49 protein-coding genes, 1 tRNA gene and 1 pseudogene (1 of these 51 cut by a window edge) are annotated in these 57,671 nt (G+C 69.2%); 31 read left to right on the top strand and 20 right to left on the bottom strand.

Annotation, left to right across the window (positions count from 1 at the left end):
* The 12 genes from IE157_RS07045 to secG all read left to right on the top strand — a co-directional run.
* Window positions 1-1,460, top strand: the 3' portion of a protein-coding gene (locus IE157_RS07045; RefSeq protein ID WP_193519533.1) for an MDR family MFS transporter. The gene continues 349 nt to the left of window position 1, outside the view; 1,460 of the gene's 1,809 nt are visible here — the last part of the coding sequence; the start codon falls outside the window, past its left edge; the stop codon is at window positions 1,458-1,460.
* A 215-nt stretch (window positions 1,461-1,675) separates the two neighbouring features.
* Entirely contained in the window at window positions 1,676-4,768 is a 3,093-nt protein-coding gene (gene uvrA, locus IE157_RS07040) for an excinuclease ABC subunit UvrA (RefSeq protein ID WP_231885578.1), read from the top strand.
* On the top strand, window positions 4,765-5,451 hold the full coding sequence (locus IE157_RS07035; RefSeq protein WP_064846593.1) for an HAD family hydrolase: 687 nt from the start codon (window positions 4,765-4,767) through the stop codon (window positions 5,449-5,451). The genes uvrA and IE157_RS07035 overlap by 4 nt, the downstream gene beginning before the upstream one ends.
* A gap of 14 nt (window positions 5,452-5,465) precedes the next feature.
* On the top strand, window positions 5,466-6,152 hold the full coding sequence (locus tag IE157_RS07030; protein ID WP_064846607.1) for a lysophospholipid acyltransferase family protein: 687 nt from the start codon (window positions 5,466-5,468) through the stop codon (window positions 6,150-6,152).
* On the top strand, window positions 6,145-8,208 hold the full coding sequence (gene uvrC, locus IE157_RS07025; protein ID WP_064846592.1) for an excinuclease ABC subunit UvrC: 2,064 nt from the start codon (window positions 6,145-6,147) through the stop codon (window positions 8,206-8,208). Before IE157_RS07030 ends, uvrC begins: the two co-directional genes overlap by 8 nt.
* A gap of 58 nt (window positions 8,209-8,266) precedes the next feature.
* Window positions 8,267-9,184 (top strand): RNase adapter RapZ, encoded by a 918-nt coding sequence (rapZ, locus tag IE157_RS07020; protein WP_064846591.1) that lies wholly within the window; start codon window positions 8,267-8,269, stop codon window positions 9,182-9,184.
* 26 nt (window positions 9,185-9,210) lie between these two features.
* Complete coding sequence (locus tag IE157_RS07015; RefSeq protein ID WP_094067113.1) at window positions 9,211-10,284, top strand: gluconeogenesis factor YvcK family protein; 1,074 nt, start codon at window positions 9,211-9,213, stop codon at window positions 10,282-10,284.
* 51 nt (window positions 10,285-10,335) lie between these two features.
* Window positions 10,336-11,325 carry a DNA-binding protein WhiA gene (whiA, locus tag IE157_RS07010; protein ID WP_035962064.1) on the top strand — a complete coding sequence of 330 codons (990 nt, stop codon included), beginning with the start codon at window positions 10,336-10,338 and terminating at the stop codon, window positions 11,323-11,325.
* Window positions 11,326-11,562: 237 nt separating this feature from the next.
* Window positions 11,563-12,570 (top strand): type I glyceraldehyde-3-phosphate dehydrogenase, encoded by a 1,008-nt coding sequence (gap, locus tag IE157_RS07005; protein ID WP_064846590.1) that lies wholly within the window; start codon window positions 11,563-11,565, stop codon window positions 12,568-12,570.
* An 85-nt stretch (window positions 12,571-12,655) separates the two neighbouring features.
* The gene (locus IE157_RS07000) at window positions 12,656-13,879 is read left to right on the top strand and encodes a phosphoglycerate kinase (protein ID WP_193519532.1); all 1,224 of its coding nucleotides are present in this window, start codon (window positions 12,656-12,658) and stop codon (window positions 13,877-13,879) included.
* Window positions 13,880-13,975: 96 nt separating this feature from the next.
* Window positions 13,976-14,794, top strand: coding sequence for a triose-phosphate isomerase (gene tpiA / locus IE157_RS06995; RefSeq protein WP_193519530.1), 819 nt, complete (start codon window positions 13,976-13,978; stop codon window positions 14,792-14,794).
* Window positions 14,795-14,851: 57 nt separating this feature from the next.
* Window positions 14,852-15,106, top strand: coding sequence for a preprotein translocase subunit SecG (secG, locus tag IE157_RS06990; protein WP_035962057.1), 255 nt, complete (start codon window positions 14,852-14,854; stop codon window positions 15,104-15,106).
* A gap of 199 nt (window positions 15,107-15,305) precedes the next feature.
* On the opposite strand, the gene pgl is transcribed toward secG, so the two are convergent.
* The 6 genes from pgl to tkt all read right to left on the bottom strand — a co-directional run bounded on the left by pgl (window position 15,306) and on the right by tkt (window position 23,717).
* Window positions 15,306-16,112 (bottom strand): 6-phosphogluconolactonase, encoded by an 807-nt coding sequence (gene pgl / locus IE157_RS06985; protein WP_193519528.1) that lies wholly within the window; start codon window positions 16,110-16,112, stop codon window positions 15,306-15,308.
* Window positions 16,105-17,127, bottom strand: coding sequence for a glucose-6-phosphate dehydrogenase assembly protein OpcA (locus IE157_RS06980; RefSeq protein WP_193519527.1), 1,023 nt, complete (start codon window positions 17,125-17,127; stop codon window positions 16,105-16,107). The genes pgl and IE157_RS06980 overlap by 8 nt, the downstream gene beginning before the upstream one ends.
* Window positions 17,124-18,662 (bottom strand): glucose-6-phosphate dehydrogenase, encoded by a 1,539-nt coding sequence (zwf, locus tag IE157_RS06975; RefSeq protein ID WP_193519526.1) that lies wholly within the window; start codon window positions 18,660-18,662, stop codon window positions 17,124-17,126. Before zwf ends, IE157_RS06980 begins: the two co-directional genes overlap by 4 nt.
* 33 nt (window positions 18,663-18,695) lie before the next feature.
* Window positions 18,696-20,300, bottom strand: a complete 1,605-nt coding sequence (locus IE157_RS06970; RefSeq protein WP_193519525.1) for a glucose-6-phosphate isomerase — start codon at window positions 20,298-20,300, stop codon at window positions 18,696-18,698.
* A 120-nt stretch (window positions 20,301-20,420) separates the two neighbouring features.
* Window positions 20,421-21,527 (bottom strand): transaldolase, encoded by a 1,107-nt coding sequence (gene tal, locus IE157_RS06965; RefSeq protein WP_193519524.1) that lies wholly within the window; start codon window positions 21,525-21,527, stop codon window positions 20,421-20,423.
* A gap of 78 nt (window positions 21,528-21,605) precedes the next feature.
* Complete coding sequence (tkt, locus tag IE157_RS06960) at window positions 21,606-23,717, bottom strand: transketolase (RefSeq protein WP_193519523.1); 2,112 nt, start codon at window positions 23,715-23,717, stop codon at window positions 21,606-21,608.
* A gap of 421 nt (window positions 23,718-24,138) precedes the next feature.
* On the opposite strand from tkt, the gene IE157_RS06955 reads away from it, so the two are divergent.
* Together IE157_RS06955 and IE157_RS06950 are read left to right on the top strand one after the other, a co-directional pair.
* Window positions 24,139-25,035, top strand: coding sequence for a heme o synthase (locus tag IE157_RS06955; protein ID WP_193519647.1), 897 nt, complete (start codon window positions 24,139-24,141; stop codon window positions 25,033-25,035).
* A gap of 174 nt (window positions 25,036-25,209) precedes the next feature.
* The gene (locus IE157_RS06950; protein WP_131332900.1) at window positions 25,210-26,133 is read left to right on the top strand and encodes a dihydrodipicolinate synthase family protein; all 924 of its coding nucleotides are present in this window, start codon (window positions 25,210-25,212) and stop codon (window positions 26,131-26,133) included.
* Between the two features lie 16 nt (window positions 26,134-26,149).
* On the opposite strand, the gene IE157_RS06945 is transcribed toward IE157_RS06950, so the two are convergent.
* The 3 genes from IE157_RS06945 to IE157_RS06935 all read right to left on the bottom strand — a co-directional run bounded on the left by IE157_RS06945 (window position 26,150) and on the right by IE157_RS06935 (window position 29,066).
* Complete coding sequence (locus IE157_RS06945; protein ID WP_098053386.1) at window positions 26,150-27,175, bottom strand: COX15/CtaA family protein; 1,026 nt, start codon at window positions 27,173-27,175, stop codon at window positions 26,150-26,152.
* 95 nt (window positions 27,176-27,270) lie between these two features.
* Entirely contained in the window at window positions 27,271-28,071 is an 801-nt protein-coding gene (locus IE157_RS06940) for an ABC transporter permease (RefSeq protein ID WP_318281368.1), read from the bottom strand.
* Window positions 28,068-29,066 (bottom strand): ABC transporter ATP-binding protein, encoded by a 999-nt coding sequence (locus tag IE157_RS06935; protein ID WP_404820602.1) that lies wholly within the window; start codon window positions 29,064-29,066, stop codon window positions 28,068-28,070. Before IE157_RS06935 ends, IE157_RS06940 begins: the two co-directional genes overlap by 4 nt.
* A 234-nt stretch (window positions 29,067-29,300) precedes the next feature.
* On the opposite strand from IE157_RS06935, the gene IE157_RS06930 reads away from it, so the two are divergent.
* The 6 genes and pseudogenes from IE157_RS06930 to IE157_RS06905 all read left to right on the top strand — a co-directional run.
* Entirely contained in the window at window positions 29,301-30,062 is a 762-nt protein-coding gene (locus tag IE157_RS06930) for a helix-turn-helix transcriptional regulator (RefSeq protein WP_193519522.1), read from the top strand.
* Window positions 30,059-31,534 (top strand): Fe-S cluster assembly protein SufB, encoded by a 1,476-nt coding sequence (gene sufB / locus IE157_RS06925; protein ID WP_064845266.1) that lies wholly within the window; start codon window positions 30,059-30,061, stop codon window positions 31,532-31,534. The genes IE157_RS06930 and sufB overlap by 4 nt, the downstream gene beginning before the upstream one ends.
* Window position 31,535: 1 nt before the next feature.
* Complete coding sequence (gene sufD / locus IE157_RS06920; protein WP_193519521.1) at window positions 31,536-32,828, top strand: Fe-S cluster assembly protein SufD; 1,293 nt, start codon at window positions 31,536-31,538, stop codon at window positions 32,826-32,828.
* Between the two features lie 98 nt (window positions 32,829-32,926).
* A complete protein-coding gene (sufC, locus tag IE157_RS06915; protein ID WP_035962034.1) occupies window positions 32,927-33,691 on the top strand; it encodes a Fe-S cluster assembly ATPase SufC in 765 nt (254 codons plus the stop codon).
* A gap of 31 nt (window positions 33,692-33,722) precedes the next feature.
* Window positions 33,723-34,082: a metal-sulfur cluster assembly factor gene (locus IE157_RS06910; protein WP_035962032.1), complete on the top strand. Its 360-nt coding sequence runs from the start codon at window positions 33,723-33,725 to the stop codon at window positions 34,080-34,082.
* A 69-nt stretch (window positions 34,083-34,151) separates the two neighbouring features.
* Window positions 34,152-34,322, top strand: a pseudogene (locus IE157_RS06905) (hypothetical protein); the annotation flags it as partial.
* 78 nt (window positions 34,323-34,400) lie between these two features.
* Here the strand turns inward: IE157_RS06905 and ypfJ are convergent.
* The 4 genes from ypfJ to IE157_RS06885 all read right to left on the bottom strand — a co-directional run bounded on the left by ypfJ (window position 34,401) and on the right by IE157_RS06885 (window position 37,396).
* Window positions 34,401-35,306, bottom strand: a complete 906-nt coding sequence (gene ypfJ, locus IE157_RS06900) for a KPN_02809 family neutral zinc metallopeptidase (protein ID WP_193519520.1) — start codon at window positions 35,304-35,306, stop codon at window positions 34,401-34,403.
* A gap of 99 nt (window positions 35,307-35,405) precedes the next feature.
* Window positions 35,406-36,023, bottom strand: a complete 618-nt coding sequence (locus tag IE157_RS06895; protein ID WP_193519519.1) for an energy-coupling factor transporter transmembrane component T family protein — start codon at window positions 36,021-36,023, stop codon at window positions 35,406-35,408.
* Window positions 36,020-36,763, bottom strand: coding sequence for an energy-coupling factor ABC transporter ATP-binding protein (locus IE157_RS06890; RefSeq protein WP_318281367.1), 744 nt, complete (start codon window positions 36,761-36,763; stop codon window positions 36,020-36,022). Before IE157_RS06890 ends, IE157_RS06895 begins: the two co-directional genes overlap by 4 nt.
* Window positions 36,764-37,396, bottom strand: coding sequence for a biotin transporter BioY (locus IE157_RS06885; protein ID WP_035962026.1), 633 nt, complete (start codon window positions 37,394-37,396; stop codon window positions 36,764-36,766).
* 347 nt (window positions 37,397-37,743) lie between these two features.
* Here IE157_RS06885 and IE157_RS06880 point away from each other — a divergent pair, with 347 nt between their 5' ends.
* Window positions 37,744-39,342, top strand: a complete 1,599-nt coding sequence (locus tag IE157_RS06880; protein ID WP_193519518.1) for an ABC-F family ATP-binding cassette domain-containing protein — start codon at window positions 37,744-37,746, stop codon at window positions 39,340-39,342.
* A 127-nt stretch (window positions 39,343-39,469) separates the two neighbouring features.
* Here IE157_RS06880 and IE157_RS06875 read toward each other — a convergent pair whose 3' ends face one another.
* The 4 genes from IE157_RS06875 to IE157_RS06860 all read right to left on the bottom strand — a co-directional run bounded on the left by IE157_RS06875 (window position 39,470) and on the right by IE157_RS06860 (window position 42,593).
* Window positions 39,470-40,579 carry an alcohol dehydrogenase catalytic domain-containing protein gene (locus tag IE157_RS06875; protein ID WP_193519517.1) on the bottom strand — a complete coding sequence of 370 codons (1,110 nt, stop codon included), beginning with the start codon at window positions 40,577-40,579 and terminating at the stop codon, window positions 39,470-39,472.
* Window positions 40,580-40,689: 110 nt separating this feature from the next.
* Window positions 40,690-41,664, bottom strand: a complete 975-nt coding sequence (locus IE157_RS06870) for an SURF1 family cytochrome oxidase biogenesis protein (protein WP_193519516.1) — start codon at window positions 41,662-41,664, stop codon at window positions 40,690-40,692.
* Window positions 41,664-42,116, bottom strand: coding sequence for a hypothetical protein (locus IE157_RS06865; protein WP_259864962.1), 453 nt, complete (start codon window positions 42,114-42,116; stop codon window positions 41,664-41,666). Before IE157_RS06865 ends, IE157_RS06870 begins: the two co-directional genes overlap by 1 nt.
* Window positions 42,117-42,173: 57 nt before the next feature.
* Window positions 42,174-42,593: a DUF3099 domain-containing protein gene (locus tag IE157_RS06860; protein WP_193519515.1), complete on the bottom strand. Its 420-nt coding sequence runs from the start codon at window positions 42,591-42,593 to the stop codon at window positions 42,174-42,176.
* 212 nt (window positions 42,594-42,805) lie between these two features.
* Here IE157_RS06860 and fabG point away from each other — a divergent pair, with 212 nt between their 5' ends.
* From fabG to IE157_RS06845, 3 genes are all read left to right on the top strand, one after another.
* Complete coding sequence (fabG, locus tag IE157_RS06855; protein WP_162230155.1) at window positions 42,806-43,531, top strand: 3-oxoacyl-ACP reductase FabG; 726 nt, start codon at window positions 42,806-42,808, stop codon at window positions 43,529-43,531.
* Window positions 43,532-43,574: 43 nt separating this feature from the next.
* The gene (locus tag IE157_RS06850; RefSeq protein ID WP_162230154.1) at window positions 43,575-44,330 is read left to right on the top strand and encodes an SDR family oxidoreductase; all 756 of its coding nucleotides are present in this window, start codon (window positions 43,575-43,577) and stop codon (window positions 44,328-44,330) included.
* 147 nt (window positions 44,331-44,477) lie between these two features.
* Window positions 44,478-44,563, top strand: a tRNA-Leu gene (locus IE157_RS06845).
* A 73-nt stretch (window positions 44,564-44,636) separates the two neighbouring features.
* Here the strand turns inward: IE157_RS06845 and IE157_RS06840 are convergent.
* Window positions 44,637-45,419 carry a VTT domain-containing protein gene (locus IE157_RS06840; protein WP_162230153.1) on the bottom strand — a complete coding sequence of 261 codons (783 nt, stop codon included), beginning with the start codon at window positions 45,417-45,419 and terminating at the stop codon, window positions 44,637-44,639.
* 178 nt (window positions 45,420-45,597) lie between these two features.
* Between IE157_RS06840 and IE157_RS06835 the strand changes: the two genes are divergently transcribed.
* The 5 genes from IE157_RS06835 (at window position 45,598) to IE157_RS06815 (ending at window position 51,558) form a co-directional block, all read left to right on the top strand.
* Complete coding sequence (locus tag IE157_RS06835; RefSeq protein ID WP_193519514.1) at window positions 45,598-47,829, top strand: MMPL family transporter; 2,232 nt, start codon at window positions 45,598-45,600, stop codon at window positions 47,827-47,829.
* A gap of 110 nt (window positions 47,830-47,939) precedes the next feature.
* Window positions 47,940-48,869 (top strand): phosphoserine phosphatase SerB, encoded by a 930-nt coding sequence (gene serB / locus IE157_RS06830; protein WP_193519513.1) that lies wholly within the window; start codon window positions 47,940-47,942, stop codon window positions 48,867-48,869.
* Between the two features lie 66 nt (window positions 48,870-48,935).
* On the top strand, window positions 48,936-49,718 hold the full coding sequence (locus tag IE157_RS06825) for an ABC transporter ATP-binding protein (protein WP_193519512.1): 783 nt from the start codon (window positions 48,936-48,938) through the stop codon (window positions 49,716-49,718).
* Window positions 49,719-49,727: 9 nt separating this feature from the next.
* Window positions 49,728-50,633 (top strand): sulfite exporter TauE/SafE family protein, encoded by a 906-nt coding sequence (locus IE157_RS06820; RefSeq protein WP_193519511.1) that lies wholly within the window; start codon window positions 49,728-49,730, stop codon window positions 50,631-50,633.
* A 94-nt stretch (window positions 50,634-50,727) separates the two neighbouring features.
* Window positions 50,728-51,558: a TrmH family RNA methyltransferase gene (locus tag IE157_RS06815; protein ID WP_318281366.1), complete on the top strand. Its 831-nt coding sequence runs from the start codon at window positions 50,728-50,730 to the stop codon at window positions 51,556-51,558.
* Window positions 51,559-51,911: 353 nt separating this feature from the next.
* Here IE157_RS06815 and IE157_RS06810 read toward each other — a convergent pair whose 3' ends face one another.
* Window positions 51,912-53,849 (bottom strand): S8 family serine peptidase, encoded by a 1,938-nt coding sequence (locus IE157_RS06810; protein ID WP_318281365.1) that lies wholly within the window; start codon window positions 53,847-53,849, stop codon window positions 51,912-51,914.
* Between the two features lie 259 nt (window positions 53,850-54,108).
* Window positions 54,109-54,369, bottom strand: coding sequence for a type B 50S ribosomal protein L31 (locus IE157_RS06805; RefSeq protein WP_035962003.1), 261 nt, complete (start codon window positions 54,367-54,369; stop codon window positions 54,109-54,111).
* Window positions 54,370-54,519: 150 nt separating this feature from the next.
* Between IE157_RS06805 and IE157_RS06800 the strand changes: the two genes are divergently transcribed.
* Both IE157_RS06800 and IE157_RS06795 read left to right on the top strand, forming a co-directional pair.
* Window positions 54,520-56,550, top strand: coding sequence for a hypothetical protein (locus IE157_RS06800; protein ID WP_193519509.1), 2,031 nt, complete (start codon window positions 54,520-54,522; stop codon window positions 56,548-56,550).
* Window positions 56,551-57,615, top strand: a complete 1,065-nt coding sequence (locus IE157_RS06795; RefSeq protein ID WP_098053408.1) for a lipoyl protein ligase domain-containing protein — start codon at window positions 56,551-56,553, stop codon at window positions 57,613-57,615.
* The last annotated feature ends 56 nt before the right edge of the window (window positions 57,616-57,671 follow it).

Genomic DNA, 57,671 nt, shown 5'->3' with positions numbered 1-57,671 from the left:
TCGTGGTGGCGCGCGTGATCCAGGGCGTGGGCATGGGCGGCCTGATGGCGCTGGCCCAGACGATCCTGGGCACGATCATTCCGCCGCGCGAGCGCGGCCGGTACGCCGGGTACATGGGCGCGGTCATGGCCGTGGCCACGTCGGTGGGCCCGCTCCTGGGCGGGCTCATCGTGGACGCGTTCGGGTGGCGCTGGTGCTTCCTGATCCCCGTGCCGCTGTCGATCCTCGCGGCCGTGCTAATCGTGCGCACGCTGCACCTGCCCGAGACCACGCGTGAGACGGCGCCCACAGTGGACTTCCTGGGTATGGCCCTGCTCGCGGTGGCCACGTCCTCCCTGCTGTTGTGGGTGTCCTTCGCGGGCAAGCTCTTCGACTGGGGTTCGTGGGAGTCCATCCTGCTGATCGTGGTGGGCGTGCTCAGCACCTTGGCGTTCATCCTGGTGGAGCGGCGCGCGAGCGAACCGACCATGCCCCTGCACGTGGTCACCGAGCGCACCACCGTGCTCGCGATCATCGCGGCGATCGCCACGGGTGGCGCCATGTTCGCGTCCACGACGTACCTGGGTCAGTACTTCCAGCTGGGCCAGGGCTACACGCCCACCGAATCCGGGCTGCTCATGCTCCCGCAGGTCGTGGGATCGTTCCTGGGCTCCATGATCGCAGGCCAGCTCATCACGCGTTTCGGCCGGTGGAAGCGGGTGTTGATCGCGGGCGCGGTAATCCTCGCGATCGGTCTGTTCCTGGCGTCCCAGCTGACCCACGCGACGCCCGCGTGGCTCGTGGGCATCTTCATCTGCCTCGTGGGTCTGGGCGTGGGCACGCTGAACCAGAACCTCGTGCTCGCCGTGCAGAACACCGTGGGCCTGAAGGACATGGGCTCCGCGTCCTCCGCGGTCGCATTCTTCCGCACCGTGGGTGGCGCCGTGGCGGTGTCTCTGTTCGGGGCGCTGCTCACGCGTCACCTCTCGAGCGAGATGTCCCAGTTTGCCGCGGACCACGGTCTGGATGCCCACCAAACGCCCGACGCCGCGTCGATCGACCTCGCGGGGCTGCCCCCGGCAGTGTTGGAGGCCATTCGTGAGGCGTACGGCACCGGGACCGGGTTGCTCTTCCTCGTGGCCGGGATCGCATCGCTGGTGACCCTGGTGTGCGTGCTGCTCATGAAGGAGATGCCGCTGCGCACCACGGTGGACGTCGCGGAGGTGGACCCGGAGACGGGTGAGATCACCATGGTGACCAAGCGCGTCAACCCCGTGGAAGCGGCCGGGCTGCGCATGCAGCACGCGGAGACCGGTGAGCTGCCCGTGGTCGATCCCAAGGCCTCCGGGCTGCGGCGCTCCCACGGCGAGCGCGCCGAGGAGACGGCGCGTTCGGCCCGCGGGGCCCACGCCGCGCCGGTCGAGCCCGACGCCGCGGGGACCGCGCACCCGCATCCCCACCCTAGGCACCGGGCCGAGTAGGGTGCCCCGCTGCCGAGTGGGTCGCCCACTCGTAGGGGACACGACGGACGACGGCGCAGCGCGCGATCCGGCCGGGAGGTCGCATTGCGCGCTGCGCTGATTCGTCCCTGGACCCGCTCGTCGTGTCGGCGGCTAGTAATAGAGTGACTGCCGTGTCTGAGCAAACCCGCCGAACCCCCAGTGACCGTTCGTCGAGCTCCGTGCTCGCGGAACGAGTGGCCCACGACCGTGCCCCGCGCACCCGCGCCTCCGGTGTCTCGGACCTGACCGAGATCGTGGTGCAGGGTGCCCGCGAGCACAACCTCAAGAACGTGGATCTGACCATCCCCCGCGATTCCATGGTCGTGTTCACGGGGCTGTCCGGGTCCGGGAAGTCCTCCCTGGCCTTCGACACCATCTTCGCCGAGGGTCAGCGCCGCTACGTGGAGTCGCTGTCCTCCTACGCCCGGATGTTCCTGGGCCGCGTGGACAAGCCGGACGTGGACTTCATCGAGGGGCTGTCCCCGGCGGTGTCCATCGACCAGAAGTCCACCTCGCGCAACCCGCGCTCCACGGTGGGCACGATCACCGAGATCTACGACTACATGCGTCTGCTGTGGGCGCGGATCGGCCACCCGCACTGCCCGGTGTGCGGTGAGCCCATCACCAAGCAGACGCCCCAGCAGATCGTGGACCAGCTGCTCGAGCTGCCCGAGCGCACCCGGTTCATGGTGCTCGCCCCCGTGGTCAAGGGTCGCAAGGGCGAGTTCCAGGACCTGTTCCAGCAGCTGAGCACCCAGGGATACGCGCGCGCCGTCGTGGACGGCGAGACCGTTCAGCTCGAGAACGCGCCCAAGCTCAAGAAGCAGTACAAGCACACGATCGACGTGGTCGTGGACCGCCTCACGGCCAAGCCGGACGCCCGGCAGCGGCTCACCGACTCGGTCGAGACCGCCCTGAACCTCGCGGACGGACGCGTGGTCATCGAGCTCGTGACCCGTGAGGGCGAGCAGTCCCCGTGGCACGAGACCCGCCGCACGTTTTCCGAGAACCTCGCGTGCCCCAACGAGCACGAGCTGCAGACGGACGAGATCGAGCCGCGCTCGTTCTCGTTCAACGCCCCGTTCGGCGCGTGCCCCGAGTGCGACGGCATCGGTTCGCGCCTCGAGGTGGACGAGGACCTCGTGGTTCCCAACCCGGACCTGTCCCTCGTGGAGGGCGCCATCGCGCCGTGGTCCCTGGGCAAAGCCACGAGTGACTACTGGAACCGCTTGCTCGCCGGACTCGGGGAGGAGGCCGGATTCGACCTCGTGACCCCGTGGAAGGACCTGCCGGCCAAGGCACGCAAGGCCATCCTGCACGGCAAGGACTACAAGGTCACCGTGGCCTACCGCAACCGGTGGGGCCGCGAGCGCCGGTATACGCAGGGCTTCGAGGGCGTGTTCGGCTATATCAAGCGCAAGCACGAGGAGACCGAGTCCGATCACGCCAAGGACCGCTACGAGCAGTACATGCGCCAGGTGGCGTGCCCCGAGTGCGGGGGCGCGCGGCTGAACCCCACGATCCTGGGGGTCACCGTGGGCGGGAAGAACATCGCCGAGGCCACACGCCTGCCCATGCGCGATTCCCTCGCGTTCTTCCAGCAGCTGGACCTTGACACCCGCGAGGCCAGGATCGGTGACCAGGTGCTCAAGGAGATCATCGCGCGCCTGACGTTCCTGATCGACGTCGGGCTGGACTACCTCAACCTGGAGCGGGCCGCGGCCACGCTGTCCGGCGGGGAGGCACAACGCATCCGGCTCGCCACCCAGATCGGTGCGGGGCTCGTGGGCGTGCTCTACGTCCTGGACGAGCCGTCCATCGGGCTGCACCAGCGCGACAACCGCCGACTCATCGACACCCTGCTGCGCTTGCGGGACATGGGCAACACCCTCATCGTGGTCGAGCACGACGAGGACACCATGCGCGAGGCCGACTGGATCGTGGACGTGGGCCCGGGCGCGGGCGTGCACGGTGGGGACGTGGTCCACTCCGGGACCTACGACCAGCTGCTCGAGAACCGCCGGTCCATCACGGCCGACTACCTCACCGGCCGCAAGCTGATCGAAGTCCCCACGACGCGGCGTCCCGTGGACAAGAAGCGGCAGCTCACGGTCGTGGGTGCGCGGGAGAACAACCTGCAGAACCTCACGGTGGACTTCCCGCTCGGGGTCTTCGTGGCCGTCACGGGCGTCTCCGGTTCGGGGAAGTCCACGCTCGTCAACGACATCCTCTACACGAGCCTGGCCAATCAGCTCAACGGCGCCAAGCAGGTGCCCGGTCGGCACAAGCGCATCGACGGTCTGGAACACCTGGACAAGGTCGTGCACGTGGACCAGAGCCCCATCGGGCGCACCCCGCGCTCCAACCCGGCCACGTACACGGGCGTGTTCGACAGGATCCGCAAGCTGTTTGCGGAGACCCAAGAGGCCAAGGTCCGCGGCTACCAGCAAGGCCGGTTCTCGTTCAACGTCAAGGGCGGGCGCTGCGAGGCATGCTCGGGTGACGGGACGCTGAAGATCGAGATGAACTTCCTGCCGGACGTCTACGTCCCGTGCGAGGTGTGCAAGGGCGCGCGCTACAACCGCGAGACCCTCGAGGTGCACTACAAGGGCAAGAACATCGCGGAGGTCCTGGACATGCCCATCGAGGAGGCGGCGGAGTTCTTCGCGCCGTTCACCGCGATCGCGCGCTACCTCACCACGCTCGTGGAGGTGGGCCTCGGGTACGTGCGGCTGGGTCAGCCCGCCACCACGCTCTCCGGCGGTGAGGCTCAGCGCGTCAAGCTCGCCGCGGAACTGCAGAAGCGTTCCAACGGGCGCACGATCTACGTCCTGGACGAGCCCACCACGGGTCTGCACTTCGAGGACATCCGCAAGCTGCTCATGGTGCTGCAGAGCCTGGTCGACAAGGGCAACAGCGTCATGACCATCGAGCACAACCTGGACGTCGTGAAGTCGGCGGACTGGATCGTGGACCTGGGCCCCAACGGGGGATCCGGCGGTGGCACGGTCGTGGCACAGGGCACCCCGGAGCAGGTCGCTCGCAACAAGGACAGCTTCACGGGGCAGTTCGTACGCGAGGTGCTCGAGCACTCCGCCGCCAGGGAGGCCGCCCACCGCAGCGACGCGGACGGCACTGCGAGTTCCGGCGAGGCCGCGCGCCCGGGGGACGCTGCGGACCCGGGCAACACCGCGGACGGCGCGGAGGCCCCGGGAGACGCGGAACCGGCCGACGGGACGCAGGAGAACCGGCAGCGCGCCGAGGCCGCGGTGGGGGACCGGGCATGAGCGTCCAGAGCCCCATCGTCCTGTGGGACCTGGACGGCACGGTCCTGGATCCCGCCGGGGCCATCACAGACGGGATCGCCGGCGCCCTGCGCTCGTGCGGCTTCGCCGTGCCCGAGAACCTCGGGCGCTTCGTGGGACCGCCGATCGGGGAGTCCCTGCGCCGGTTCACGGACGTCCCCGAGGACCGGATCGCGGAGGTCGCCGCGGTGTACCGTGCCGGGTACCTCGCGGAGGGCCTGGACCGCTCGCGCGTCTATCCGGGTGTCCGCGAGGTGCTGGGGTCGCTGCGCGAGCGCGGCGTGCGTCAGGCCGTGGCCACCCAGAAGCCCGAACACATCGCCGTGGAGGTCGTGTCGCGTTTCGGGCTGGACGAGTACTTCGAGACCGTGAGCGGCGCCGCGGACGATCTCGCGCAACCGAGCGGGTCCGGGCGGCTGCACGACAAGCCCGCGATCATCGGGGAGGCGCTGCGGCGCATGGGTGCGCTGCCCCCGGACCCCGCACGCACCGTGATGATCGGGGACCGCAGCTACGACGCCGACGGTGCCCGCAGCCACGGCATCGACTGCCTGGGCGCAGGATGGGGCTTCGCGCAACTCGGGGAACTGCGGGACGTGTGTGCCGCTGTCGCTCGTGAGCCCGGGGATTTGGCACACTTGCTCCAGCAATACACGGACCGGTAGGGGAGCGAGCAGTGATCACGAAATACGACCTGACCAAGGCCTCGGTGGCGCGCGCCCTGAGGCTGCTGTGTCGTCCCGTGATCACGGGTCTGGAGAACCTCCCGCAGGACGGCCCCGTGATCATCGCGTCCAACCACCTGTCCTTCCTGGACTCGGTCATCATCTCCGCGTTCATGCCCCGCCGGGTCAAGTTCATCGCCAAGGCGGAGTACGTCAACAGCCCCGGGATCAAGGGCAAGCTCATGCGCGAGGCCTTCGAGTTCATCGACATCATCCCCGTGACCCGCGGTCAGCAGAGCGAGTCCGTGGCGGCCCTGGATCCTGCCGTGGAACACCTCAAGCAGGGCAACGTGTTCGGGATCTACCCGGAGGGCACGCGCTCCCGGGACGGTTACCTGTACCGCGGGCACTCCGGCGTGGCCTACCTGGCCTACGTCACGGGCGCCCCGGTGGTGCCCGTGGGGCTGATCGGCACCCAGCGGTTGCAACCGCCCGGGGCTACCATGATCCGCCCCGCCAAGTTCGAGATGCACGTGGGGGAGCCCATCCCCACACCGGAGTCCCACGGGCATCAGACGGGCAAGCTGCGCAAGACCCACGTGGAGCAGATCATGACCACGATCGCGGGACTATCCGGGCAACCGCGCAAGGACGTGTACAACGTGTCCCCGTCCGTGCAGAGGGACGCCGGGCGTGGCTGACCCGGCGAGCTACAGACCGGCCCGACAGGACATCCCGACCAATCCGGGGGTCTACCGGTTCCGGGACGAACACGGCCGTGTGATCTACGTGGGCAAGGCCAAGAACCTGCGCAACCGGCTCTCGTCCTACTTCGCGCCCCTGCACCAGCTCGCGCCCAAGACCCGCACCATGGTCACCACGGCCGCGGCGGTGCAGTGGACCGTGGTGGGCTCGGAGTTCGAGTCCCTGCAGCTCGAGTACACGTGGATCAAAGAGTTCGCGCCCCGGTTCAACATCGCCTACCGGGACGACAAGTCCTATCCGTACCTGGCGGTCACGATGTCCGAGGACGTCCCGCGGGCCATGGTCACACGCGGGGAGAAGAAACCGGGCAACCGCTACTTCGGCCCCTATTCCCAGGCGTGGGCCATCCGGGACACCCTGGACGCCCTGTTGCGGGTCTTCCCCGTGCGCACGTGCACCAAGGGTGTGTTCCAGCGCGCCGAGCGCAGTGGCCGGCCGTGCCTGCTGGGTTACATCGACAAGTGCTCGGCGCCGTGCGTGGGGGAGATCTCCCGCGAGGACCACCGCCGGCTCGCCGACGACCTGTGCCGCTTCATGGCCGGGCACGCCAAGCCGTACATCCGGGAGCTCACGCGGCAAATGAACGAGGCCGCCGAGCGTATGGACTTCGAGACCGCTGCGGCACGCCGCGACGACGTCGGCGCGCTCGAACGGGCTTTCGAGCGCAACACGGTGGTGCTCGCGGACACCACGGACGCGGACTTCTTCGCGATTGCCGAGGACGAGCTCGAGGCCGCGGTCCAGGTGTTCTACGTGCGTGGTGGCCGGATCCGGGGTCAGCGCGGGTGGATCACCGAGAAGGTCGAGGACGTCACGACCGCCCAGCTCATGACCCACCTGTTGCAACAGGTCTACGGCGAGGCGCAATCGGAACTGGCCCCCGCGCCGTCGGCCCGCAGGAAACAGACCGCAGGCGGGAGCACGGACGTGGTCGCCAAGCACCGCCGCACGTCCGAGCTCGCGTACCGCCAGGACACGATCCCGCGCACGGTGTACGTGTCCGCGGAACCGGACGAGGCGGACGAGCTGCGCAACTGGCTCAGTGAGCTGCGCGGTTCCCAGGTGGCCATCCAACGGCCCCAGCGCGGTGACAAGGCGCAGCTGCTCGAGACCGTCGCGGAGAACGCGCGCCAGGCGCTGGCCCTGCACAAGTCTCGCCGCGCGGGGGACCTGACCACGCGCTCGGCGTCCCTGCAGCAGTTGCAGGAGGCCCTGGACCTCCCGGACGCCCTCATGCGCATCGAGTGCTACGACATCTCCCACGTCCAGGGCACCAATGTGGTCGCGTCCATGGTCGTGTTCGAGGACGGTCTGCCGCGCAAGTCGGAGTACCGCAAGTTCTCGATCACTGGCGACGCCGCACGGGACGACACCGCGTCCATGTACGACGTCATCCACCGCCGGTTCTCCCGCCACCTCGAACAGCAGCGCCGGGCCGCGGAGAAGGGCGTGCACAGCGGGGAGGTGGCCCCGGACGCCGACGACGCGCCCGCGCGCGCCTTCGCGTATCCCCCCAATCTCGTGATCGTGGACGGCGGCCCGCCCCAGGTCGCGGCGGCCCAGCGCGCCCTGGACGACCTCGGCGTGGACGACGTCCACGTGGTGGGTCTGGCCAAGCGGCTCGAGGAGGTGTGGGTGCCCGACGACGAGTTCCCGGTCATCCTGCCCCGCGCCTCGGAAGGGTTGTTCCTCATGCAGCGCGTGCGCGACGAGGCCCACCGTTTCGCGATCACGTTCCACCGGCAGAAGCGCTCCAAAGCCATGACGGTCTCCGCGCTCGACGACGTGCCTGGGCTGGGCCCGGCCAAGCAGAAGGCCCTGCTCAAGCACTTCGGCTCGGTCAAGAAACTGCGCGCCGCCACCGCGGAGGAGATCCTCGAGGTCAAGGGCTTCGGGCCCGCGTTGGCCACCAAGGTCGCGCAGACCCTCGGGGGCGGCACCGAGGCCCGGGAGCCGGCTGTGGATACCGAGACGGGCGAACTGCTCGACTGAAACTGGTCTACCCTGGAAACGAACCCTGCAGTCGGAAGATCAGGCGGTCCGTGACCACATGAGCAGCCCACCCCCGGAAGCCACGCCCTCCACCCTGGAACCGGTTAAGCCCCCCACGGCGGAGTTGCTGATCGTGACCGGGATGTCCGGGGCGGGTCGCTCCACGGCGGCCAACGCGCTCGAGGACCTCGGGTGGTATGTCGTGGACAACCTGCCCCCGCAGATGCTCGGGACGCTGGCGGACCTCGTGTCGCGGACCCCGCAGACCCTGCCCAAGCTCGCCGTGGTGATCGACGTGCGTGGCAAGGCACTGTTCAACGACATGCGTGAGACCCTCGCCGCGCTCGAACGCTCGGGCGTGGAGTTCTCGGTGCTGTTCCTCGAGGCCTCGGACGAGGTGATCGTCTCGCGCTACGAGCTCCAGCGCCGCCCCCACCCCCTGCAGGCGGGCGGCCGGATCCTGGACGGGATCCGCGCCGAGCGCGAGCTGTTGCGCGATCTGCGCGAGACCGCCGACTCCGTGCTGGACACCTCGTCCTTCAACGTGCACGCGCTGACCAAGGCCGTCGCGGACATGTTCTCCACGAGCGGTCCGGTGGTGCTGCGGCTCACGGTCATGAGCTTCGGGTTCAAGTACGGCGTGCCCGCGGACGCGAACTTCCTCGCGGACGTGCGTTTCATCCCCAATCCCCACTGGGTCCCCGCGTTGCGCCCGCGCACGGGCAAGGACCCCGAGGTACGGGACTACGTCTTCGGCCACCACGGCACGCCGACCTTCGTGGACCGCTTCGTGGCCATGCTCGAACCGGTGTTCGCCGGCTACCGCACCGAGAACAAGCACTACGCGAGCATCGCCATCGGGTGCACGGGAGGCAAGCACCGTTCCGTGGCGATCACCGAGGAGGTCGCGCGGCGGCTCAGCAAGTCCCCCCGCGTGACCGTCAACATCCAGCACCGGGACCTGGGCCGAGAGTAGTCCCGCCCCCAGAAATTACGGATTCCATGACTAACTTTCCTACGACGGGTGCGTTGCCCCGATTGCCGCTGAGCAGCCGACGCGACGTGGACCCCTACCACTCGTTGGACGCCTCCGCGCGCGCGTCCCTGACGGATGCCGATTCCGTGGTCGCCCTGGGTGGCGGTCACGGGTTGTCCGCGAGCCTGTCCGCCCTGCGTCTGTTGGCGCCGGCCCTCACAGCCGTGGTCACGGTCGCGGACGACGGCGGATCGTCCGGTCGACTGCGCAACGACCTGGGCGTCCTGCCGCCCGGCGATCTGCGGATGGCGCTGGCGGCGCTGTGCGACGACTCCCAATGGGGTCGCACGTGGAGCGACGTGATGCAGCACCGGTTCAGCATCAAGACCCACCCGGACGAGGGTCTGGACAACCACGCCCTGGGGAACCTGCTGATCGTAACGTTGTGGGAGCTGCTCGGCGACCCCGTGGAGGGACTGCGCTGGGCCGGTGCGCTGCTGGGTGCGCGCGGCCAGGTGCTACCCATGAGTTGCCTCCCGCTCGTGATCGAGGGGGATGTCTCGCCCGGGAGCAATCCCACGCAGGAGTGCCCCCCGGAGAAGATTACGCGCACCGTCACGGGCCAGTCACGGCTCGCCAAGGAGGCGGACGTGTGCAACGTGCGCCTGTCCCCGGCGGACGCCCCCGCGTGCCCGGAGGCCGTCACCGCGATCGAGGAGGCCGCGTGGGTCGTGCTCGGTCCCGGGTCGTGGCACACCTCCGTACTGCCGCACCTGTTGCTGTCCGAACTGCGGGACGCGATCTGCCGGTCCCCGGCCAAGCGTCTCGTCACGCTGAACCTCTCCCGGGATTCCGAGACCCTCAGCATGGGATCGGGGGACCAGCTGCGCGTGCTCAAGCGCTACGCCCCGGACCTGCGCCTGGACGTGGTGCTCGCGGACCCGTCCGCCGCGGAGTCCCCCAAGGACGTCGAGGCGGCGGCCGCCCAGCTCGGCGCCGTCGTGCACTGGGACTCGCTGCGGGACACGAGCGGCAGTTCGGTGCACAACCCCTTCAAACTGGCCGCGGCCTACCAGCAGATCATGAACGCGCAGCGCTGAGCGGGAGCCCCCGCCGCGCAGCACACGTACTCGGCAAGGAGATCGACAACCATGGCATTGACCGCTTCGGTCAAGGAAGAACTCTCGCACCTGCAGGTGCGCAAGTCTGCGGTGCGCGCGGCGGAGCTCTCGGCGCTATTGCGCTTCGCGGGCGGGCTGCACATCGTGGGCGGGCGAATCGTGGTGCAGGCGGAGCTGGACACCGAATCGGTCGCGCGCCGCGCGGCACGCGCCGTGGGGGAGGTCTTCGGCCACGAGTGCGAGCTCGGGGTGATCAGCGGCGGTGGTCTGCGCCGGGACCGTACGTGGGTCGTGCGGGTTGCCCGCGACGGTGAGGCGCTGGCCCGGCGCACCGGGTTGCTGGACGCCCACGGTCGTCCCGTGCGCGGTCTGCCGCCCACCGTAGTCAACGGCAGCGTCGAGGAGTCCGCCGCCGTGATCCGAGGTGCCTTCCTGGCCCACGGTTCGCTCACCGAACCGGGGCGGGCCGCGGCGATGGAATTCACGTGCCCCGGTCCCGAGGCAGCGCTCGCGCTCGTGGGTTCCGCGCGTCGGCTGGACGTGCTCGCCAAGGCGCGGCAGGTGCGCGGGGCGGACCGCGTCGTCGTGCGCGACGGGGACACGATCGCCACGCTGCTCACGCGCCTGGGCGCGCACCGCGCGCTGCTGCAGTGGGAGGACCGCCGGATGCGCAAGGAGGTCCGCGCCACGGCCAACCGGCTCGCGAACTTCGACGACGCCAACCTGCGCCGCTCCGCGCAGGCCGCGGTCACGGCGGGGGCCAAGGTCGAGCGTGCCCTGGACCTGCTCGGGGACGACGCCCCGGAGCATCTGCGGGCCGCCGGCCGGCTCCGGGTCGCCAACAAGCAGGCGAGCCTGGACGAGCTGGGTCGGTTGTCGGACCCGCCCCTGACCAAGGACGCGATCGCCGGGCGGATCCGCCGACTGCTCGCCATGGCGGACCGCCGTGCCGAGGAACTGGGTGTGGCCACGACCGCCGAGTTCGCCGCGCACGCTGGGTCGGAACAGCGCCGCGCATAGTAGCACCCGCGGGCAACACGCCGGTGCTGTGGGTTTGTGTGGGGTTTACGGGAGAGTCGCCTGAATCTGCGTCGAGCCCCTGTTGAACCGCGTGAATTCTCGGTAGAATAGGACTGGAAGACCCGGCGGGCCGCGGACGACGTCGAGAACAGAGTGTGGGATTTCTACCGTTTGGTTTGGATCCCACATCTCGACGGACCGGCACCCGCCAACCCCCGACAGACAGAGGAGATCGCAGTGACAGTCAAGGTTGGCATCAACGGTTTCGGACGGATCGGACGCTGCTTCGCGCGGGCCCTGTACACCGAGCACGGCCACGACATCGAGTTGGTCGCGGTGAACGACCTCACGGATCCGGAGACCTTGAAGCACCTGTTCGAGTTCGACTCCGTCATGGGCCGGCTCGGCGCGGACGTCACCCTGGACGGTGACATGATGACCGTGAACGGCCACCAGGTGAAGTTCCTGGCCGAGGCCGATCCCTCCAAGCTGCCCTGGGGCGAGCTCGGCGTGGACATTGTGATCGAGTGCACGGGCAGGTTCACGACCGGCCCCAAGATGCAGGCGCACCTGGACGCCGGTGCCAAGAAGGTCGTGCTCTCCGCACCGGGCAAGGAAGTGGACGGCACGTTCGTCTACGGCGTGAACCACGAATCCTACGACTCGGCCAGCATGAACCTGGTCTCCGCCGCGTCCTGCACCACCAACTGCCTCGCGCCGCTGGCCAAGGTCATCAACGACGAGTTCGGCATCGAGCGCGGTCTCATGACCACGATCCACGCCTACACGGGTGACCAGCGCCTGCACGACGCCCCGCACAAGGACCTGCGCCGCGCCCGCGCCGCCGCGCTGAGCATGATCCCCACGACCACCGGTGCCGCCGCCGCCGTGGGCCTCGTGCTGCCCGAGCTCAAGGGCAAGCTGGACGGCTTCGCCGTGCGCGTCCCGGTTCCCACCGGCTCGCTCGTGGACCTCACCGTGGACGTGGAGAAGGACGTCACGGTCGAGTCCGTGAACGCCGCGATCAAGCAGGCCGCCGAGGGCCCCTTCAAGGGCATCATCGAGTACTCCGAGGAAGCGCTCGTCTCCAAGGACATCGAGGGCTACGACGTCTCCACCGTGTTCGACGCGCCCCTGACCAAGGTCATCGACAACCAGGTCAAGGTCATCGCGTGGTACGACAACGAGTGGGGCTACACCCTGCGTCTCGTGGACTTCGTCTCCTACGTAGCGGATAAGCTCTGAGTCAGACCGCTCAGTGGCGCCGGTGCCCGCGGGTACCGGCGCCATTGTCATCAGTACGGCATCACCACAGGAAGGGATGACGGATATGGCCAAGTCACTGGACGATCTCATGGCGGAGGGGGTCGCGGGTCGCCGCGTGCTCGTGCGCTCGGACCTCAACGTTCCGCTTGACGGTTCCACCGTGACCGACGACGGTCGCGTGCGCGCGTCCTTACCGGTGCTCACCAAGCTCGCCGACGCCGGCGCACGCCTGATCGTCATGGCGCACCTCGGGCGCCCCAAGGGCACCGTGGATCCCAAGTACTCGATCGAGCCGGCCGCCGCGCGCCTGGCCGAGCTCGCGGACGCGGACGTCGTCGTCGCCTCGGACGTGGTGGGTCAGGACGCCCGCGGGAAGGCCGAGGCCTTGCAGGACGGACAGATCCTCGTGCTCGAGAACGTGCGCTTCGACCCGCGCGAGACGTCCAAGGACGACGCCGAGCGGGAGGAGTTCGCGGCCGAGCTCGCGTCCCTGACGGGGGAGAACGGTGCGTACGTGGATGACGCCTTCGGGGCCGTGCACCGCAAGCACGCCTCCGTGTACGACATCGCGCGCGCGCTGCCCGGTTACCTGGGTGACCTGGTCAAGACCGAGGTGGACGTCCTGCGCAAGGTTATCTCCGATCCCGAGCGCCCGTTCGTGGTGGTCATGGGTGGGTCCAAGGTCTCCGACAAGCTGGCCGTGATCGACAACCTGATCGGTAAGGCGGACTCGCTGCTCATCGGCGGCGGCATGGTCTTCACGTTCCTCGCGGCCCAGGGTCACGCGGTGGGTTCGTCCCTGCTCGAGAAGGACCAGATCGACACCGTCAAGGGTTACCTGGACCGCGCCGCCGAGGCGGGCACCGAGATCGTGCTGCCCGTGGACGTTGTGTACGCCTCCGCGTTCTCCAAGGACGCCGAGCACGAGGTCCGCCCGGTCTCGGACATCGAGGGTGGGAAGATCGGTGACTCCGGCCTGGGCCTGGACATCGGCCCCGAGTCCGCCGAACTGTTCGCGCGCACGATCGCCGAAGCGAAGACCGTGTTCTGGAACGGCCCCGTGGGCGTGTTCGAGATGCCGGCGTTCGCCAACGGCACCAAGACCGTGGCGCAGGCCCTCGTGGACTCCGACGCCATGAGCGTGATCGGCGGCGGCGACTCCGCCTCCGCCGTGCGCAACCTGGGATACCGGGACGACCAGTTCGGCCACATCTCCACGGGGGGTGGCGCGTCGCTCGAGTACATCGAGGGTAAGGAACTGCCGGGACTCGTGGCGCTGGGCGCCTGAGCCGCCACACACCGTGATGCGCGGGGCCCGCCGCCGCGGGCCCCACGCGCCCGCCCCCGTCCACAGCCACGCCGCACGACCGAAGGAGATCCAGCCATGACCACCCAGACCAACGGTGTCTTCGACCGCACGCCCCTGATCGCGGGCAACTGGAAGATGAACATGGACCACACGCAGGGCATCGCCCTGCTGCAGAAGCTCGCGTGGACGCTCAAGGACGCCAAGCACGACTTCTCCCGCGTGGAGGTCGCGGTGTTCCCCCCGTTCACCGACCTGCGCTCCGTGCAGTCCCTCGTGGACGGCGACGGACTGCAGATCGCCTACGGCGCCCAGGACCTCTCCGACCAGGACTCCGGGGCGTACACGGGAGACATCTCGGGCCAGTTCCTGGCCAAGCTTGGGTGCCGTTACGCGCTCGTGGGGCACTCCGAACGGCGGAGCATCCACGCCGAATCCGATGAGCAGTGCCGCGACAAGGTCCGCGCCGCGATCCGTCACGGCCTGACCCCCATGCTGTGCATCGGCGAGGGTCTCGAGCAGCGCCAGGCCGGTGAGCACGTGCAGTACACGCTCGAGCAGTTGCGCGGGAGCCTCGCGGAGCTCAACGCCGGCGAGCTCGAGGGCCTCGTGGTGGCCTACGAACCGGTGTGGGCCATCGGCACGGGGGAGGTGGCCGGGCCCGAGGACGCCCAGGAGATGGCGCACGCGATCCGCGCGGAACTCGAGTCGCTGTACGGCGAGGACTTCGCGAAGGCCACGCGGGTGCTCTACGGCGGTTCAGTGAAGTCCTCGAACGTCGCGAACATCCTCGGGGGAGCGGACGTGGACGGCGCCTTGGTGGGCGGTGCCAGTCTGGACGCGGAGGAATTTGCTAAGATTACCCGGTTCGAGCAGCACCTGGCCACCGACCAGTGATCCCTTCCGATCGTTGACGGTTGACCCGCCCCCGAGATTCGTGAATCGAGGCTATTCGTGGAGATCCTCCAGATCGCCCTCCAGGTGATCATCGTGGTCACCGGCATCCTGTGCATCATGTTCGTCCTGCTCAACAAGGGCAAGGGCGGCGGTCTGTCGGACATGTTCGGTGGCGGGATGACCCAGTCGCTGAACACCTCCGGCGCCGCGCAGAAGAACGTGGTGCGGATCACCACCGTTCTGGCGATCGTGTGGGTCCTGGCCATCGTCAGCTACGGCCTGCTGATGCGCTTCAGCGGCCCGGGGGTCTGAGACCCGCCGCACGCGCACCGGCTGATCCGGTCGCCACGACTCGGCACAGCACGAGAACTCGGCACAGCAGAAGAACTCAGTAGAGCAGACGACGTCGGCCCGGACCGTGAAGGTCCGGGCCGACGTCGTCGTATCCGGGGCGCGGTGTCGTCCCGTACGTGCCGGGTGACGGGCCGGGCCCGGGGGTGGGATCATGGGCTCAGCCCGCGGTCCCGCCCGGGGCCGGGTCGGGGTCCTCGGGCATGCCCGGGAGGGTGTCCTCCGTGACGAGCCACAGGGTCTCCCGGGTCCCGCGTACCGCGCTGGCCGGGGCCTCGGTCGCGGTGATCTCCGGCCGTCGGATCGTGGCGAGGGCCTCGGCCTTCGCGGCACCGGCGACCAGCAGCCAGACCCGCTGCGCGGAATTGATCGCCCGTAGGGACATGGTGATGCGGGTGGGCGGCGGTTTGGGGGAGTCCTCGACCGCGAACACCGGGGCGTCCGTGCGCAGGACGTCCTCGCGGCCCGGGAACAGGGATGCCACGTGGGTGTCCGGGCCCAGGCTCAGCAGGGCCAGATCGAAGACCGGCAGGCCCGTGTCAGATCCCTCGTTCTCGGCCGCCGCGGCGAGTTCCTCGACGTAGTCCTCGGCCGCGGCATCGGCCGACGCGATCTCGTCCGAGCCCGCCACGGGGTGCACGCGGTCCCACGTCAGCTCGTGGGTCTCGTCCCACGCGTCCGCGGCCTGGACACCGTTGCGTTCACCGTCCGCACCGGGAAGGAACCGCTCGTCCGACCACCACACGTTCACGCGCGACCAGTCGATCACGGCGGCGTCCGGGTGGCCGGCCAGCTCACCGATCACGCGGGTCCCCATGCTCCCGCCGGTCAGCACGAGGGTGGCCTCCCCGCGTTCGTCCTGGGCGTGCTCGAGCACCTCGAGGACGCGCCCGGCGGTGTCCCAGGCAAGGCGTTCGTCACCCTCGTGCGGGACGAGTCGCGGTTCCGGGCGGGACGGCTCACTCATCGCCGGCTCCCCCGGCCGATGCGGAAGCCGAGGCATCGTGGCCCTGCACCGTGGTGTTCTCGGAAGGCTCCGCGGCCTCCTCACCGACGGTGCGGGTCGTGATCCGGGCACTCGCGAGCCCCGAGGTGATGACCTCGCCGTAGACCTCGTCCGCATCCAACCGTCGCAGTTCCTCCGCGAGGCACGCGTTGAGATCCCGCACGGGCATGGCGATCTGCTGATCCGGCTGACCCGGCTGGGAGAGCACGGCCACGGTGCGGCCGGGGCGGTGCAGCTGCACCGATCCGTCGTCGGTGACCAGGCACACGCGGTCGAGACCCCGCCGGGTGTCGTCGGTGATGATGGTCGCCGGGGCATCGAGCTTGCTGGACAGCCACACCCCCAAAAGCACCATGGACGAGGCCACCGTGGAGCCCTCGAGCACGATCTCGCGCACCTTCACGGGCCCCACCTGGTCCAGGACCGCAGCGAGCTGGATGCGCCAGTTGGTGATTCGCGTCCAGGACAGGTCCGTGTCCCCGGGGCGGTACTGCTGGGACAGTTGTGCCAGGGACTCGAAGGGTGCGGGCGCACGCGAGGAGTCGGTGATCCTGCGGTGGGCGATGCACCCGATCGAGCTCGTGCTGGGATTCTCGGGGAAGTCGTGCGGCCACCACGCCACGATGGGTGCGTCCGGCAGCAACAGCGCGGAGACCAGGGTCTCAGTGGGTTCGGCGAGCTCGCCGTAGCCGTGCAGCAGGATCACCTCGGACGCGCCGGCGTCCCCGCCCACGCGCAATTGCGCGTCCAAGCGGGTCTCGTCGGTGCGGGAGTGCGCTACGTGCACGATGATCCGGCACGGGTGCTCGTGACTCGCGTAGTTCGCGGCCTCGACCGCGACCTCCGAGTGACCGGCCTGCGCGAGGACCACGAGCGTCAGCACGCGGCCCAGCGTCACCACGCCGTTCTCGTCCCGCAACTGATTGAGTTTCTTCTCAATCTTCGCCGCGGTGGTGTTCTCCATCTGAACGATCACGGTCGCCTCCAAACTCGCCCGTCACGGGCCATCAACTCGAGCGCCGAGTCCGGTCCCCACGAACCCGGTGCGTACGGCTCGGGCATGACGCGCTGCTCGGCCCAGTGCTCCTCGAACGGGTCCAGGATCTTCCAGGACAGCTCCACCTCGGAGTGGTCCGGGAACAGCGGGGGCTCACCCAGCAGGACGTCGAAGATCAACCGCTCGTAGGCCTCGGGGCTCGACTCCGTGAACGCGTGGCCGTAACCGAAGTCCATGGTCACGTCCCGGATCTCGGACTGGGTGCCCGGGACCTTGGAGCCGAAGCGGATGGTCACGCCCTCGTCCGGTTGGATCCGGATCACAATCGCGTTCTGACCGAACTCGTCGTTGTCCATGTCCCGGAACAGCAGGTTGGGCGACTTCTTGAACGCCACCGCGATCTCGGTGACCCGCCGGCCCAGTCGCTTCCCCGCGCGCAGGTAGAACGGCACGCCCGCCCAGCGGCGGTTGTTGATGTCCACGCGCAGTGCGGCGAAGGTCTCCGTGCGGGAATCCGCGGGGATGTCCTTCTCCTCGTGGAAGCCCTTGACGTAGTCCCCGCCCTGCAGCCCTGACGTGTACTGGCCCAGCGCGGAATGCTTCCCGAGGTCCTCGGGCAGCACCACGGATTCGAGTACCTTGGCCTTCTCGCGGCGCAGGTTGTGCGCCGTGAAGGACGCGGGTTCCTCCATGGCGGTGAACGCGAGCAACTGCAGCAAGTGGTTCTGGATCACGTCCCGGGCCGCGCCCACGCCGTCGTAGTAGCCGGCGCGCGAACCGATCCCGATCTCCTCGGCCATGGTGATCTGCACGTGGTCCACGTAGCGGGCGTCCCACAAGGGCTCGAACATCTGGTTCGCGAAGCGCAGCGCCAGGATGTTCTGCACCGTCTCCTTGCCCAGGTAGTGGTCGATGCGGAACACGCTGTCCGCGCGGAACACGCGTTCCACGATCGCGTTGAGCTCCCGCGCGGATTCGAGGTCGTGCCCGAAGGGCTTCTCGATGACCACGCGTCGCCAGCCCGTGCTGTCCTCGCTGTCGGCGAGGTCGTGGTCCGCGAGCTGTTGGCACACCACCTCGAACGCCTTGGGCGGAATCGAGAGGTAGAACGCGTGGTTGCCGCGGGTGCCCCGGTCCCGGTCGAGCTCGTCGAGGGTCTGCGCGAGCCGGTGGTACGCGTCGTCGTCGTCGAACTCGCCGTGGACGAAACGCAGACCCGAGGCGAACTGGTTCCAGAGGTCCTCGTTGTAGGGCGTGCGCGCGTGCTCGGCGACGTGTTCCTTGACGTACTCGGCGAACTGGGCGTCGTCCCAGTCCCGCCGGCCGAACCCCACGAGGGAGAAGGCCGGCGGGAGCAGGCTACGGTTGGCCAGGTCGTACATGGCTGGCAGCAGCTTCTTCTTGGCGAGGTCACCCGTGACGCCGAACAACACCAGAGCCGACGGCGCGGCGACCCGGGTCAGGCGCCGGTCGCGGGGATCGCGTAGCGGGTTGCAGTTCTTGTTGTCAGGCACGCGTGTTCCTGTTCGTTAGCGGTTGGTGGCGGGTCACAGCTCCGATGCCACCCTGAGCAGCTGCGCGACACCCTCGGCCCGGTCCGTGAGCCGCAGCCGCACGACGGGACGGTGGTGATCGCTCAGCACGCCAGCGTCGCCGTCGGCCTGCGCGCCGATGAGCTCACCGAACGTGAACGGGATCCCGGGGATGTCCACGTCAGTGCCCGTGGCCGCAGTGATCTGCAGGTAGACACCCTGCTCGGGGCCGCCCTTGTGGTACTGACCCGTGGAGTGCAGGAACCGGGGTCCCCAACCGAAGGTCACGGGACGGCCCGTGTGCCGTGCGAGCAGATCGCGGATCGACTCGAGCTGCGCCCACTCGAGACGGTCGAAGTACGCCTGCACGCTCACGTAGCCGTTCTCGGGCAGCTGGGCGAGCAGTGCGGCGAGCGCCTCGGGCACGGTCGTGGCGCCGTCGAGCAGCTGTTCACTGCCACGGATCTCGATCGCGCCGTCCGTGGCGGCGGCGGGGGAGGGCTCGGGCTTGGCGGCCAGTAGCTCGCGGGTGGCCGCCTTGGCGGATTCCACGTCCGGCTGGTTGAACGGGTCGATGCGCAGCAACTGTCCCACCACAGCGATCGCAACCTCGAACGCCATCATGAGCCCGGCCAGCGAACCGGCCACGCGCACGCCCTCGCCCTGCTCCTCCGTGACGGCCTCGTCGTCCACGAGCGAGACCACCAGGATGTCGGGGGCGCCCGACGTCACTTCGGGAGCGGCGTCGTTCACGACCACGGGCAGCACACCGGTTCCGGACTTGCCCGTGGACTCGGCGATCAGCTGCTCGGCCCAGTCCGCGAAGCCCACGAACGGTGCGCCCTGGTTCACGAGCACGATCTTGTCGCGCAGCGGGGACGTCCCGCCCAGGGCGGCGCCGAGCTGCAGACCGATGTTGTTCTCGTCGTCCTCGCGCAGCATCTCGGTGGCCTCTTCGGCGTCGTCGAGCAGCGCCGCGACGTCCACGCCGGCGAGCCCGGACGGCACGAGGCCGAACGCGGTCAGCGCCGAGAAGCGACCGCCCACGTTCGGGTCCGCGGTGAAGACCTTGCGGTAGCCGGCCTCACGGGACGCGGAGTCCATGGGGGAGCCCGGATCCGTCACGACCACCACGCGCGACGGTGCATCGATGCCCGCGCGCTCGAACGCGTTCACGAACACGCGCCGGGCGGAGTCCGTCTCGACCGTGGACCCGGATTTGGAGGAGACCACGAGCGCGGTGTGCTCGAGGTCCTCGAGTGCCTTGGTGACCATCTCCGGGTCGGTGGAGTCCAGCACGAACAGGTCCACCCCCGCGCTGCGCGTGATCACCTCGGGGGCCAGCGACGAGCCGCCCATGCCCGCGAGCACGAAACGGGTCACGCCCTCCCGGGCGAAGTCGTGGCGCAATTGTTCGATCTCGGGCACCAGGGGGCGCGAGACGCGCACGGCGTCGGTCCACCCGAGCCGTATCGCGGCTTCCTCCTGCGCGGCGGAGCCCCACAGCGCGGGGTCCTGGTCGAAGAGTTTGGACGCGAAGTTCTCGGCGACCAGACGCGGGACGTGCGTGTCGATCGCCTCACGCGCGGCGCCGGCCGCCTGCAATGACAATGAGCTCACGGGGAGCCTCCTCGGAACGTGGTTTTCGGACAACGACGCCGCGGCGCGGCTCCGACCCTGTGCTCACCGGGCGGGTGCCCGGCGCTGGATCGCAGCCGCGACGCAGTGGCTGGGTTCGGCTCAGCGGGCCTCGTCGAGGGCAGTGCGCACCGTGGCGAGCAGCTCGTCCCAGGACTTGTCGAACTTCTTCAGCCCCTCGGTCTCGAGCTGGTCCACGACCTCCTCGTAGGAAATCCCCTGCTCGGCCACGGCATTGAGCACGTCCGTGGCCTGTTGGTAGGTCCCCGTCACGGTGTCACCGGTGATCTCGGCGTGGTCGTAGGTCGCGTCCAGGGTCTTCTCCGGCATGGTGTTCACGGTGTTCGGGGCCACGAGTTCGCTCACGTACAGCGTGTCCGGCAGCGACGGGTCCTTGACACCCGTGGACGCCCACAGGGGACGCTGCGGGTTGGCCCCGGCCGCGGCCAGGCGCTTCCAACGCTCGGTCTCGAGCTGCTCCTCGTAGACCTGGTAGGCCAGGCGCGCGTTGGCGAGACCCGCCTTACCCTTCAGGGCCTTGGCCTCGTCCGTGCCCACGGCGTCCAGACGCTTGTCGATCTCGGTGTCCACGCGGGAGACGAAGAAGGACGCGACGGAGTGGATCGTGGAGAGGTCCTTGCCGTTCTCGAGCGCTTCCTCGAGGCCCTGCATGTACGCGTTGATGACCCCGCGGTAGCGGTTTAGCGAAAAGATCAGGGTCACGTTCACTGAGATGCCCTCCGCGATCGTGGCCGCGATCGAGGGCAGGCCCTTCTCGGTGGCGGGGATCTTGATCAGCGCGTTGGGCCGGTCGATGGTCTGCGAGAGCTTCTGGGCCATTGCGGACGTGGCGTCGGCGTCCTGGGCCAGTCGAGGATCCACCTCGATGGACACGCGGCCGTCCACGCCCTGGGTGGCCTGGGCGATGGGGGTGAACAGGTCGCACGCATCGCGCACGTCGTCGGTGGTGATCCGGAACACGGCGTCGTCCACGGAGGCGCCGGCCTTGGCGAGCTCCGCGACCTGTTCGCGGTAGGACTCACCGTCCGCGAGTGCCGCGGCGAAGATCGTGGGGTTGGTGGTCACGCCCACCACGTTCTTGGTGTCGATCAGTTCCTGGAGGTTCCCGCTCGTCAGGCGCTGGCGGGAGAGGTCGTCGAGCCAGATGGAGACGCCGGCGTCGGAGAGTTTCTGGGTGGGAGTCGTCATGATGTCCTCACTTCACGTCGAAGGGTTCTGGGGCGTCGCAGGCGGCCCGAGCGGGCCGCCTGCGACGTGGGACGGGGTTCAGCGAGCGGCGGCGATGGACTCCTCGGCGGCCTGGGCCACGGCCTCGGCGGTGATGCCGAACTCGCGGTACAGGGTCTGGTAGTCGGCGGACTCGCCGAAGTGCTCGAGGGACACGGCGCGTCCGGCATCGCCCAGCAGGTCGTTCCAGGACATCCGGATCCCGGCCTCCACGCTCACGCGGGCCTTGACGTCGGATGGGATCACGGAGTTGCGGTAGTCCTCGTCCTGGGCGTCGAACCACTCGCGGCACGGCATGGACACCACGCGGGCGGCCACGCCCTTGGCCTTGAGCTGTTCACGGGCCTCGACGGCGAGCTGGACCTCGGAACCGGTGCCGATGAGCACTACGTCCGGGGCGCCCTCGGTGTCCGCGAGGACGTATCCACCGCGGGCTACGCCCTCGGCGGAGGCGAACTTCTCGCCCTCGTGATCCGGGTGAAGGTCCTCCCGCGCGAACGTGGGCAGGTCCTGGCGTGTGAGGGCGATCCCGGCCGGGTGCTCGTGGTGCTCGAGGATGGTTCGCCATGCCACGGAGGTCTCGTTGGCGTCCGCGGGGCGCACGACGTCGAGCCCCGGGATCGCGCGCAGCGCGGAGAGCTGCTCCACGGGCTGGTGCGTGGGACCGTCCTCACCCAGGCCGATCGAGTCGTGCGTCCACACGTAGATCGAGGGTACGCGCATGAGCGCACCCAGGCGCACGGCGGGACGCTGGTAGTCCGAGAAGATCAGGAACGTGCCGGAGTAGGCGCGCGTCTGGCTGCTCATCACGATGCCATTGACGATCGCTGCGGCAGCGTGCTCACGGATGCCGAAGTGCAGCACCCGGCCGTACGGGGAACCGGACCACTGGGCCGTGGAGCGGGCCTCGGGGATGAAGGACTTGGCGTCGTCGATCGTGGTGTTGTTCGACCCCGCGAGGTCCGCCGAACCGCCCCACAGCTCGGGGAAGGTGTCCGCGATGGCGTTGATGACCTGACCGGAGGCCTTGCGGGAGGCCACGGCCTTGCCCGCCGGGAACGTGGGGAACGCGTCCTCGTAGTTCTCGGGCAGTTCCTCGTTCTTGATCCGGTCGTACAGCGCGGCCTTGTCCGGGTGGGCCTCACGCCATTCGGCGAAGGACTTCTCCCATTGCGCGCGCTCCTGCTTACCGCGTTCGCCGACCTCGCGCACGTGCTCGAAGATCTCGGGCTCGATCTGGAAGGACTTCTCCGGGTCGAAGCCCAGGATCTTCTTGGTCGCGGCGACCTCGTCCTCGCCCAGCGCGGAACCGTGCACGCCACCGGTGTTCTGCTTGGTGGGGGCGGGCCAGCCGATGATGGTGTTCAGGGCGATGATCGAGGGCTTGTCCGTGACCTTGGTGGCCGCGACGATCGCGTCGTACAGCCCCTGCACGTCCTCCTGGTACTCGCCGCCGTTGCGCCAGTCCACGCGCGTGGTGTCCCAGCCGTAGGCCTCGTAGCGCTTGAGGACGTCCTCGTTGAACGCCACGTTGGTGTCGTCCTCGATGGAGATCTTGTTGTCGTCGTAGATCACCACGAGGTTGCCGAGCTCCTGGGTGCCCGCCAGCGACGACGCCTCGGAGGTGATGCCCTCCTGCAGGTCACCGTCGGAGGCGATCACGAACACGGTGTGGTCGAACGGGGAGGCGCCCTGAGCAGCGTCGGCGTCGAACAGACCGCGCGTGTAGCGCTGCGCGTACGCGAAACCCACGGAGGACGCGAGCCCCTGGCCCAGCGGACCCGTGGTGATCTCGACACCCGTGGTGTGGCGGTACTCGGGGTGGCCCGGGACCTTGGAACCCCACGTGCGCAGGGACTCGAGATCCTCCATCTCCAGGCCGTAGCCGGAGAAGTACAGCTGCAGGTACAGGGTCAGGGACGTGTGACCGGGGGAGAGGATGAACCGGTCACGCCCGGTCCAGCGGTCGTCGGAGGGGTCGTGCCGCATGATCTTCTGGAACAACAGGTACGCGACCGGGGCCAGGGACATGGCGGTGCCGGGGTGGCCGTTGCCCACCTTCTGCACGGCGTCCGCGGCGAGCACACGCGCGGTGTCCACCGCACGGGCGTCCTTCTCGGTCCAGTTCAACGGTTGATCGAGGTTCGGCACGGTGACGCGCCCCTTTCCTAGACGGGTTGTGCGGTCACGATCCGGAACACTCCGCCGCGGACTCGGCCGCGACGATCGGCCCGGAACGCATGTTCCTGGATCAACCTTAGTCCGGTGGGACGCCGCGTGGCAGGGACGACCGCGGCCCGCGCCACGGGCACAAGCGCGTGCCGGGCATCACCCCGGCGTGGGCCGGGACCGGCGGCTATACTAATGACCGGGTATCGGTGCGCGTGCGGCGCGCCCGCCCCAGGCACTCCCGGCGCACGGCCGGGCCACCCACGTTCTTTGGAGCATTGATTCCGTGAATCACCTTGACACCGCGACGCACCCGGAATCCCACGGATCCCACGCGCCGCACGGACACGGAGTGACCGGGACCCGCATCGGGACCGTGGAGCCCGTGGGGTATCAGGGCCGGATGACCTTGGGTCGTAAGCTCAAAGCGTACGTGGCGCTCACGAAGCCCCGGATCATCGAACTGCTCCTCGTGGCCACCGTGCCCACCATGTTCTTCGCCCAGCAGGGCGTCCCCGATTTCTTGCTCGTGCTCAACACCCTGATCGGCGGCGCGCTCGCGGCCGGTGCGGCGGGTGCGTTCAACTGTTACATCGACCGCAACGAGGACCGGCTCATGCGGCGCACCGCCAAGCGGCCACTCGTGACCGGTGAGGTGGGGGAGCGTGAGGCCCTGATCTTCGCGTGGGTGCTCTCGGTCGTGTCCGTCGCGTGGCTGACCCTGGGGGTCAGCGTCTTGTGCGGTGTGCTCGGCGTGGTGGCCATCGCCCTGTACGCGGTGTTCTACTCGATCGTGCTCAAGCGCCGCACCGCGCAGAACATCGTGTGGGGCGGGATCGCCGGGTGCATGCCCGTGTTGATCGGCTGGGCCGCGGTGCGCGGGACCCTTGAGTGGCCCGCATTCGTGCTCTTCGCGTTCATCTTCCTGTGGACCCCGCCGCACTACTGGCCGCTGTCCATGAAGTACGCGGAGGACTACTCCCGCGCCGGCGTGCCCATGCTCGGTGCGGTGGACACCGCGCGCACCGTGGGCGCCCAGGTGGTGCTCTACGCGTGGGCCACCGTGATCTGCTCGCTGCTGTTGATCCCCGTGGGTGACGCCGGGTGGGTCTACGGTGTGATCGCCCTGATCTCCGGCGGCTGGTTCACGTACCACTGCCACAAGCTCTATGGCCTGGCCCGCGCCGGCAAGCCCACGCTCAAGCAGGCCATGTACGTGTTCCACGGCTCGATCGCCTACATCACCTTCGTGTTCGTGGGCGTGGCCCTGGACCCGTTCGTGGGCGGGCCCATTTTCTGACCCGGGCCGTTCCCGTCGGAGCCCTTCGGGCTTGCGTCTCGCCCGGCCCGCTCCAGCGTGCGGGATCCCGTCCGGGCGTTACCACGGACGACGACGCCGTCCGCCCTTCGTTCTCGACGTCACGCACGGGCTGGGTGTCCTGGAAAGCTGGTTAGGGTCACCTAAAATGGGTCCATGTTCTCGATGACCTTCTCCGGTGTGATCGCCTACCCCGTGACCCCCTTGCTCCCCGGTGGCGGGCTGGACCTGGATTCCCTCGAACGCAGTGTCGCGCAGCTCGCGCGCAGCGGGGTGTCCGGGATTGTGGTACTCGGGACCTCCGGTCTGTTCGCCTACCTGGACCCCCAGGAACGGGCGCAGGTGGTCCGCACGGCCGTGGACGCGGCGTCGGGCTCGGGGACGCCCGTGGGCGTGGGGATCTCCGCTATTACCACGCGGGAGGTCATGCAGTTCGCGTACTCCGCCGAGAACAACGGTGCCGACGGCCTGGTGTTGAGCCCCGTGAGTTACATCCCGCTGGTATCCCAGGAGATCGCGGACCAGGTGGAGACGGTCGCCTCCGCTATGTCCCTGCCGTTGTGCCTGTACAACAACCCGACCACCACCGGGTTCACGTACCCCGTGGAACTGGCCTCGGAGCTGTCGTGGCTGGACAACGTGGTCGCGTTCAAGGACACCGCGGCGTCCGGTCGGCTCTTCCACTCCCGCCAGCTGCTCTTCGCGCAGCAGGCCGAACCGGGCACCGTACACGGTGTGAGCCGCGATCAACTCATCGTGGACGAGTACCCGAGCGCGGCGTGGCACAGCGGCATGGCGGCGTTGCTCGCGCCCGAGTTCGTGGCCTTCCACCGCGCCGTCGCGGAGGGCCGCGCGGACGACGCCGCCGCCTGGAGCGCCGCGCTGCATCCCCTCATGCACCTCATGAGTCAGGAACGGCCCCTGTCGGTGCTCTACGCGTTGGCGGAGGTGTGCGGCGTTCGAACGAGCGCTCCCCGCCGTCCCCTGCTGCCCATCCCGTCCCACAGCAAGCGGCTGCTCTCGGACGCCGTGGAGCGGCTGCGCTCGTTCGCACCCTCGGCGACCTTCGTCGCAGAATAAGCTCGGTGCCTCGCGATCAGCGCACGGTGTGCGCGGGTGTGGCGCGAGCGGCGTCGTCGGCGGGCTCGTCGATGGGTGCCGCGTACTCGTGGGTGTCCTGTGCGAGGTAGACGCTGAACGAGACCACCCGCGTGGCCGCCCAGATCAGCACGGCCGAGAGCACCATGTGCAGGGCCACGGCGGGAACCGGGACCCCGTTGAAGTACTGGTAGTACCCCAGCAGCGCCTGGGCCACGATGACGACCGCCATGATGAGGTACGCGTTACGCAGGATCCGCGGCAGGGACTTCACGACGGTGAGGGCGATGCCCGCGATCACCGTGAACGTCAGGAGGTAGACGGGGATGGCGTGCGCCCGGGCGATCATCACGGAGTCGAACGCGAGCCGCGCACTGTCCTCGTCCCCGGCGTGGGGGCCCGTGCCCGTGACGAGCGTCCCGAGGTAGAGGATCACGGCGGTGAGCACACCGGTCAGCGCCCCCAGCACGCGTGCGGCGGAGCGGGAGCCGTGCAATTGCCCCGGTCGCTGCTCGTATGCGACCACCGATAGCCCGTCCCGGCGGGTGTTGAGCACGAGCAGAGTGGCCAGGCTGATCATGATGGCCGAGATCAGGTAGTGCACCCCCACCACGAGCGGGTGCAGGTCCGCGTGGACGGTGATGCCGCCGATCGCGGCCTGCAGGGGAATGCCGATCAGCAGGAACAGCGCCAGGCGGAAGAGCTTGGGGTGCTCGTGACGCAGTTTGAGCACCGAGAGGAACGTGAGCACCGCGACCACGGTGAGCACGAACGTCAGCAGGCGGTTGCCGAACTCGATCAGCCCGTGCACGCCCATCTCCTGGGTGCTGGTCCACGAGTCGGCGGTGCAGCGCGGCCACGTGGGGCAGCCCAACCCGGAACCCGTCAGGCGCACGAGCCCGCCCGTGAGGATTAACAGCGAGTTGGTCAGCAGGGACGCGACCGCGAGTCCCCGCACCCACGGGGTCACGGTGGCGGGCCACCAGAACGAATCGGTGGCGGTGCGGCGGGCGACATCAGACATGACGGAGCATCCAAGGGCAGAGGGGATGGGACCCCTCCAGTGTAGCGAGAACAGCGTGGGAAACCCCTGGGCGCAGCGGGCTCACGCGGGTGAGCTCACACCCACTTGAACCAGGCGACCGTGGCCGCCCAGCTGAGCACGGCCCACGCGGCGAGCACGAGCAGCGGCACGGGGGAGACACTACCCGTCAGGAAGCATTCCCGCAGCGCCTCACCGGCCGCGGAGGACGGCAGCCACGCCACGAGCCACGAGAGCCACCCGGGCAGCACGCTCACCGGGAAGAGGACGCCGCCGGCGGCCGCGAGCGCGACCCATACGACGTTGAGCACGGCCAGGGTCGCCTCGGCGCGCAGGGTCCCCGCAATCAGCATGCCGAGCCCGGTGAATGCGAGTGCCACGAGGACCAGGAGGGGAACGGACCCCAGCACGGCCTCCCAGGACGGCCGCCAGCCCAGGGGCACGGCCACGGCCGCAATCACCGCGTACTGCACCGCGAGCACGGCCAGGATGGCCAGTAGCTTGCCCGCGATCAGCCCGGCGCGACCCAGGGGAGTGGTCGAGAGGTAGCGCAGCACCCCGTAGCGACGGTCGAAACCGGTCTGGATCCCCTGTCCGGAGAACGCGCTCGAGATCACGCACAGCACCAGGATCCCGGGCACGGCCACGTCCACGCGGGATGCGTCCCCCACGCGGTAGCGGTCCAACAGGTCGGTCACGGTCAGGGCCACGAGTGCCATGACGGGCAGGATCAGCAGAAGCAGCAACTGTTCGCCGTTGCGGATCATGGTCATGGTCTCGAAGCGCGCCTGAGCGAGCACGCGCCGGGGCAGGGACGCGGCCCCGGCGGGGGACGACGGCGCTGCGGTCACCGAGGACTCGTGGGTCGAGGTGCTCACGAGGCATTCCCCCCGGAGACTTCCAGGAAGACGTCTTCGAGGGATCGGGGTTGCACGCTCAGCGCCTCCGGCAAGGTGTCGTTCTGTGTGGCCCACGCGGTCAGTTCGCGGATCCGTGGTGCGTCCAGCGGGCCCGTCAGCGTCACGGTGCGGTCCTGGACGCTCCATTCGACGTCGTCGAACCGCGGGGTGCGCCACGGCGGGTCCGCGCGCAGCAGACCGGCGTGCTCCTTGGCGAGCGTGATGCTCATCACGAGCGGTGCGTGACGTTCGGCGCTGACCAGTTCGGCAACGGTTCCCTGCGCGGCGATCGTGCCCCGGTCCACGATGTAGACGTAGTCGGCCAGACGGGCGGCGTCGTCCATGAGGTGCGTGGTCAGGATGATGCACACCCCGCTGTCCCGCAGGCGCCGGATCAGGTCGAAGACGATGTGGCGCGAGCGGGGGTCCAACCCCGCCGAAGGTTCGTCCAGGAACAGCACGTCCGGGCGGCCCACGAGGGCCGCGGCCAGGGCCACGCGTTGCTTCTGCCCGCCGGACAGGCGCCGGATCCCCGTGGTCAGGAACGATTCGATGCCCAGCAGCTCCACGAGTTCGGCCACGGGCGCGGGGTCCGCGTAGAGCCGGCTGACGTGGCGCAACAGTTCCCCGGGGCGCACTGACGGCGGTAGACCCCCGTCCTGGAGCATCACGCCCACGCGCGCCCGTAATGCGGGGGAGGCGTGCCACGGGTCCTCCCCGAGCAACCGGACGCTGCCGGAGGTGGGGCGCTGCAGCCCCTGGGCGCACTGCAGTGTGGTGGTCTTGCCGGCCCCGTTGGCCCCGAGCAGGGCGGTGATTTTCCCGTGCTCCGCGGCCAGGCTCAGCCCGCGCACGGCCCGGACGGGCTCACCCCGGCCCTCGAAGGTCTTCACGAGGTTCTCGATGTGCAGGGCGGGACCGGTGTCGGTCGCGGTCGCCGGGGACGTGGGAGCGGGGTCGGGGTGGATCTGCACCCGGACAGTCTAGAACGTCCGTCCCGGTACTGGCTGGAGGGTTCGCCGAAGGGTCCTGGGCCCCGGTTCCCCTATCGGAGCCGTTTGGCCGGGAATGGATTAGGACATACCCTCGTTATGTATTGCGTGTCCCACCACGAGGGTTTTTACGCTGCATGGCGCTCACCCGGTGGGATCGACGCGGACGCCGCGCCCCGAGCCAACCGTCATCACTCGAAGGATGTTGCACCGAGCATGAGTTCACCTGCCACGGACCGCGGTGCGGTCCGCACGGACCAGGATGACACCACCCGTTCCCGGGTGCTCTCGTTGGTGCTCGCCCACGGTCCCATCTCCGCCGCCCAGATCGCCAAGGACCTGGGGTTGACCCCCGCCGCCGTCCGGCGCCATCTGGACGCGCTCGAGGCCGAACAGTTCATCGAGGTCTCCGCCCTGCGCAGCGCGCAATCGGGCGCGGGGCGCCCGGCCCGGCGCTACGTCGTCGCCCCCGGAGGCCACGAACAGCTCGGCCACGACTACCTCGGACTCGCACACCGTGCGCTGGAGACCATGCAGCGCGTGGGCGGTGAGGAGCTCGTGCGAGCGTTCGTCGCCGAGCAGATCGAGCGCATGCGCGAACGCTACCGCCCGCAGGTCGAGGCGGCCGGGCCCGACGTCGACGACCGCCTCAACGCCCTGACCGCGGCCATGAGCCGCGACGGCTTCGTGGCCTCGCACACCACCGTGACCCCGCGGGGACCCAAGGGCGTTACGCTGCGCTCGGCGCAACTGTGCCAGGGCCACTGCCCCATCCAGGACATCGCGAGCGAGTACCCCGAGTTCTGCGAACAGGAAACCGAACTGATCTCCGAACTGTTGGACGTGGACGTCCGCAGGCTGTCCACCATGGCGGCCGGCGCCCACGTCTGCACCACACACGTCCCGCTGCAACTGCGCACTGCGGGTCACTCGAATTCCACCAACCACACAACCGCACGACAGGGAGGGTTGTCATGACCGAGCGCATTGTGCCCGCGGAGACCGCGGGCAACACGTCAGGTGACACCACGATTTCCGAGATCCTGGAGATGAACCCGGAGCTCGAGGGGATCGGTCAGTACCAGTACGGCTGGGCCGACAAGAACGACGCCGGTGCCTCCGCGCGCCGCGGCGTCAACGAAGAAGTGGTCCGGGACATCTCGGCCAAGAAGAGCGAACCGGACTGGATGACCCAGCTGCGGCTCAAGGGTCTGAAGTTCTTCGACCGCAAGCCCATGCCCACGTGGGGTGCGGACCTGTCCGGGATCGACTTCGACAACATCAAGTACTTCGTGCGCTCCACCGAGCAGCAGGCCGGCTCCTGGGAGGAGCTGCCCGATGACATCCGCAACACGTACGAAAGGCTCGGCATCCCCGAGGCGGAGCGCAACCGTCTGGTGGCCGGTGTGGCCGCGCAGTACGAGTCCGAGGTCGTGTACCACCAGATCCGCGAGGACCTGGAGCGCCAGGGCGTGATCTTCATGGACACGGACACCGCGCTGAAGGAGCACCCCGAGTTCTTCGAGGAGTACTTCGGCACCGTGATCCCGGTGGGCGACAACAAGTTCGCCGCACTGAACACGGCCGTGTGGTCCGGCGGGTCGTTCGTGTACGTGCCCAAGGGCGTGCACGTGGACATCCCGCTGCAGGCCTACTTCCGCATCAACACGGAGAACATGGGCCAGTTCGAGCGCACGCTGATCATCGCGGACGAGGACTCCTACGTCCACTACATCGAGGGTTGCACCGCGCCGATCTACAAGACGGACTCGCTGCACTCCGCCGTGGTGGAGATCATCTGCAAGAAGAACGCCCGGGTGCGCTACACGACCATCCAGAACTGGTCGAACAACGTGTACAACCTGGTGACCAAGCGCGCGATCGCCCACGAGGGCGCCACCATGGAATGGGTGGACGGCAACATCGGCTCCAAGGTCACCCAGAAGTACCCCGCGGTCTACATGACCGGTGAGCACGCCCGCGGTGAGACGCTGTCGATCGCGTTCGCGGGTGAGGGCCAGCATCAGGACACCGGCTCCAAGATGGTGCACATCGCCCCGAACACGTCCTCGTCGATCGTGTCCAAGTCCGTGGCCCGTAACGGCGGTCGTTCCGCGTACCGCGGTCTGGTGCAGGTGCGCGAGGGCGCCAAGCACTCCAAGTCCAACGTGGTGTGCGACGCCCTGCTCGTGGACACGATCTCCCGCTCGGACACCTACCCGTACGTGGACATCCGCGAGGACGACGTCACCATGGGTCACGAGGCCACGGTCTCCCGGGTCTCCGAGGAGCAGCTGTTCTACCTCATGCAGCGCGGTCTGCCCGAGGACGAGGCCATGGCCATGATCGTGCGCGGCTTCGTGGAGCCGATCGCCCGCGAGTTGCCCATGGAGTACGCGCTCGAGCTGAACCGTCTCATCGAACTGCAAATGGAAGGATCCGTTGGCTGATATGTCCACCACTGATCAGACCGCCCAGGACACCACCGAACAGGTGAACGGGGTCCCCACCGGTGAGGACCGCGTGGCGATTCCCGGGATGAGCCAGGAGGGCGAGACACTCCAGGAGGGTCGTAACCAGGCCGGTGAGCCCGAGATCAGGCACACGGAGCACGGTGACATCTCCGGTGTCCCGGATTCCTCGCGCGCGGGTCGTTTCACCTCCTACGACGTCGCGGACTTCCCGCCGCTGAGCACCAAGCTCGAGGACTGGCGATTCACCCCGATCAAGCGCCTGCGCGGGCTCGACGACTCCGCCCTGGACGGGCCCGCCCCGGCCGTGTCGGTCTCCGGCGGCGATGGTGTGGAGCTCACCACGGTCTCCCGCGAGGACTCCCGCATCGGCTCGGTGGGCATCCCCGAGGACCGGGTCTCCGCCAACGCGTGGTCCAACTTCCGCGAGGCCACCGTGCTCAGCGTCCCGCGCGACGCGCAGGTCACCGAGCCGGTCATCGTCACGATCACGGGTGAGTCGGCCGAGCCCGCAGCCCAGCACATCGTGATCGAGGCCGGGACGAACTCCCGCGCGCTCGTAGTGCTGCGCCACGTGGGCTCCGCCGTGCTGTCCCAGAACGTGGAGTTCTCGGTCGCGGACGGTGCCAACCTCACGGTCGTCTCGCTCCAGGAATGGGACGACGACTCCGTGCACGCCTCTTCGCAGCAAGCCAGCCTGGGTCGCGACGCGACCTTCAAGCACGTGCTCGTGAGCCTCGGTGGGGACCTCGTGCGGGTCACCCCGTCCACCCGCTTCACCGCTCCCGGTGGTGACGTGGAGATGTACGGTCTCACGTTCGTGGACGACGGCCAGCACCTGGAGTCCCGGTTGTTCGTGGACCACTCCGTGCCCCGGTGCCGTTCCCGCGTGACCTACAAGTCCGCGTTGCAGGGCGAGAACGCCCACGGCGTGTGGGTCGGGGACGTGCTGATCCGCGCGGAAGCGGAGGGCACGGACACCTACGAGCTCAACCGCAACCTGATCCTCAACGACGGCCCCCGCATGGACTCCGTGCCGAACCTCGAGATCGAGACCGGCCTGATCGCCGGCGCCGGTCACGCCTCGACCACGGGCCAGCTGGACGACGAGCACCTGTACTACCTGATGTCCCGCGGGATCCCCGAGCAGGACGCGCGGCGCCTCGTGGTGCGCGGGTTCCTGTTCGAGATCATCCAGCAGGTGGGCGTCGAGTCCCTCGAGGAACAGCTGCGCGCGTCCCTCGAGGACGAGCTGGCCCGCACCGAGAACTGAGCGCCCGGCCCACGCGCCGCGGCAGTTCCCATCCACGACCTTCCCGCATCCGGCTCGCGAACCGATCGGGTGCGCACGAACACTAGGAGAATCGCTTCATGTCAACTCTGGAGATCAAGGACCTCCACGCGTCCGTCATCCTGGACGACGAGACCACCAAGCCCATCCTCAAGGGCGTGAACCTGACCATCAATTCCGGTGAGGTGCACGCGATCATGGGCCCCAACGGTTCCGGGAAGTCCACGCTCGCCTCCACGATCGCCGGTCACCCCAAGTACCAGGTGGACTCCGGTTCCGTGACCCTGGACGGTCAGGACGTGCTGGAGATGTCCGTGGACGAGCGCGCTCGCGCCGGGCTCTTCCTGGCCATGCAGTACCCCGTGGAGATCCCGGGCGTGACCACCTCCAACTTCCTGCGTTCGGCCAAGACGGCGATCGAGGGCGAGGCCCCGTCCCTGCGTACGTGGACCAAGGACGTGCGCACCGCCATGGACAAGCTGAAGATCGACAACGACATGTTGCAGCGCAACGTGAACGAGGGCTTCTCCGGTGGCGAGAAGAAGCGTCACGAGATCCTGCAACTCGAGATCCTCAAGCCCAAGATCGCGCTGCTGGACGAGACCGACTCCGGTCTGGACGTGGACGCCCTGAAGATCGTCTCCGAGGGTGTCAACCGCGCCCTGCAGGAGGACAACACGGGCATCATGCTCATCACCCACTACACGCGGATCCTGCGCTACATCAAGCCGCAGTTCGTGCACGTGTTCTCGGACGGTCGCGTGGTGGACCAGGGTGGTCCCGAGCTCGCCGACCAGCTCGAGAATGAGGGCTACGACCGCTACGTGCAGGCCCCCGCCAAGTAAGTCCCCGCACACCACTTCAGAGGAGGTCGCGATGAGCGATTCCACCGAGACCGTCACGGCGGAGACCCCCGGGCCCAATGGCCAGGCGTCGCTTGCCGAGATCACGGATCTGTTGAAGAACGTGATCGACCCCGAGCTGGGTGTCAACATCGTGGACCTGGGGCTGCTCTACGGGCTGGCCTACCAGGATGACGACTCCCTGCGTCTGGACATGACGCTCACCACGGCCGCGTGCCCGCTGCAGGACGTGATCGAGGAACAGGTTGCCCAGAACCTGGCCCCCACCGTGGACGAGTGGCACGTGAACTGGATCTGGATGCCCCCGTGGGGTCCCGAGCGGATCACGGAGGACGGACGCGATCAGATGCGGGCTTTGGGCTTCAACATCTGAGTCGATGCGTGTCGTGAGGGCGCGGGGTGAACCACCCCGCGCCCTCACGCGTACCCGGACCCCTCCCGCATGACTCGAATGCGCAGAGCCCCGGGCAGCCGTGTGCTCGGCCCCCATCCGAGGGTTTCCTGGCGCGGGCGGTGCTACGTTCGGATCCGACGCCCATGTCGGCCCCTGAGCGTGGGCGCCGACGTTCTGGTGGTCTCGAACCACGGCGGCCGGCACCTGGGCCGGGCCCCGGTGTCCCTGACCGCGCTGGCCGAGGTACGCGACGAAGTGGGCCCGGACGTGCCGCGCCGGATGACGATGTGTGAACGGTTACTTCAGGGCCGCAGGACGGTTCAGGTCCGAGGCGGTGAACGTGTTGCACGCGCGGATGTCCCCGGTCTGGTAGCCGGTGAGGAACCACGCCTGGCGCTGCGCCGAGGTGCCGTGGGTGAAGGACTCCGGGTTCGCGCGACCCTGGGTGGTCTCCTGGATCCGGTCGTCACCGATCGCCCCGGCCGCCTCGATCGCGTCGGCGAGCTGCGTGCGCGTGATCGGTTCCAACTGGACGGCCCCGCCGGGCTCGGTCGCGTGATGCGCCCACATCCCCGCATAGCAGTCGGCCTGCAGCTCGGTGCGCACGGCGGCCGACGTCGCTCCGTGCGGGTCCTGCTGCGCCCGGCCCAGGGTGCCCTGCAGGTTCTGCACGTGGTGCCCCACCTCGTGCGCCATGACGTACTCCTGGGCCAGGGCGTCGGCGTCCGCGCCGAACTGGCTGCGCATCTGATCGAAGAAGCCGGTGTCCAGGTAGACCGTGGAGTCCGGCGGGCAGTAGAACGGGCCGGTCGCGGAGGACGCCTGGCCGCAGGACGTGGAATCGGTCCCGCGGAACAGTTCCACCTGCGGCAGCGCGTACTTCTTGCCCGTGACCTCGGGGAAGTACCCGCCCCAGAACTGGTCGAGGGACTGGACCGTGGCCACCATGCGGCACTCGGTGTCCCGGTTGGCGTCCTCGCCCGTTCGGCAGCGGTCCGCGAGCCCGGAGTCCACCTGTTGCGTGCTCTGGGTGTCGTACTGATTGCCGCCAGTGAGCGCATCGATGCCGTCCTGGCCGAAGAACAGTCCCGCGAGCAGCAGCAGGACGGCGCCGCCCAGCCCGCCTCCCACGGCGATCCCGCGGCCACCGCCGCCCGAACCCACGCGGCCGCCGTTGAGCTGGGAGTTGTCATTGAAACTCATGGGGGAAGCATAGGGCCCCACCGGGGCAACCGCATGGTACGGGGCCGTGGCGCCGCGTCGTGGCGCGTCGGACGGCCTCCGCGTCGCGTGCGCGGGGGCTCACTCGAGTCCGCGCGCGGCGAGCGCCTCCCCGGTGCGGTGCGCGTAGTCCACGGTCGCGATCACGGCCGGTGTCACGAGCTGCACGGGGGACGGGCGCACGGTGCGTGCCGCGGCGGCGTCGCGCAGCCCGGAGAGCACGCCGAACAACCAGGGCACCGAACGGATCATGAGTGAGACCGCGAGCCCCACCCGCTCGGGGTCCACACCCAGCCGGCGCAGCGGCGCGCACAGGGTGACCAGGCCGTCGATGAGTCGGGGCAGCGGTGTGGTGGTGATGAGCAACCGGGTGATCGCCACGACAGCCAGCAGGGAGAGCACGACGTCCGCCGCCCGCGCCGGGCCGTTGGCCACGAGGTGGTAGAGAATCAGCACGCCCACGAGGAGCAGGAGTGGGCGCAGGGAGCGGACCCACCGCCGCAGCCCCAACCCGCAGGCCGCGGACACCACCGCGCTGAGCGCGAATGCCGCGAGGGACACCGGCCACGCGCGCACGGCCATGATCGCCACGCACGCGCCGAGCAGCACCACGGTCTTGAGCCACAGGGGACTGCGATGCAGGATCGAGGTCCCCGGGACGTACGTGCCCAGCAGGTCGTCGGCGCGCGACCTCCTCACGCAGTCTCCCCGGGGAAACCGTGCGCGCACCACGCGCGGTACCGGGGGAGCACGAGCTCGGGCGGACCCTGATCGAGGATCCGCGCCTCGTGGACCACGACCACGTGCTCGGCGCTCTCGGCGAGGTCGAGGTCGTGAGTGCTCACAAGTTGCTGCTGGGGTAATCCGTCCAGCAGCTCTCGCAGCTTGAGGCGATTGCGCAGGTCCAGCAACGTGGTGGGCTCGTCCAGGATGAGCACCCGGGGTTCCACGGCGAGCACGGCGGCCAGCGCCACGAGCTGGCGTTCCCCGCCGGAGAGGTCGAACACGCTGTGGTGTGCGCGGTGCTCAAGCCCCATGCGGCGCAGCCAAGACAGAGCCTGCTCAGAGCGTTGCACCCGGTCCGGGACGCGACGCCGCAGGGACAGTTCGATGTCCTCGAGCGGTGTGGGCATCAGGATCTGGGAGGCCGGATCGGTGAACACGAACCCCACGAGCGAGCGGGCCTCCCGGGGGAAGGCCACGGGGTCCACGCTGCCCGTGAGCACCACGCCCGAGGTCGGTGTCACGAGCCCGTTGAACAGCCGCAGCAGCGTGGACTTGCCGGAGCCGTTGAGCCCGACCACCGCGGTGCGCGGCGCGGTGAACTCACACGTGACCCGGTCCAGGACGGTCACGGGACCCGCGGGTCCCTCCGCCGTGACGGTGACGTCCGCGCAGTACAAGGGCTCGGGGGAGCCCGGTCGTAGTGCGGGCTGCACTCAGAGGACCGCCCCGGCCATCCGGGGGAAGGCACGGTGCACGGCCACCGCAATCAGGGCCGCCACGAGTGCCTTAACCAGGTCACCGGGGACGAACGCGAGATCGGTGAGCAGCGCCGCCCGAAGGGACAATCCCGCGGTGAGCATCATGCCCACGATGCCCATGACGTGGGAGAGCACGAGGCCAGCGAGCGCCGCACCGAAGAGTGTGATCACCAGCCCGCCACGGCGTTCGGGGGCGGCGGAGGTGGAACCCGCGCGGCGTCGTACGCGTTCGGCGCGCACGCTGCGGTGGGCGAGTGCACCCACGAGGGCGGCGGCGAACGGGAAGGAGAGCAGATAGCCCACGCTGGGCCCGCCCAGGACGGCCGGTCCGCCCACGAAGCCGGCGAACACCGGGACGCCGAGCAGACCCACGATCACGTACAGCGCCAGGGCGGCGAAGCCGCGGCGGCTCCCGAGGATCATGCCGGTCAGGTACACCCCGAGGGTCTGCAGTGTGATGGGCACCCCGAGCGCACCCACGGGGATGGCGGGAGCGAGCGCGAGCACGCACGTCAGCGCGGCGAACACGGCGATGTTGGCCAGGTCGAATGAGGTCACGGTGCGGGTGTCGCGCGCGGGTGCTGTCATGGTCCGCAGTCTAGTGGAGCCCGGTGGTATGGGCCGACGGCGCCCGCCCACCCTCGCTCGCCCGACCGCTCCTGCTCATCCGGCGGGTCACACGGCCCGTGCACCGCGCCGGCACCTCACGGGACGACGCTGCATGGGTCGCGGGTGCCCCGCGCGCCGGCAGCGCCCGCTCATCGAGTGGATTTGCGACCGTGAGTAGACTGGTGCGGGATCCCGCAGCGACGGGGTTTCTGTCTGTCCCGGGTGCGTTCATCCGGAGCGATCCACGAAGCGCCGCATGCCGAGCACGGTGTGCGGCGTCGTCCCGGGACCACTCGCTCGACCGCCCCACGAAAGGCCCTGCACCGTTGATCACCGTCACGAACCTCGAACTGCGCGCCGGCGCGCGATTGCTCATGGACGAGGTGAACTTCCGGGTGGACAAGGGCGACAAGGTGGGCCTGGTCGGGCGCAACGGGGCTGGCAAGACCACCATGACCAAGGTGCTCGCGGGGCTCACGCTCCCCGCCGCGGGTGAGGTCACGCGGTCGGGATCGATCGGGTACCTGCCGCAGGACCCCAAGGTCGATGACATGGACCAGCTGGCCCGGGACCGCATCCTGTCTGCGCGTAACCTCGCCGGTGTGATCACCAAGCTGCGCCGCGCGGAGGAGGAGATGGCCTCCGAGGACGACGCCGTGCGGGCCAAGGCCATGCGCCGCTACGACCGCCTCGAGTCCGAGTTCCTGGCCGGCGGCGGCTACGCCGCGGAGTCCGAGGCCGCGACCATCACGAGCAACCTCAACCTGCCCCAGCGCGTGCTCGACCAGCCGCTGCACACGCTCTCCGGTGGTCAGCGCCGCCGTGTGGAGCTCGCCCGGATCCTGTTCTCGGATGCGGACACCATGCTCCTGGACGAGCCCACCAACCACCTGGACCACGACTCGATCGTGTGGCTGCGTGAGTTCCTGCGTTCCTACCAGGGCGGGGTGCTCATGATCTCCCACGACGTGGACCTCATGGAAATGGTCGTGAACAAGGTGTTGTACCTGGACGCCAACCGTTGCGTGGTGGACGTGTACAACATGACGTGGAAGAACTACCTCCAGCAGCGCGACCAGGACCAGGCCCGCCGCAAGCGTGAACGCGCCAACGCGGAGAAGAAGGCCGGGGTGCTCATGGACCAGGCCAACAAGATGCGCGCCAAGGCCACCAAGGCCGTGGCCGCCCAGCAGATGATCCGCCGAGCCGAACGGCTCATGGCCGGGATCGAGGGTGAACGCGTGCAGGACAAGGTCGCGGCCATCCGCTTCCCCAAGCCCGCCGATTGCGGCAAGACCCCGCTCATGGCCAAGGGCCTGTCCAAGTCCTACGGCTCACTCGAGATTTTCACCGATGTGGACCTCGCGATCGACCGCGGTTCCCGCGTGGTCGTGCTCGGGCTCAACGGCGCGGGCAAGACCACGCTGCTTCGCATGCTCGCGGGCCAGGCGGACCCGGACACCGGCGAAGTGGTCGCGGGTCACGGCCTGAAACTCGGCTATTTCGCCCAGGAGCACGACACCCTGGACACCGATCGCACCGTCCTCGAGAACATGAAGAGCGCAGCGCCCGAACTGCAGGACACCCAGGTGCGCACGATCCTCGGTTCGTTCCTGTTCCAGGGCGACGACGTGGACAAGCCCGCCGGGGTGCTCTCCGGCGGTGAGAAGACGCGACTGGCTCTCGCGACCCTCGTGGCGTCGTCGGCGAACGTGTTGCTGCTGGACGAGCCCACCAACAACCTGGACCCCGCGTCCCGGCGGGAGATCCTCAACGCGCTGCACAGCTACGAGGGCGCCGTGGTCCTGGTCTCCCACGACGAGGGCGCGGTGGAGGCGCTCGAGCCGGAGCGCGTGGTCATGCTCCCGGACGGCGTGGAGGACCTGTGGAGCCAGGACTACCAGGACCTCATCACTCTCGCGTAGTCGCGCGCGGCGTAGCGGGGCGCGGTGCCGGGACCGCTACCGCGGTGCCCCCGGCTGCGCGCACCGTGCGGGGACGACGGCGTGCGGGGACGACGTCGCGCGAGGCCGGCATCAGGCGGGGCCGGGCTCAGTCCTCGAACAGCACGACCTGGCGCACCGCGCGCCCCTCGGCGAGCTCGTCGAGACCCTCGTTGATCTGCTCGAAGCCGATCCGCTGGGAGATCAGCTCCTCGATGGGAAGCTTCCCCTCCCGCCACAGGCCCAGGTACACGGGGATGTCCCGCGCGGGGACCGCCGAGCCCAGGTAGGACCCCACGATGGTGCGCGCCTGGGCGGTGAGCCCGAGCGGTGCAATTGTGGACCGAGCGTCCGGGGAGGGTAACCCCACCGTCACCGTAATACCCCCGGGCGCGGTCGCCGAGACCGCCGTCTCGAACGCGCGGGGGTGGCCCGCGGCCTCGATCACCACGGCGGCCGTGATGCCCTCCTCGGCCAGCTCCTCGGGGGAGTACACGGCGCTCGCCCCGAGTTCGACGGCGCGCGCGAGCTTCTGCGGATTGGCGTCCACCCCGATCACGGGCCCCTTCTCGAGGGACACCGCGGTGAGCAGTGCGGCCATCCCCACCCCGCCCAGACCCACGATGAGCACGGTGTCGCCGTCCGCGGGCCGGCCGGCATTGATCACGGCCCCGCCGCCCGTGAGCACCGCGCACCCGACCACCGCGGCGATCTCCGGGGGCACGTCCTTCTCCACGGGCACGACCGACTGGCGGTTGACCACCGCGTGGGTCGCGAAGCCCGAGACCCCCAGGTGGTGGAACAGCTCGTCGTCCCCGCGGTGCAATCGGCGTTCACCCCCGGGCAGCAGCCCGGCATCGTTGCTGCGGGAACCCGGCCCGCACGGCAGCTTCCCGTCCGTGGCGCATTGGTCGCACTCCTCGCAGCGGGGTAGGAACACGGTGGTGACCTGATCACCCATGGCGATGTCCGTGACGCCCTCACCCACCGCCTCCACGATCCCGGAGGCCTCGTGACCCAGGACCATGGGCGTGGGACGCACGCGGTTGCCGTCCACCACGGACAGGTCCGAGTGACACAGTCCCGCCGCCCGGACCCGGATCAGCAGCTCGCCCGGACCGGGGTCCGCGAGCTCCACCTCCTGGAGGCGCAGCGGGTGGGACTCGGCGTACGGGCGCGGCAGCCCGATCTCCTCGAGCACGGCGGCGGTGATCTTCACGGCGACTCCTTCATCACGGGTGACACGTCCGGCCCCGGTGAACCGGCCGCGTCCCGTGGGACGGGCCGCCCGCGCCACGATCGGTCACGGATCCTCGTTCGGTGCCGCTCTCAGTGTCGGTGCTCGGCCTCGAGTGCGTCCAGCAGGGCGTCCTCCTCGTCCTCGGTGCTCACCCCGGTGGAGGCACGGCGCCGCTTGGGCCGGTACAGCGACTTCAGGTGCGCCGGCATGTCGTCGGCCATCTGCAACTGCCGGATGATCAGCGACTCGTCCATCTCCCCGATGTAATTGCCCTCGGCGTCGTAGTACTGCGCCAAGCGGCGTTCCACCTCCGCGGCGTACGCCCGATCCCACTCCAGGTTCTTCACGTGCTGACGCGCCGAGTACCCGTACGCCACGAACACCAACACCGCGAACGCGTACCACTGGAGCGAGTACGACAGATGCGGGCCGTACTCGATCGCCGGGCGCTCGCCGGCCTGCGGGGTCACGTCCGCGGGCGGATCCTCGGCGATCAGTTCGCCGTACCCGCCCGTGGCCAGGGCGCCGCCCCACTGCTCGGCGAAGGCCGGCAGGTCGATCGAGGCTGCCTGCCCCTCGGGCGCACCGCGATCCACGGTGCCCTCCGTGGGGCGCAGCCGGGCGGTCACGGTCACGGTCCCGGACGGGGGAGGGGGCACCGCGGAGGGCATCCCGTTCGCGGAGTCGTCCGTGGGGATCCACCCGCGGTCGATCGCGATCACGGGTCCCTCCACGGTGCGGAACGGGACCAGGACGTCGTACCCCACGCGCCCGTCGTGCGGGCGGTTGCGGATCAGCACGGTTTCTTCCGGCAGGTACGTGCCGCGCAGTTCCACGGGGTGCCAGGTCCGCGAGTCGTCGTAGTCCTGGAACAGGGGAATGCCGCGGGCGGAGTCGTAGGCCGGAGCGTCGTAGTTGTTGCTGATCTTGGCGTTCTCCGCGACCAGGTGGTCGTTGCGGGACATCTGCCAGTGGGCCAGGTAGAGGCACAGCACCGCGGCCACGCAGCACAGCGCGAACCAGCCGAGCCACGTGGGGGTGCCCAGGAACTTGTACTTGCGCATCAGTGCGTGCGCCCCGATCCCTCGGATCGGACGACGCCGCTGTCCCCGCCCTCGGCGCGGCCGTCACCCGCGCCGGGCTCGTGCGAGGAGTCCGTGTGCGGTGAATCCTCGCCCGTGGGATCCCCGGGTGAGGTCCGGGACGGGGAGTCCTGGCTCGCAGCGGCGTCGGGCGTCGCGTCATCGGGGGCCTCGAACGGGGTGATCGTCTTCAGGAAGCCGCGCTGGCCCAGGAAGTCGGCCAGGTGTTCCCGGTGCTCGTCGCACGCGAGCCACGCCTTGCGGCGCTCGGGGGTGTGCACGCGGGGGTTGTTCCACAGCAGGGTCCACTGCGCGGGACGCGAACAGCCCCTGCGCGAGCACACGGCCTCGGGGGCCGCCGCGCGGGGGCGGGGTGCGGCGTCGTCGGGCGCGGGGCGTTGCGGGTCCAGAGAGCCGAGCAGATCGAATCCCACGGTGAAGAAGTCCTCCCGGAAATCGTGCGGTGCGGTGGGCGCGGGGGCGGGCCCGCTTCAGTTGCGGCGCGTGGCCGCGCGGGGCGGGGGCAGTTCGCGCTGCGGGGGCGGGACGGTGTACTCCCCGTCCACGACCACGGTCTCCGGATCCGGTGCCCGCTCCTGCGTCTCCGTCGTGGTGGGCAGCTCGGTGCGCGTGGGCGGGCGGTACGCGGAGCCCGAGCGTTCGGAGCGGTCCGCGCCGCGGTTGGCCATCATGACCGCGAGCCACGGCAGGATCGCGGCACCCAGCACGAGCAGGATCCGCGCGATCAGGTTGTCGATCAGCACCACGCCGATGATGCACACCACGCGTAGGGCCATCTGGAAGGAATAGACCTTCATGCGGTGCGCCATGTCGGTGGTGTGCGGATCCGCCGCCGAGGTGATCGAATGAACCTCGGTGGAACCATGCGACTGCGGCTGGGAACGTGACATGGGAACCGGTCCTTCGGCGAACGATCTGGGGGTGTACCCGCGGGGCGACACTGCCACGGCTGACTGTGAGCGTACTGACCATTGTCTCACCGTTGTGTGTGGCGCCCAAGCGGGGGATGTCCGCCGGTCAGAGGCCGGTTAGGATGCTGTGATGTCTTGATACGAGGGTGCGCTTCCCCCGCCGCGCCCGCCCCTCCACGGAAGGTTCCACCATGTCTGACCAGTCCTCCGCCGCTCGCACCGTGCTCGTCACCGGAGGCAATCGAGGTATCGGCCGCGCGATCGCGGAACGGTTCATCGCCGCCGGGGACAACGTGGTGGTCACCTCGCGCTCCGGTGGGGACGGGCCCGACGGCGCGTACACCGTCCAGGCGGACGTCACCGACTCGGCGTCCGTGAACGCGGCCTTCAAGGAGATCGAGGGGAAGTTCGGTCCCGTGGAGGTGCTCGTGGCGAACGCCGGGGTCACCAAGGACACCCTGTTGGTGCGCATGAAGGAAGCCGATTTCCAGGACGTGATCGACACCAACCTCACCGGCGCGTTCCGGGTGGTCCAGCGAGCGACCAAGGGGTTCATGCGGCTGAAGCACGGCCGGATCATCTTCATCTCGTCCGTGGTGGGGTACACGGGCGCACCGGGTCAGGTGAACTACGCGTCCTCCAAGGCCGGCCTGGTGGGCATGGCCCGCGCCGTGACCCGCGAACTCGGTTCCCGCGGGATCACCGCCAACGTGGTGGCCCCCGGTTACATCGACACCGCCATGACCCAGGAGCTCTCCCACGAGGTCAAGGACAACTACCTGTCCATGATCCCCGCCCAGCGTTTCGGGCACGTGGAAGAGGTCGCCGGAGCGGTGGAATACCTTGCCTCCGACGCCGCGGCTTACGTCTCCGGCGCTATCATCCCCGTAGACGGCGGGTTGGGCCTGGGGCACTGATCCCACCGATTTCCGCACCCGCACCCCTCGAAGGAGAAACCGCATGAGTTCAGTGGCAGGCAAGACCGTGGTCATCACCGGATCCTCGCGAGGGGTGGGCGCGGACACCGCCAAGATCCTCGCCGGTGAGGGCGCCAACGTGGTGGTCAACTACCGTCAGAAGGCCCCCCGGGCCAACAAGGTGGTCAAGGAGATCACGGAGGCCGGCGGCCACGCGATCGCCGTGCAGGCGGACATCACGGATGCCGAGTCCCGCGCGGGCCTGTTCCGTGCCGCCGTGGACGAGTTCGGTGGCGTGGACGTGCTGATCCTCAACGCCTCCGGGGGCATGGAGACCGAGATGGGCGAGGACTACGCCCTGCGGCTGAACCGTGACGCCCAGAACGACACCCTCACCGAGGCCCTGCGAGTGCTGCCCGAGGGTGGCCGCGTGGTATTCGTCACGAGCCACCAGGCGCACTTCATCAACGACGTGGAGACCATGCCCGAGTACGAGGCCGTGGCCAAGTCCAAGCGCGCCGGGGAGGACACCCTCACCGCGCGTGTGCCCGAGCTGCAGGACAAGGGCATCGGCTTCGTGGTGGTCTCCGCGGACATGATCGAGGGCACCGTCACGGCCACGCTGCTCAACCGGGCCCGCCCGGGAGCCCTGGACGAGCGCCGCGAGGCCGCCGGCAAGCTCTACACGGTCAACGAGTTCGCCCAGGAGATCGCCGCGATGGTCACGGCGGACGTCCCCACCGGTCACGTGGAACTCGTGGGCGGCGCGGAGGACTTCCTGGCGCAGGCCGGTCAGTAGTACCCGCACCGGACCGTGCTCCCGCGGGGTGCACGGTCCGGGCGCCGGTCCAGTTCGAACGGACCGCGCAACTGTGGTAGGTTTCTTGTCGTTGCCACGGGCCGAGAAGGTTTCCGGGAGATCGGAAACGCCGCGGTTCGGACATCTGCGCGGGTGGCGGAATAGGCAGACGCGCTAGCTTGAGGTGCTAGTCCTCGTATTAGAGGGTGGGGGTTCAAGTCCCCCCTCGCGCACACGATTCGGGAAGCCCCCGATCCGGAGACATGAGTTCCGGGTCGGGGGCTTTTCGCATGCCCGCCCGTGTGGTCAGGTATCCGCACTACCCTCCGCGGATTCTTCCGCTCGGCGGTTCTGCGCGGCCACCGAGCGCCAGCGGCGGAACGCGATGATCGTGGCCACCACGCTCACCAGGCACGCCACGCCGAACACGATCAGGTGCGGCCACGTGGGATCCGTGACCAGCGCCCCCAGCCCCACGAGGGCCACCTGTCCGGGGATCACGGTCAGGGCACTCGCGGAGAGGAACACGCTCTGGGGGATCCCCAGCGCACCGCATCCGTAGTTGACCGGCCAATAGGGGATCCCGGGGGCCAAGCGCAGCGTCGCTACCGCCTCGAAGCCCGCGCCCGTGAGGTAGTTCTCCACGGTGTCCGCGTGCTTGCCCATGATCTTGCGGGTCGTGTGTTTCCCGAGTCCCCGGGCGAGCCAATAGCCACCCCAGCCGCCGATCAGCGCGGCCACGACGGAGAACACGCTGCCCAGGGTCGCACCGAAGAGCACCCCGGCCGTGACTGCCATGATCGTCACGGGGATGGGCGTCACCGCCACGATCGCGTAGATGAGGATGAACACGAGCCAGCCGGCCCAGCCGTAGCCGTCGATCGTGGCCTCGAGTTCGGCCTGGCTCGGCAGGTGCACGGTGAACGCGAGCCACACCATGAGCACGAGCACCAGGATCAGTGCGGCGTTACGGGCCCACGTGACCCAGCTGCTCATCGAGTCGCCGTCGTCCGGGCCGGAGGATGCGCGCGACGCCTCCCCGGTCGAGGAGTCGTCCGGGGAGGGTTCGGGGTGGAAACGGGTGGCCACGGGCACCCACTGTACGACCAGCATCCACGGGCGGGCGTTCGTGGCCCCCGATGACCGCGAAGGTGACGGGTGTAACCCCTACGATGGGAGCAGCTGCCCGCAACGCGGCGTCGTCATCGGAATCGGCCCCGCGAGGGCACGACCGGTGACCCCCGCACCGAGACCCCACAGGTGAGAGATGCCCAGTAGCCCCACCCGCCCCGTCCCCGAGCCCGCAGATGACGCCAAGAGCGTCGGTCCGGAGGCGGGCGGGAAGCGGCCGGGATGGGTGCGATGGCTGATCCCCGTGGTGCTCGTGCTCGCGTGGCTGGGGGTCATGGGCGTGGGCGGGCCCACGTTCGGCAAGCTCTCGGACGTGGTCTCCAACTCGCAGGCGGACTTCCTGCCCGTGGACTCGCAGGCCACGCAGGTCCAGGACCGGCTCGGGGAGTTCCAGGACTCGGACGGGGTGCCGGCCATCGTGGTCATGGAGTCCGAGGACGAGATCACGCCGCGGCAACTGCGCGCGATCGGGACGAACGCGCAGGCCCTGGGTGAGATCAAGGACGTCCTGGAGGTCTCCCCGCCCATCCCGAGCGAGGACGGCAAGGCGGTGGAGATCATCGCCCTGGTGAGCTCGGAGGCGGACACCGGCACCGTGGTCGAACACCTGCGGGAGCGACTGGCCGAGGACACCCCCGAGGGACTCTCGGTGGCCGTGACGGGTCCGGCGGGACTCGTGGCGGACCTCTCGGCGGCGTTCGCAGGGATCGACGGGCTGCTGCTGATCGTCGCGCTCGTTGCGGTGCTCGTGATCCTGGTGATCGTCTACCGCTCGCCGCTGCTGCCGTTCCTGGTGCTGCTCACGAGCGTGGCGGCGCTGTGCGGGGCGATCATCACCGTCTACTTCCTGGCCCGGCAGGGCTGGATCGATCTCAGCGGGCAGACGCAGGGGATCATGTCGATCGTGGTGATCGGTGCGGCCACCGACTACGGGCTGCTCTACACCGCGCGGTTCCGCGAGGCCCTGCACCACACGCCGTCGCGCTGGACCGCGACCCGCATGGCTTGGAAGGGCACCGTGCCCGCCGTGCTGGCGTCCGGGATCACGGTCATCGCGGGTCTGTTGTGCCTGCTGTTCTCCGCCCTGACCTCCAACCGCGGCGTGGGCCCGGCCACCGCCATGGGTGTGGTCTTCGCGATCCTCGCCGGTCTCACGCTGCTGCCGGCGCTGCTCGCCCTGTTCGGCCGGGTGGCCCTGTGGCCCAAGATGCCGCGCGTGGACGAGAACCCCGAGACCCACGAGCAGGCCATGAACCCCTACGACCACAAGGGCCTGTGGCCCGCGGTCGCGCGCCTCGTGGACCGTAGGTCGCGCGCTGTGTGGCTCGTGTGCGCCTTCGTGCTGGGGGCCGCCGCCGTGGGCGCGAGCCAGCTCGACGCGGACGGCGTCCCGCAGTCGGAATTCGTGTTGGGGGAGTCCGAGGCGCGCGACGGTCTCGCGGTCATCGAGCGTCACTTCCCGGGCGGCGCGGGGGATCCCGTGTACGTCCTGGCCCCGCAGGAGGACGCCCAGGCGGTCGCCGAACGGTTGTCCCAGGACGACGACGTCGCGTCCGTCGCGTTCACCGCCCAGGACTCCCCGAGCGGGACCCTGCCGTACCCCACGCCGCAGGGCGGACCCCTGGCGAACGCAGAACCCACCGTGAGCAACGGGGACGTGCTGATCCAGGCGACCCTCACCTACGCGTCCGACTCGGAAGAAGCCCAGGCCACGGTCACCCGGTTGCGCGACGACCTCGCCGGGATCACCCCCGACGCCAAGATCGGCGGGACCACCGCCGTGCAGGTGGACACGATCGCCGCGTCCGAACGCGACCGTGCGCTGATCATCCCCATCATCCTGGTGGTGATCCTGCTCATCCTCATGGTGTTGCTGCGCAGCATCCTGATGCCCGTGCTGTTGATCGCCACCACCGTCCTGTCCTTCGTCTCCGCGCTCGGCGTGGCCACCCTGGTATTCCACCTCATGGACATCAACCAGGCAGACCCCACCGTGCCACTGTTCAGCTTCGTGTTCCTCGTGGCGCTGGGGATCGACTACAACATCTTCCTCATGAGCCGCGTGCGCGAGGAAGTCGTCACCGCGGGCCACCGCAAGGGCGTGCTGGCCGGACTCATCACCACCGGCGGGGTCATCACCTCCGCGGGCATCGTGCTGGCCGCGACGTTCGCCGCGCTGGCCGTGCTGCCCATCCTGTTCCTGGTGCAGCTGGCCATCATCGTGACGATCGGCGTGCTCATGGACACGATCATCGTGCGCTCGCTGCTGGTGCCCGCCCTGGCCCTGGACATCGGCCCCCGCTCGTGGTGGCCCTCGCGCGTGGGCACCCCCGGGAAGCACCGCGCCCTGCCGACGACGCCGCGCTAAGCCTTCCTAACGCCGCACGGCTTACGTGCCCGCGGCCCGGGAACGGGCCGAGCGGCGTCGTGCCGGTGCCTTCTTTGTGCGCGCTTCCGCGGGGCCGATAAACTGCGACCATGTCCCAGAACTGTGCTGTCGTCGCCCTGGCCGTGTCCCCGGAGGACGGTGCCACCGAAGCCGTCCTCGACGCCGTGGAACGTGCCGGTGCCGTGGTCGAGACGCACAACTGGGTGCGGGTCACGGGGACCGCGTCGGACGGGCAGGCTGCGGACGTGGAGGGCTACAACGCCCTGACCGTGCGCGTGCAGACCGAGGACCCGCAGCAGTTGCGCCGCGCCTTGCAACCGGACCCGCAGCGGCAGTTGCTGCCGGGGATCGACCTCAACGTGGTGCCGCACACCTGGTTCGACCAGTCCCGCAAGAAGCTCGTGGTGCTGGACGTGGATTCCACGCTCATCCGCCAGGAGGTCATCGAACTGCTCGCCGCCCACGTGGGCCGCGAGGCGGAGGTCGCCGCGGTCACGGAACGCGCGATGCGCGGTGAGATCGACTTCGCGGCGTCCCTGCGCGAGCGCGTGGCCGTCCTGGAGGGACTGCCCGCCTCGGCGATCGACGACGTCGCTGCCGCCGTACGGCTCTCACCCGGAGCCAAGGTGCTCGTGCAGACCCTGCTGCGCGAGGGACACGCGGTGGCCGCGGTCTCGGGCGGCTTCAGCCAGGTGCTGGACCCGCTCGCGGCGCACCTGGAACTCACCCGCGCGGCCGCTAACGAGCTCGAGGTCCAGGACGGCGTGCTCACGGGACGCGTGGCTGGGCGCATCGTGGACCGCGCCATGAAGGCGGAGGTCATGGGGCAATGGGCCCAGGAATTGGGCGTGGCACCGGAGGACGTCATGGCCGTGGGGGACGGCGCCAACGACATCGACATGGCCCGCGCAGCCGGGCTGTCCGTGGCGTACCGGGCCAAGCCCGCGCTGCGGGAGGTCGCGGACACCCAGGTGAGCATCCCCAACCTGGACGCCCTGCGCTTCTTCCTGGATCTGTGACCGAGCCGGGCTGCCACGGAGCGCCGGACCGCGAACCGGCGCGCGCGGGGCACTAGAGTTGCCGTCATGAGTTCAGTGCTTGATCTGGTGGACGTCACGGTGGTCCGCGGCGAGAAGACCCTGTTGGACGGCGTGAACTGGACCGTGCGGGACGGGGAACGGTGGGTCATCCTGGGCCCCAACGGCGCGGGTAAGTCCACGCTGTTGTCGATCGCCGCCGCCCGGTTGCACCCCACGCGCGGCATGGTGGACATCCTCGACGAGATCCTCGGCGCGGTGGACGTCTTCGAGCTGCGCCCGCGGATCGGTGTGAGCTCCGCACCCCTGGCCGGTCAGATCCCGCATGCGGAGACCGTGGCCAACGTGGTGCTCACCGCGGCCTACGGCGTCACGGGGCGCTGGCGCGAGGAGTACGACGACGCCGACGTCCAGCGCAGTGAGGAACTGCTCGAGGCCTGGGGCTTGGGGACCCTGCGCGAGCGCACGTACGGCACCTTGTCCGAGGGCGAGCGCAAGCGTGTTCTGATCGCCCGCGCCCTGATGACCGACCCCGAACTGTTGTTGCTCGACGAACCCGCCGCCGGTCTGGATGTGGGCGGGCGCGAGAAGCTCGTGCAGCGTCTCGATGAACTCGCCCGGGACGAGGCCGCCCCGGCCACGGTCATGGTGACCCACCACCTCGAGGAGGTCCCGGACGGGTTCACCCACGCGCTGTTGCTGCGTGAGGGTGCCATCGTGGCAGCCGGTCCGGTGGCGCAGGTGATGACGCAGAAGAATCTCTCCCACACCTTCGACATGCCCCTCAAGCTGGTGCGCGTGGCCGATCGTTACGCGGCGTTCGCCCGCTGATCCGCCTCCATGCTGACACTGTCTTCCGCCATGGTCCCCGCGGAGTTCTTCGGTTCCGGCGGGACCGTGGGCTTCGAGTGGTGGCAGGTGCTGCTGATCCTCGTGGCCGGGTTATGGGCCGGGACGATCAACACCATCGTGGGGTCCGGCACGCTCGTGACGTTCCCGGTGCTCGTGACCATGGGGGTTCCCCCGGTCACGGCGTCCATGTCCAACGCCATGGGGCTGATCGCCGGTAACCTCACCGGCGCGTGGAGCTACCGCAGTGAACTGCGTGGGCTGACCCGCACGCTGTTGAAACTGCTGCCGTGCTCGATCCTGGGCGGTGTGATCGGCGCTTCCCTGCTGCTGCACCTGCCCGAGGAAGTCTTCGGTGTGGCCGCGCCCGTGCTGATCGTGGTCGCGCTGCTGTTCGTGGTATTCCAACCCACGCTCCAGGCCAAGGTCCGCGAGCGCAAGGAACGTCAGGCCCGGGACGCCGCGGCCGGCGGCCTGGATGCCCCGCAGGCGGGGGAGACGGCCACGGACACCGAGGCCGTGGACCGGTCCAAGCAACCCTTGATGTTGTACGTGCTCGTGTTTTTCGCAGGCATCTACGGCGGGTACTTCGTGGCCGCGCAGGGCGTGTTGCTCGTGGGCATCCTGGGTGTGTTCCTGCTGGCCCCGCTGCAATCGGCGAACGCGGTCAAGAACGCCCTGGTCGCGGCGGTGAACATCGTGGCGGCGGTGTCCTACGTGCTGCTCGCATTCGACCGGATCAACTGGTGGGTCGTGGTGTTCATCGCCCTGAGCTCCACTCTGGGGTCGTGGCTGGGCGCCAAGATCGGTAAGCGGCTGTCCCCGGTGGCGCTGCGTGCCGTGATCGTGGTCCTCGGTCTCGTGGCGCTGACCAACATGGTTTCCCAGTTGTTCTGACCCTTCCTCGTCCCCCCTCCTGTCGTCCGACGGGTCCCGTTCTTCCGAAACCCAGTCCGTTCAAAGCCTTGTTCCTCCGATTCCCAGGATGTCCGTGAGCACTCCCGCGCCCCTGTCCGAACGCATCGTCCCGCTGACCGACCCCGCGGACCCGCGCGTGTCCGACTACACGAGCCTCACGGACGTGGCCCTGCGGCGTCGGCTGGAACCCGAGCGCGGGCTCTACCTCGCGGAATCGTCCAAGGTGCTGCGGAGAGCGCTCGACGCCGGCCACCGGCCGCGCTCGTTCTTTATGGCCGAAAAGTGGGTTGAGGGGCTGCGCGACGTGCTCGAACGCTACGACGTGCCCGTGTACGTGGGCTCCGACGAGGTGCTCGAGCAGATCACCGGGTTCCACCTGCATCGCGGCGCGATCGCGGCCATGCAGCGCCCCGAGTCCCTCGAGCTCACCGAGGTCCTCGCACGGTCACGGCGCGTGGCGATCCTCGAGGACATCGTGGACCACACCAATGTGGGCGCGATCTTCCGTTCCGCCGCGGCCCTGGACGTCGACGCCGTTCTGGTCACCCCGCGCTGTGCCGACCCGCTCTACCGCCGTGCCGTGCGGGTGTCCATGGGAACCGTGTTCCAGGTCCCGTGGGTGCGCCTGGAGCACTGGACCGCGGATCTGCAGCAGGTCAAGGATGCAGGGTTCCTCACGGCGGCCCTCGCCCTGTCCGACGACGCCGTCACGGTGGACGAGCTCGCGGCCGAGCACCCGGAGAAGTTGGCGTTGATCCTCGGGACCGAGGGCCAGGGGCTGAGCGCGGCCACGCTGCATCACGCCGAGCGGCACGTGATCATCCCCATGAGCCACGGCGTGGACTCGCTCAACGTGGCCGCGGCGAGCGCGGTGGCGTTCTGGGAGACCCGCCCGCGAGGGTGACCGTCGCGATTTCGTCCGGGTGCCATCCTGGCCCATCTTGCTGCCCCGCACCGCATGTCCACCCATGAACTTCCAGGCACCCTAAGGCCACCCACGAGTTTCTGGGCACCCCGAGGCCATTCGCGGGGGTCTTTCGTGGCCTCGGAGTGCCTAGGAGTTGCCCGGGTGTCCTCGGAGTGCCTCGGAGTTGCTGGACGGCGCGGTGGTAGCTGGGAGCTGCGCGAGGCGCAGAGGTGGCAGTGCGCCGTCGGCGGATAAGGGCTGGGAATGACCGCAGGGCGGTTCCCCGGGAAGGGAACCGCCCTGCGGCGTTGTCGATGTCCCTCACGTGGGAGGGGCGACCGGGGGAGGGGTCAGCGGGTGGTCCACACGCCGCGCTGGGGGGTCCAGTGGGCGGTCACGCCGTTGGAGAAGCGCTGGAGCACCTCGCCGCCGCTGCGGTACTCGTCCGTGACGGGCCAACCCCATCCGCGTTCGAAGCCCGCGCGTTTCCACGCGCCACCGATCCCGCCGGTCTCCTTCACGGCATGAGGGCCCGTGGCGGGGGTCCACAGCACCTTGGTGAGCGAGGACCCGTTGCGGAAGAGCTGGTAGGCGCCGCCGGGGACCCGGCGCTCGTCCGAGCTGGGGTACCCGTAGCCGCGCTCGCGGCCGGCGGCGATGAACCTGGAACCGATGGCCGTGGGGTTCTCCACCACGTAGGCGCCCGTGGAGCGGCTCCAGTAAATGGTGGTCTTGCGTCCGTTCTTCACGAACTCCTGGTAGCGACCACCGTTGGCGGCGTTGGCCTCGTTCATCACGGGGTTGCCCCACTTGGCGGCGCCACCGGTGGCACGCCACTTGGAACCGATCCCACCCGCGGTGGTGTAGGACGCCTGGACGGTGGTGCGAGGCGTGACGGCGCGCACGGCGGCGGCGGGGTCCAGGTTGAGCGAACCCAGCGGGCCGCTCGCGGTGGAGGTCAGCAGCTGCTCGATCCGCGCGGGCGTGATCCCGGGGTCCCGCTGCTTCATGAGCGCCACGGTGCCGGAGACCAGCGGGGTGGCCATCGAGGTCCCGTAGAGGTTGCCGTAAGTAGGAGCACCCGGGACCGTGGTGCCGGAGTTGAAGGTGGAGAGCATGGGGTTGGCGGCGGTCCCGCCCGGGGCCAGGATGTCCACGACCGCGCCGGTGTTGGAGTAGCCGGCGGTGTAGCCCGTGGTGTCCGAGGCGCCCACCACGATGGTGTTCGCGCAGTTGGCGGGAGCCGTGCCACCGGCGTTGACCGAGTTGTTGCCTGCGGCCACGACCACGGGGACCTTACGGCTGACCGCGGTGTTGATCGCGTTTTGCATCGTGGTTCCGCACTGGCCCGGGTAGTTCAGGGACAGGTTGATCACGGACGCGGGATTGCGGTTGGCCGGCTGTCCGGCCACGGGAGCACCCGCGGACCACGAGATGCCGTCCGCGATGTCCGAGACCCACCCGTTGGTGCACTTGCCGAGCACGCGCACGGGGAGGATCTTGGCGCCGGGTGCCGCGCCGCTGATCCCCGCCCCGTTGTGGGTCACACCGGCGGCGAGACCGGCCACGTGGGTCCCGTGCCACGAGGAGTTGCGGGCTCCGGCGGAGCACTCGCCGGGAGCACTCCAGTCGCCCTCGTCGCGGGGGTTGGCGTCACGCAGGTCGTAGTCTCGGGAGAGGTTCGTGTCGTTGATGAAGTCCCGTCCGGGCACCACCTTGGAGTCCAGGTCCCCGTGCGGGGTGATCCCGGTGTCCAGCACGGCGATGGTCTGTCCGTTGCCGCGGGACATGTCCCACGCGGCGGGGAAGTTCACGCCGCCCTGCTGGGGGAGCAGGCTCCACTGGAACTGGGTATAGGTGTCGTTGGGCACCCAGGACACGGAGGCGAGCCGGTCTGCTTCCGCGTATTCGACGGCGGGATTGGCCTCGATCTCGCGCACGAGGTCCTTCTGCTCGGACTCGTCCAACTCGCGGTCCAGTTTGATGACGTCCGCTTGCGCGGTGGTCTGCTTGACGTGTTCCTCGACCTCGGGGGTCTTGGTGTCACCCAGTGCCTGTTGGGCGGCGGTGTCCACGACCTTCTCCTTGGCGGCCTCCGGGGCCGCCGTGTCGCGGAACTTCACGATCACGCGATCGGATTCGGTGGGCGGATCGGAGGGCACCGTGGCGGCGGGGGCGTCCGGGCCGGCGGCCGGGTTGGTGGGCGCGGCCACGGCGGGTTGTGCGGTCAGTGCCAATGCGGCGGTGACCGCGAGAGGCAGGACCGCGCGGCGCACCAAGGCGCCCATGGAACCAGTCGACGGGGGAGTTGTGGCAGGGGGCAGGGGGGAGTGCAGGTGTGCAGAACTCATAGGTGGGGGAGACCTTTCGGTGGTCCCGGCACGAAAGAGGGGGGAGCACCGGAACCTGGGGGGATAGAGCCTCGACCATCCTAGGGGAGAGATCACATTTTGATGACGATTACATGTTTCATGTCGTCACGTGCCCGCACACGACGACGCCCGGCCCACCGAAAGGTGGACCGGGCGTCGGGGGAGAAGTTCGGACTTACTTGCCGGACTTCCCGAAGTTCGCGAACCGCTGGTTGAAGCGCTCCACACGGCCGGCGGAGTCCATGATGCGCTGCTTGCCGGTGTAGAACGGGTGCGACTCGGAGGAGATCTCCACCTCGATGATGGGGTACTCGTTGCCGTCCTCCCACGTCTCCGTCTTGGAGGAGGTGGCGGTGGAACGGGTCAGCACGACCTTGCCGGACGCGAGATCGCGGAACAGGACCGGGTGATAATCCGGGTGAATGTCAGCCTTCATGGTGTCAACCTTCTGTAGGTGCCTGGATTTTGCCAGGCACGGCGTTGCTCGGATGCGGCGCACCCGAACGTGGGCACACCAACGCACCATGATACGCCCGCAGCGGCGCACAGTCGATCCGGGCCGCGCGCACCCCGCTAGACTGGGCCCGTGAGGACCTCCCCCCGCCCTCCCGTCACCCCCGGGCGCACCGCACCGTCACCCGATCCGTCCCGTTCGTCGCAGACCCCCGCGCTCTCCGGGCCGAGCACATCGTCCCTCCCACACCGCACGCTCCCGGTACGACGCCGCGCGCTCGCCGTCCTGAGCACCGTCCTGTTGTGCGCGACCGCCTGCGCGGGACCGCAGCCCGACCCGTCCGCAAAGCCCGCACCCGAGCCCACCGGACCCGTTCCCGGGGTGGTCCGCAATGCGCCGTTGCATGCCGTGGACCCGGGCCTCGTGGCGGCCGCCCGGGACCTCCCCGAGACCTATCCGGGCAGTGCACCCCGCAAGGACGATCCCACCGCGCGGGTGACGCTGGGCCGGACGAGTCCCGGGGACGAGGACTACCGGCACGGTTCCGTGGGGCTGTCCTTGGAGTCCACGGATCTGGCGGACCCTCGGTTGGGGGAGGACAATCACGACCTCATCTCGATCCTGCAGTCCCTCCATGAACCGACCCTGCGCTTCGGTGGCAACTCCACGGACCGGCGCTTCTTCTTCACCTCGACCGACGAACCGATCCCCACCAATTGGCCCCTGAACAAGGGGGAGAAGATCACGAAGGTCACCCCGGCGGACCTGGAACGCGTCGCGGCACTCGCGCACCGCACGGGTACGTCCGTGATCCTGAGCGCCAACCTGGCTCGCTACGACCCGGACCGGGCAGCGGATCTGGCCGCACACGCGCGTGCGGCGTTCGGGGACCGGCTCGTGGGGCTGATGATCGGTAACGAGCCCAACGGGTTTCACCGGGGCTCGGACGATCCCCTCAACGTCAAGGGACCGGAGTGGAACCGGACGGTCTACGCTCGTCAACTCACCGCCTACGCCCGCGCGGTGCACCGGAAGGTTCCGCACCTGCGCATCGTGGCACCGGGGGCCTATTCCGATCCGTGGTGGGAAGTCGCCGCCGAGGCCCCGGGCACGGCTCCCTTCGCGCTCGCACTGCACCAATACCCACTCTCCGAGTGTGGGACGCGGTGGGCCCGGCAGAAGCCCACGGTGACCAACGCGGTGGCCCCGCAGACCCGCGAGCGCGTGGACGCCCTGGTCTCCCGCGCCCGCTCCGTGGCGGACGAGCACCGCGTACCGCTGTGGATCACCGAGACCTCGCTGTCCTCGTGCCCCGGCGGGAACCAGATCACGGAGACCCTGGCCGCCGCCGTCTACCAGGCCGACTACTCCGTCCGGGTCCAGGCGCTCGCCGCGGAACGGGTCACCGCGCACTCGTCCCTGGGCCCGTGCCACGGTGGCCCGCCCATGTCCCCGCTGTGCTCGGACGGCACCGTGGGCTCGCCCGGCGAACGCTTCGGGCTGCGCGCCAACGGCCTCGCGCTCGCGTTGATCGCGAGCATTCCGCAGGGCACCATGACTCCGGCGCGCACCGGGTCCGAGGACCTCACGGCGTTCGCGGTGACCCACGCGGACGGGAGCACCTCGCTCGTGCTCTCCGACTTCCGGGACCCGGCCACCGCGGGCCCCCGCACCACCACGGTCACCACGCCCGGGCCGGTGCAGCGCGTCACGCAGTCCCAGTTGCGCGGCGGCTCGTGGCGCGCCACCGCTCCGGTGCGCGGCGCCGCGGACGCCCCGGGCTCACCCGACGGCGCTACAGCCGAGGAGCAGGCGACGGACGACGCCGCACCGGGGGCGACGTCGTCGTACCCCGCGGACCCGCGCGTGCACCTGAGCGTGGAGAACGCACTACGCTCCTCGGCCGACGGCGCGGTGAGCGTGGACGGCTACGGCCTGCCCATCACCCCGCCCGCCGACCGACCCGAGGTCGCTGGGGTGCGGTCGGGAGCGACGTCGTTCGCGGTTTCGCTGCCCGCCGGCACCACCACAGTGCTTACCATCGAGACGGAACACGCCACGGCCCGGCCGAGCGCCACCGCGTCGCCCTCCGGGGACGGGACCCCCACCCCGAAGGCCACACCGGGGGTGCCCCGGGCCACCACACGCAGCGGAGGTCAGTGAATGAACACGACGAGCGCACACGGGGAGTACAAGGTCCCCGGCGGGAAACTGGTGGTCGCGGACTTCGACGTCACGGACGGACACCTGGAGAACGTGTCCATCAACGGGGACTTCTTCCTGGAACCGGACGAGGCGCTCGCGGACATCAATGCGGCTCTGACCGGTCTGGCCGAGGACACGTCGCCGCAGGACATGGTCAAGCGGATCGAGGCGGCCGTGCCGCGCGACGCCGTGCTGTTCGGCTTCGACGCACGCGCCGTGGTGATCGCGGTGCGCCGCGCGCTGGACCGGGCCACGAGCTGGTCCGATCACGCGTGGGAGGTGATCCCCGCGCAGGTGCGCCCCACCCTCGAGAACCTCGCACTGGACGAGGTTCTCGCCAAGGAGGTGGGCGCGGGACACCGCCATCCCACGCTGCGGATCTGGGACTGGGACGAGCCCGCCGTGGTAATCGGATCGTTCCAGTCCGTGCGCAACGAGGTGGACCCGGAGGGGGCCGCGCGTCACGGGATACAGGTGGTACGCCGGGTCTCCGGGGGTGGGGCCATGTTCATGGAGGCCGGTAACTGCATCACGTACTCGCTGTACGTGCCGCAGACCCTGGTGGACGGGATAAGTTTCGCGGATTCCTACCCGTTCCTGGACGCGTGGGTCATGCAGGCCTTCGCGGACCTGGGGGTCGAGGCGTTCTATGTACCACTCAACGACATCGCCACGCCCCAGGGCAAGATCGGGGGAGCGGCGCAGAAGCGCTTCGCCAACGGCGGGATGGTGCATCACGTGACCATGAGTTACGACATCGACGCCGAGAAGATGACGGACGTGTTGCGCATCGGCAAGGAGAAGCTCTCGGACAAGGGCACCCGCTCCGCGAAGAAGCGCGTGGACCCGTTGCGACGCCAGACGGGGCTGGCCCGCCGGGACGTGATTTCGGCGCTGACCCGCACGTTCACGCAACGCTACTCGGCCGGTGTTGGTAAGGTCTCAGACAGCGAACTCGCCGCCGCCCGGGAGCTGGTGGAGCACAAATTCGGGACCGAGGGATGGATTCACCGCGTGCCGTAGGTACTATGTGCGATAGCAATCAACGGCTCCGCTGACCGACGGCCCGCCCCCCCCCC

The sequence above is a fragment of the Kocuria marina genome, assembly GCA_014652975.1.
In the GTDB taxonomy this organism is placed as follows: domain Bacteria; phylum Actinomycetota; class Actinomycetes; order Actinomycetales; family Micrococcaceae; genus Kocuria; species Kocuria marina.
This window is presented reverse-complemented; position numbering and strand designations above follow the sequence as displayed.

Excerpts from the sequence above, each read along its gene's own strand:
- IE157_RS07035 (WP_064846593.1), top strand. The coding sequence starts at position 4,765 with ATGAGCGTCCAGAGCCCCATCGTCCTGTGGGACCTGGACGGCACGGTC.
- rapZ (WP_064846591.1), top strand. The coding sequence starts at position 8,267 with ATGAGCAGCCCACCCCCGGAAGCCACGCCCTCCACCCTGGAACCGGTT.
- IE157_RS07015 (WP_094067113.1), top strand. The coding sequence starts at position 9,211 with ATGACTAACTTTCCTACGACGGGTGCGTTGCCCCGATTGCCGCTGAGC.
- whiA (WP_035962064.1), top strand. The coding sequence starts at position 10,336 with ATGGCATTGACCGCTTCGGTCAAGGAAGAACTCTCGCACCTGCAGGTG.
- IE157_RS07000 (WP_193519532.1), top strand. The coding sequence starts at position 12,656 with ATGGCCAAGTCACTGGACGATCTCATGGCGGAGGGGGTCGCGGGTCGC.
- tpiA (WP_193519530.1), top strand. The coding sequence starts at position 13,976 with ATGACCACCCAGACCAACGGTGTCTTCGACCGCACGCCCCTGATCGCG.
- pgl (WP_193519528.1), bottom strand. The coding sequence starts at position 16,112 with ATGAGTGAGCCGTCCCGCCCGGAACCGCGACTCGTCCCGCACGAGGGT.
- tal (WP_193519524.1), bottom strand. The coding sequence starts at position 21,527 with ATGACGACTCCCACCCAGAAACTCTCCGACGCCGGCGTCTCCATCTGG.
- IE157_RS06955 (WP_193519647.1), top strand. The coding sequence starts at position 24,139 with ATGACCTTGGGTCGTAAGCTCAAAGCGTACGTGGCGCTCACGAAGCCC.
- IE157_RS06950 (WP_131332900.1), top strand. The coding sequence starts at position 25,210 with ATGTTCTCGATGACCTTCTCCGGTGTGATCGCCTACCCCGTGACCCCC.
- IE157_RS06945 (WP_098053386.1), bottom strand. The coding sequence starts at position 27,175 with ATGTCTGATGTCGCCCGCCGCACCGCCACCGATTCGTTCTGGTGGCCC.
- IE157_RS06930 (WP_193519522.1), top strand. The coding sequence starts at position 29,301 with ATGAGTTCACCTGCCACGGACCGCGGTGCGGTCCGCACGGACCAGGAT.
- sufB (WP_064845266.1), top strand. The coding sequence starts at position 30,059 with ATGACCGAGCGCATTGTGCCCGCGGAGACCGCGGGCAACACGTCAGGT.
- sufD (WP_193519521.1), top strand. The coding sequence starts at position 31,536 with ATGTCCACCACTGATCAGACCGCCCAGGACACCACCGAACAGGTGAAC.
- sufC (WP_035962034.1), top strand. The coding sequence starts at position 32,927 with ATGTCAACTCTGGAGATCAAGGACCTCCACGCGTCCGTCATCCTGGAC.
- IE157_RS06910 (WP_035962032.1), top strand. The coding sequence starts at position 33,723 with ATGAGCGATTCCACCGAGACCGTCACGGCGGAGACCCCCGGGCCCAAT.
- ypfJ (WP_193519520.1), bottom strand. The coding sequence starts at position 35,306 with ATGAGTTTCAATGACAACTCCCAGCTCAACGGCGGCCGCGTGGGTTCG.
- IE157_RS06885 (WP_035962026.1), bottom strand. The coding sequence starts at position 37,396 with ATGACAGCACCCGCGCGCGACACCCGCACCGTGACCTCATTCGACCTG.
- IE157_RS06870 (WP_193519516.1), bottom strand. The coding sequence starts at position 41,664 with ATGCGCAAGTACAAGTTCCTGGGCACCCCCACGTGGCTCGGCTGGTTC.
- IE157_RS06860 (WP_193519515.1), bottom strand. The coding sequence starts at position 42,593 with ATGTCACGTTCCCAGCCGCAGTCGCATGGTTCCACCGAGGTTCATTCG.
- fabG (WP_162230155.1), top strand. The coding sequence starts at position 42,806 with ATGTCTGACCAGTCCTCCGCCGCTCGCACCGTGCTCGTCACCGGAGGC.
- IE157_RS06850 (WP_162230154.1), top strand. The coding sequence starts at position 43,575 with ATGAGTTCAGTGGCAGGCAAGACCGTGGTCATCACCGGATCCTCGCGA.
- IE157_RS06835 (WP_193519514.1), top strand. The coding sequence starts at position 45,598 with ATGCCCAGTAGCCCCACCCGCCCCGTCCCCGAGCCCGCAGATGACGCC.
- serB (WP_193519513.1), top strand. The coding sequence starts at position 47,940 with ATGTCCCAGAACTGTGCTGTCGTCGCCCTGGCCGTGTCCCCGGAGGAC.
- IE157_RS06825 (WP_193519512.1), top strand. The coding sequence starts at position 48,936 with ATGAGTTCAGTGCTTGATCTGGTGGACGTCACGGTGGTCCGCGGCGAG.
- IE157_RS06820 (WP_193519511.1), top strand. The coding sequence starts at position 49,728 with ATGCTGACACTGTCTTCCGCCATGGTCCCCGCGGAGTTCTTCGGTTCC.
- IE157_RS06810 (WP_318281365.1), bottom strand. The coding sequence starts at position 53,849 with ATGGGCGCCTTGGTGCGCCGCGCGGTCCTGCCTCTCGCGGTCACCGCC.
- IE157_RS06805 (WP_035962003.1), bottom strand. The coding sequence starts at position 54,369 with ATGAAGGCTGACATTCACCCGGATTATCACCCGGTCCTGTTCCGCGAT.
- IE157_RS06795 (WP_098053408.1), top strand. The coding sequence starts at position 56,551 with ATGAACACGACGAGCGCACACGGGGAGTACAAGGTCCCCGGCGGGAAA.